Annotated in this window: 46 protein-coding genes and 1 tRNA gene (1 of these 47 running past the window's edge); 27 read left to right on the forward strand and 20 right to left on the reverse strand. The window is 46.4% G+C overall.

Annotated elements, in window-relative coordinates; all coding sequences use genetic code 11:
• Positions 1-367 precede the first annotated feature (367 nt).
• Positions 368-1,327, forward strand: a complete 960-nt coding sequence (locus IQ263_RS07670) for an RNA polymerase sigma factor, RpoD/SigA family (protein WP_194066910.1) — start codon at positions 368-370, stop codon at positions 1,325-1,327.
• Positions 1,328-1,557: 230 nt separating this feature from the next.
• Complete coding sequence (locus tag IQ263_RS07675; protein WP_194009546.1) at positions 1,558-1,899, forward strand: DUF760 domain-containing protein; 342 nt, start codon at positions 1,558-1,560, stop codon at positions 1,897-1,899.
• A gap of 97 nt (positions 1,900-1,996) precedes the next feature.
• On the opposite strand, the gene IQ263_RS29765 is transcribed toward IQ263_RS07675, so the two are convergent.
• Entirely contained in the window at positions 1,997-2,218 is a 222-nt protein-coding gene (locus tag IQ263_RS29765) for a hypothetical protein (protein WP_370589035.1), read from the reverse strand.
• On the opposite strand from IQ263_RS29765, the gene mutT reads away from it, so the two are divergent.
• Positions 2,195-2,605 carry an 8-oxo-dGTP diphosphatase MutT gene (mutT, locus tag IQ263_RS07680; RefSeq protein ID WP_194066911.1) on the forward strand — a complete coding sequence of 137 codons (411 nt, stop codon included), beginning with the start codon at positions 2,195-2,197 and terminating at the stop codon, positions 2,603-2,605. The genes IQ263_RS29765 and mutT overlap by 24 nt on opposite strands.
• A 172-nt stretch (positions 2,606-2,777) precedes the next feature.
• Here mutT and IQ263_RS07685 read toward each other — a convergent pair whose 3' ends face one another.
• Positions 2,778-3,116: a hypothetical protein gene (locus IQ263_RS07685; protein ID WP_194066912.1), complete on the reverse strand. Its 339-nt coding sequence runs from the start codon at positions 3,114-3,116 to the stop codon at positions 2,778-2,780.
• A 183-nt stretch (positions 3,117-3,299) separates the two neighbouring features.
• Positions 3,300-4,541 carry a histidine kinase gene (locus IQ263_RS07690; protein WP_194066913.1) on the reverse strand — a complete coding sequence of 414 codons (1,242 nt, stop codon included), beginning with the start codon at positions 4,539-4,541 and terminating at the stop codon, positions 3,300-3,302.
• An 88-nt stretch (positions 4,542-4,629) separates the two neighbouring features.
• Here IQ263_RS07690 and IQ263_RS07695 point away from each other — a divergent pair, with 88 nt between their 5' ends.
• A complete protein-coding gene (locus IQ263_RS07695) occupies positions 4,630-6,318 on the forward strand; it encodes a DUF2079 domain-containing protein (RefSeq protein WP_194066914.1) in 1,689 nt (562 codons plus the stop codon).
• Between the two features lie 30 nt (positions 6,319-6,348).
• Here IQ263_RS07695 and IQ263_RS07700 read toward each other — a convergent pair whose 3' ends face one another.
• Entirely contained in the window at positions 6,349-6,492 is a 144-nt protein-coding gene (locus IQ263_RS07700) for a hypothetical protein (protein ID WP_194066915.1), read from the reverse strand.
• Between the two features lie 54 nt (positions 6,493-6,546).
• Between IQ263_RS07700 and IQ263_RS07705 the strand changes: the two genes are divergently transcribed.
• Together IQ263_RS07705 and IQ263_RS07710 are read left to right on the forward strand one after the other, a co-directional pair.
• Positions 6,547-7,734 (forward strand): glycosyltransferase family 4 protein, encoded by a 1,188-nt coding sequence (locus tag IQ263_RS07705; RefSeq protein WP_194066916.1) that lies wholly within the window; start codon positions 6,547-6,549, stop codon positions 7,732-7,734.
• A gap of 165 nt (positions 7,735-7,899) precedes the next feature.
• Complete coding sequence (locus tag IQ263_RS07710) at positions 7,900-9,162, forward strand: MFS transporter (RefSeq protein ID WP_194066917.1); 1,263 nt, start codon at positions 7,900-7,902, stop codon at positions 9,160-9,162.
• A gap of 155 nt (positions 9,163-9,317) precedes the next feature.
• Here the strand turns inward: IQ263_RS07710 and IQ263_RS07715 are convergent.
• A tRNA-Arg gene (locus IQ263_RS07715) sits at positions 9,318-9,391 on the reverse strand.
• Positions 9,392-9,469: 78 nt separating this feature from the next.
• Between IQ263_RS07715 and moaC the strand changes: the two genes are divergently transcribed.
• The 3 genes from moaC to IQ263_RS07730 all read left to right on the forward strand — a co-directional run bounded on the left by moaC (position 9,470) and on the right by IQ263_RS07730 (position 10,703).
• A complete protein-coding gene (gene moaC / locus IQ263_RS07720) occupies positions 9,470-9,991 on the forward strand; it encodes a cyclic pyranopterin monophosphate synthase MoaC (protein WP_194066918.1) in 522 nt (173 codons plus the stop codon).
• Between the two features lie 88 nt (positions 9,992-10,079).
• Positions 10,080-10,337 (forward strand): 2TM domain-containing protein, encoded by a 258-nt coding sequence (locus tag IQ263_RS07725; protein ID WP_194066919.1) that lies wholly within the window; start codon positions 10,080-10,082, stop codon positions 10,335-10,337.
• Positions 10,338-10,400: 63 nt separating this feature from the next.
• Positions 10,401-10,703: a DUF3181 family protein gene (locus IQ263_RS07730; protein ID WP_194066920.1), complete on the forward strand. Its 303-nt coding sequence runs from the start codon at positions 10,401-10,403 to the stop codon at positions 10,701-10,703.
• Positions 10,704-10,778: 75 nt separating this feature from the next.
• On the opposite strand, the gene IQ263_RS07735 is transcribed toward IQ263_RS07730, so the two are convergent.
• Positions 10,779-16,616: a DUF4347 domain-containing protein gene (locus IQ263_RS07735; RefSeq protein ID WP_194066921.1), complete on the reverse strand. Its 5,838-nt coding sequence runs from the start codon at positions 16,614-16,616 to the stop codon at positions 10,779-10,781.
• A 690-nt stretch (positions 16,617-17,306) separates the two neighbouring features.
• Positions 17,307-18,920, reverse strand: a complete 1,614-nt coding sequence (gene murJ / locus IQ263_RS07745) for a murein biosynthesis integral membrane protein MurJ (protein ID WP_194066922.1) — start codon at positions 18,918-18,920, stop codon at positions 17,307-17,309.
• A 337-nt stretch (positions 18,921-19,257) separates the two neighbouring features.
• On the opposite strand from murJ, the gene IQ263_RS07750 reads away from it, so the two are divergent.
• From IQ263_RS07750 to IQ263_RS07775, 6 genes are all read left to right on the forward strand, one after another.
• A complete protein-coding gene (locus IQ263_RS07750; protein WP_194066923.1) occupies positions 19,258-19,920 on the forward strand; it encodes a glutathione S-transferase family protein in 663 nt (220 codons plus the stop codon).
• A 338-nt stretch (positions 19,921-20,258) separates the two neighbouring features.
• Positions 20,259-20,999 (forward strand): DNA/RNA nuclease SfsA, encoded by a 741-nt coding sequence (gene sfsA / locus IQ263_RS07755; protein ID WP_194066924.1) that lies wholly within the window; start codon positions 20,259-20,261, stop codon positions 20,997-20,999.
• A 162-nt stretch (positions 21,000-21,161) separates the two neighbouring features.
• Positions 21,162-21,323 carry a hypothetical protein gene (locus IQ263_RS07760; RefSeq protein WP_194066925.1) on the forward strand — a complete coding sequence of 54 codons (162 nt, stop codon included), beginning with the start codon at positions 21,162-21,164 and terminating at the stop codon, positions 21,321-21,323.
• Positions 21,324-21,432: 109 nt separating this feature from the next.
• The gene (locus IQ263_RS07765) at positions 21,433-22,755 is read left to right on the forward strand and encodes a 3-isopropylmalate dehydratase large subunit (protein WP_194066926.1); all 1,323 of its coding nucleotides are present in this window, start codon (positions 21,433-21,435) and stop codon (positions 22,753-22,755) included.
• Between the two features lie 534 nt (positions 22,756-23,289).
• Positions 23,290-23,988: an aquaporin Z gene (gene aqpZ, locus IQ263_RS07770; protein ID WP_194066927.1), complete on the forward strand. Its 699-nt coding sequence runs from the start codon at positions 23,290-23,292 to the stop codon at positions 23,986-23,988.
• 129 nt (positions 23,989-24,117) lie between these two features.
• Positions 24,118-24,606, forward strand: coding sequence for a gluconokinase (locus IQ263_RS07775; RefSeq protein ID WP_194066928.1), 489 nt, complete (start codon positions 24,118-24,120; stop codon positions 24,604-24,606).
• A 74-nt stretch (positions 24,607-24,680) separates the two neighbouring features.
• Here IQ263_RS07775 and IQ263_RS07780 read toward each other — a convergent pair whose 3' ends face one another.
• Positions 24,681-25,679: a carbohydrate kinase family protein gene (locus IQ263_RS07780; RefSeq protein WP_194066929.1), complete on the reverse strand. Its 999-nt coding sequence runs from the start codon at positions 25,677-25,679 to the stop codon at positions 24,681-24,683.
• A gap of 237 nt (positions 25,680-25,916) precedes the next feature.
• Positions 25,917-26,057 carry a hypothetical protein gene (locus tag IQ263_RS07785; RefSeq protein WP_194066930.1) on the reverse strand — a complete coding sequence of 47 codons (141 nt, stop codon included), beginning with the start codon at positions 26,055-26,057 and terminating at the stop codon, positions 25,917-25,919.
• A gap of 60 nt (positions 26,058-26,117) precedes the next feature.
• On the opposite strand from IQ263_RS07785, the gene pedR reads away from it, so the two are divergent.
• The 6 genes from pedR to IQ263_RS07815 all read left to right on the forward strand — a co-directional run bounded on the left by pedR (position 26,118) and on the right by IQ263_RS07815 (position 31,705).
• Positions 26,118-26,393 (forward strand): photosynthetic electron transport-dependent transcriptional regulator PedR, encoded by a 276-nt coding sequence (gene pedR / locus IQ263_RS07790; protein ID WP_194066931.1) that lies wholly within the window; start codon positions 26,118-26,120, stop codon positions 26,391-26,393.
• 34 nt (positions 26,394-26,427) lie between these two features.
• Positions 26,428-26,709: a hypothetical protein gene (locus IQ263_RS07795; RefSeq protein WP_194066954.1), complete on the forward strand. Its 282-nt coding sequence runs from the start codon at positions 26,428-26,430 to the stop codon at positions 26,707-26,709.
• 633 nt (positions 26,710-27,342) lie between these two features.
• Positions 27,343-28,617 (forward strand): histidine--tRNA ligase, encoded by a 1,275-nt coding sequence (gene hisS, locus IQ263_RS07800; RefSeq protein WP_194066932.1) that lies wholly within the window; start codon positions 27,343-27,345, stop codon positions 28,615-28,617.
• Between the two features lie 199 nt (positions 28,618-28,816).
• Positions 28,817-29,587, forward strand: a complete 771-nt coding sequence (locus tag IQ263_RS07805) for a Uma2 family endonuclease (RefSeq protein WP_194066933.1) — start codon at positions 28,817-28,819, stop codon at positions 29,585-29,587.
• Between the two features lie 90 nt (positions 29,588-29,677).
• Entirely contained in the window at positions 29,678-30,820 is a 1,143-nt protein-coding gene (locus tag IQ263_RS07810; protein ID WP_194066934.1) for a DNA cytosine methyltransferase, read from the forward strand.
• Between the two features lie 372 nt (positions 30,821-31,192).
• Complete coding sequence (locus IQ263_RS07815) at positions 31,193-31,705, forward strand: hypothetical protein (protein WP_228049874.1); 513 nt, start codon at positions 31,193-31,195, stop codon at positions 31,703-31,705.
• Here the strand turns inward: IQ263_RS07815 and IQ263_RS07820 are convergent.
• The 3 genes from IQ263_RS07820 to IQ263_RS07830 all read right to left on the reverse strand — a co-directional run bounded on the left by IQ263_RS07820 (position 31,702) and on the right by IQ263_RS07830 (position 34,580).
• On the reverse strand, positions 31,702-32,916 hold the full coding sequence (locus IQ263_RS07820) for a class I SAM-dependent methyltransferase (RefSeq protein WP_194066935.1): 1,215 nt from the start codon (positions 32,914-32,916) through the stop codon (positions 31,702-31,704). The genes IQ263_RS07815 and IQ263_RS07820 overlap by 4 nt on opposite strands.
• 160 nt (positions 32,917-33,076) lie before the next feature.
• A complete protein-coding gene (locus IQ263_RS07825; protein WP_228049875.1) occupies positions 33,077-33,355 on the reverse strand; it encodes a type II toxin-antitoxin system HicB family antitoxin in 279 nt (92 codons plus the stop codon).
• 40 nt (positions 33,356-33,395) lie between these two features.
• On the reverse strand, positions 33,396-34,580 hold the full coding sequence (locus tag IQ263_RS07830) for an NAD(P)H-quinone oxidoreductase subunit H (RefSeq protein ID WP_194066936.1): 1,185 nt from the start codon (positions 34,578-34,580) through the stop codon (positions 33,396-33,398).
• A 299-nt stretch (positions 34,581-34,879) separates the two neighbouring features.
• Here IQ263_RS07830 and rsmH point away from each other — a divergent pair, with 299 nt between their 5' ends.
• The 3 genes from rsmH to IQ263_RS07845 all read left to right on the forward strand — a co-directional run bounded on the left by rsmH (position 34,880) and on the right by IQ263_RS07845 (position 38,740).
• Positions 34,880-35,782 (forward strand): 16S rRNA (cytosine(1402)-N(4))-methyltransferase RsmH, encoded by a 903-nt coding sequence (gene rsmH, locus IQ263_RS07835; protein ID WP_194066937.1) that lies wholly within the window; start codon positions 34,880-34,882, stop codon positions 35,780-35,782.
• 219 nt (positions 35,783-36,001) lie between these two features.
• Entirely contained in the window at positions 36,002-37,672 is a 1,671-nt protein-coding gene (locus IQ263_RS07840) for a SpoIIE family protein phosphatase (protein WP_194066938.1), read from the forward strand.
• A 645-nt stretch (positions 37,673-38,317) separates the two neighbouring features.
• On the forward strand, positions 38,318-38,740 hold the full coding sequence (locus tag IQ263_RS07845) for an ATP-binding protein (protein WP_194066939.1): 423 nt from the start codon (positions 38,318-38,320) through the stop codon (positions 38,738-38,740).
• Between the two features lie 771 nt (positions 38,741-39,511).
• Here IQ263_RS07845 and IQ263_RS07850 read toward each other — a convergent pair.
• Both IQ263_RS07850 and IQ263_RS07855 read right to left on the reverse strand, forming a co-directional pair.
• Positions 39,512-39,946 carry a nuclear transport factor 2 family protein gene (locus IQ263_RS07850; RefSeq protein WP_194066940.1) on the reverse strand — a complete coding sequence of 145 codons (435 nt, stop codon included), beginning with the start codon at positions 39,944-39,946 and terminating at the stop codon, positions 39,512-39,514.
• Between the two features lie 380 nt (positions 39,947-40,326).
• Positions 40,327-41,289 carry an orange carotenoid protein N-terminal domain-containing protein gene (locus tag IQ263_RS07855; protein WP_194066941.1) on the reverse strand — a complete coding sequence of 321 codons (963 nt, stop codon included), beginning with the start codon at positions 41,287-41,289 and terminating at the stop codon, positions 40,327-40,329.
• 210 nt (positions 41,290-41,499) lie between these two features.
• Between IQ263_RS07855 and queG the strand changes: the two genes are divergently transcribed.
• Both queG and IQ263_RS07865 read left to right on the forward strand, forming a co-directional pair.
• Positions 41,500-42,468, forward strand: coding sequence for a tRNA epoxyqueuosine(34) reductase QueG (gene queG / locus IQ263_RS07860; protein WP_333194040.1), 969 nt, complete (start codon positions 41,500-41,502; stop codon positions 42,466-42,468).
• 229 nt (positions 42,469-42,697) lie between these two features.
• A complete protein-coding gene (locus tag IQ263_RS07865) occupies positions 42,698-43,336 on the forward strand; it encodes an HAD-IA family hydrolase (protein WP_194066942.1) in 639 nt (212 codons plus the stop codon).
• A 411-nt stretch (positions 43,337-43,747) separates the two neighbouring features.
• Here IQ263_RS07865 and IQ263_RS07870 read toward each other — a convergent pair whose 3' ends face one another.
• From IQ263_RS07870 to IQ263_RS07880, 3 genes are all read right to left on the reverse strand, one after another.
• Entirely contained in the window at positions 43,748-44,575 is an 828-nt protein-coding gene (locus IQ263_RS07870) for an SWIM zinc finger family protein (protein WP_194066943.1), read from the reverse strand.
• A gap of 163 nt (positions 44,576-44,738) precedes the next feature.
• Positions 44,739-48,068, reverse strand: a complete 3,330-nt coding sequence (locus IQ263_RS07875; RefSeq protein ID WP_194066944.1) for a DEAD/DEAH box helicase — start codon at positions 48,066-48,068, stop codon at positions 44,739-44,741.
• A 117-nt stretch (positions 48,069-48,185) separates the two neighbouring features.
• Positions 48,186-48,470 (reverse strand): hypothetical protein, encoded by a 285-nt coding sequence (locus IQ263_RS07880; protein WP_194066945.1) that lies wholly within the window; start codon positions 48,468-48,470, stop codon positions 48,186-48,188.
• A gap of 76 nt (positions 48,471-48,546) precedes the next feature.
• Between IQ263_RS07880 and IQ263_RS07885 the strand changes: the two genes are divergently transcribed.
• A complete protein-coding gene (locus IQ263_RS07885; RefSeq protein ID WP_194066946.1) occupies positions 48,547-50,700 on the forward strand; it encodes a polyribonucleotide nucleotidyltransferase in 2,154 nt (717 codons plus the stop codon).
• Positions 50,701-51,265: 565 nt separating this feature from the next.
• On the opposite strand, the gene IQ263_RS29605 is transcribed toward IQ263_RS07885, so the two are convergent.
• The 3 genes from IQ263_RS29605 to IQ263_RS07900 all read right to left on the reverse strand — a co-directional run.
• On the reverse strand, positions 51,266-52,486 hold the full coding sequence (locus IQ263_RS29605) for a Rid family detoxifying hydrolase (RefSeq protein ID WP_194066947.1): 1,221 nt from the start codon (positions 52,484-52,486) through the stop codon (positions 51,266-51,268).
• 124 nt (positions 52,487-52,610) lie between these two features.
• Positions 52,611-53,105, reverse strand: coding sequence for a peptide-methionine (R)-S-oxide reductase MsrB (msrB, locus tag IQ263_RS07895; RefSeq protein ID WP_194066948.1), 495 nt, complete (start codon positions 53,103-53,105; stop codon positions 52,611-52,613).
• A 439-nt stretch (positions 53,106-53,544) separates the two neighbouring features.
• A protein-coding gene (locus IQ263_RS07900; RefSeq protein WP_194066949.1) for a hybrid sensor histidine kinase/response regulator crosses the window boundary here: on the reverse strand, positions 53,545-57,671 show its 3' portion. Its footprint extends 1,207 nt past the window's final position; only the last 4,127 of its 5,334 coding nucleotides appear in the window; its start codon lies beyond the right edge, outside the window; the stop codon is at positions 53,545-53,547.

A 57,671-nucleotide genomic window follows, 5' to 3' on the forward strand; every position in this document is an offset into this window, starting at 1 on the left:
TCTCCCATCTCCCCATCTCCCCCTCTGAGATTTGGCTGATTTTGTTTAACACGATGCAACTCTAAAATTAGTTTGCGGGTACTCTCAAACCTATACAGTGCAGCCTTGCATGAAATAAATGTAAAGAAATGTAGCTAACCGCTCTCACAAATGTTAAGATTCTTAACACAAGTAGTATTTTGCACCCCCCAACCAAAACCTAACCTGAGATGGTGCTGAGTGGGAGTAGCAGCTAGCTACCATAAAACGAAGCCTCTTTAAATGGAAGGAAAGCGCAAATCCCCGCCCGCTTTCCTTCTCAACTAAAACTAAAGGTTTGCGACTACCGCAAACCTTTATAGGCAAAGATCCTCAGCGGGAAAAGCTCATGAAAACTCTTAAGTCCTCAGATACAGATTCTGTTCGTGCTTACTTGCGGGAAATCGGCCGCGTTCCCCTGTTGACCCATGAGCAAGAAATACTCTACGGGAAACAGGTACAGCGATCGGCCGCACTGCATCAGGAGAAAAAGATTTTAGCCGAAGAGTTAGGCCGCGACCCGACGGCGGCTGAATGGGCACAGGCAGTCGGGCTGTCTGAGGCACAGTTGCAGCGGACGATCGACCACGGCGAAAGGGCCAAGCGCCAAATGGTGGAAGCAAATCTCCGCCTGGTAGTGTCTGTCGCCAAAAAATATATCAAGCGCAACGTAGATTTACTCGACCTCATTCAGGAAGGGACGATCGGGATGCAGCGGGGAGTCGAAAAATTTGACCCGACAAAGGGCTACAGATTTTCAACTTATGCTTATTGGTGGATTCGTCAGGCAATTACGCGGGCGATCGCCGAAAAAGGTCGCACCATCCGCCTGCCGATCCACATTACCGAAAAACTCAACAAAATTAAAAAAGCTCAGCGCCAGCTAGCTCAACAGCTCGGCCGCGCGGCTACTCCTGCTGAATTGGCTGCTGAGTTAGATTTGACTCCCAAGCAAATTCGCGAATATCTCGATCGCGCGCGCCTCCCGCTTTCCCTAGACTTGCGCGTGGGAGACAATCAAGATACAGAGTTGGGCGATTTGTTGGAAGATACCGGTACTACCCCAGAAGATTTTGCCCTGCAATCTTCCCTGCGGACTGACCTAGATCACCTGATGGCGGAACTGACTCAGCAACAGCGAGAAGTCCTCGCCTTGCGGTTCGGTTTAGAAGACGGTCAAACCTTAACTTTGGCAAAAATAGGCGATCGTCTCAACATCAGTCGGGAACGGGTGCGGCAAATCGAACGGGAAGCCTTGACCAAACTCCGCAAGCGCAAGCAAGATATCAACGATTATCTAGCCAGCTAGCTAGATTGGGGATCGAGGCGATCCGGACGCACCAGATCGCCAATTCCCCATCTAAAAATCGTAAAAACCGTCGCCTTTAATTCGGTTGTACCCACTTGGTTGTGCCGACTGTCCTGCTACATTAGTAATTACTTAGTAATAAAGATCAACAGCGATCGGATAAGGTAAGGGTTATTTAATTTAACTGCCCGCATCTCAAATAATAAGCTGTCTCTGAAACGGAGGTACTCGTGAGTAATTCATCTAATAAATCCCCAGAATTTTTTGAAGAAGACGGAGAAAATGCCAATTTATTATGGCAATACGTGCAGTCAATGGCTCCCGACACTGTTTCTCAGTTGTCTAAACCGACTTCTCATGAAGTGTTTCAAGTAATGGAGCGAAATATTGTCGGACTCTTGGGAAATTTGCCTTCGGAACACTTCGGGGTGACAGTGACTACCAGTCGCGAACATTTGGGTAGATTGCTCGCCTCGGCAATGATTAGCGGTTATTTTCTCAAAAATGCCGAACAGCGCATGACTTTTGAAAAGTCGATACAAGCCAGTGAGAGACACGGCTCGGAAGATTAGTCGGTTACTAACATTTAAGCTCTGCAAATGTCAAGCCCCCCTCGGAAGATGGGGGGCTATTGTTAGTTGGCAGTTGGTAGTTGGCAGTTGTGAGTTGTCATATCAATTCCGGTTGCACGAGCGAAATGATAGCAACGGAGGAGACGGCATTTCTGTATCCGTACCCCAATAATATTGTAGGGATACAGAAATGTCGTCTCCTGATTTGGCGTAATATTAATAACCAAGAACCAAGAACCAATAACCAATAACCAATAACCAATAACCAAGAACCAATAACCAATAACCAATAACTATGTCTCTTTCTCCTGTGCCCCACAAAGTTATCGGCGTTGCTGCGATCTGGAATGACCGACAACAAATTTTGATTGACAAGCGCCGACAACACGGACTACACGGGGGTTTTTGGGAGTTTCCGGGCGGTAAAATAGAGCCTGGGGAAACGATCGAAGCTTGCATACAACGGGAAATTATGGAAGAGTTGGGAATTGTCGTCGAAGTGGGCGATCGCCTGATTACAATTGACCACGACTACACTAAATTTACAGTTAGGCTCTACGTACACCACTGCCGCCACGTCAGCGGGGAACCGCAAACGATCGAGTGCGATGAAATTCGCTGGGTGTCACTCGACGAAATTGACCAATTTACTTTTCCCAAGGCAAACGCACAGATTATTGCTGCTTTGCTTAAGGAGCGCTCTTAGCTATATAAGTCGCGTTTTTACTTAAATATTTGCGCCAAATATCACAGCAAAAGTTATTCATAGTGAGAGCGATAGAACCAAAAAACTACGGCAAATTGGGAGTATTATTATCAATAAATAAAACGCCAATATTAATCGATCGAAGTCGATTCAATTCAAATTGCAACTCCAACTACTGGTTTTCATAGAAATAAGTTTCGAGACTTCCATAATCCTCATATTCTGGTGTGTCGGCAATCGCAGCCGAAATAACAGATAATACTTTTTCTACACATTCACCAATTAATTTTTGACCGAAGAGCAAGGCATCTGGATTTTTAACTTCTACCCAACCAAATTTGTTTTCGTGTTCGCATTCAATCGCGACTGCTATTTGCAAATCAAAATACTGTAGGCGCTTCGATCCTTCTAATTCATATACTTTATCTGGTTTACCCAATTGATTAATTATCTGTTGTTCATCTTGTCCAAATTGGATGCTACCGACGCCTTTTCCGATCGATATTTCCACAAAACCTCCCTACCATCTTTCGGATCGCACATAATACAACAGATTACAGGTTTATGAGGTACATTCAATATCCCCGTAGGGACACGGCACTGCCGTGTCCCTGAGAATTGACACTTCGACGGAGTTTATCCTGAGCGTAGTCGAAGGGTTCAGGGAACCGCAACTGACAGTTATTACTGACAGTTATTTTTGAAGAGGCAGAGTAAAGTGAAAACAAGTGCCTCGATCGGGTACAGAGTCTACCCAAATTTGACCGTAATGGGCGCGGATAATACCTTGACAAAGAGACAGCCCAATGCCGTAACCGTATTTTGATTTATCTCGCTGCAAGCGAAAGCTGTCTTCAAAAATGCTTGCACAATCTTCTTGAGGAATACCAGGGCCGCTGTTACAAATGCTCACTTGAACCTTGTAAGCAGTGCGGTGGAGCATAGAAATACTAACAGTTCCTTCCTCTGGGGTGTACTTGCTGGCGTTGTCTAGCAGGTTAGCAATCACTTGTTTCATGCGATCGGGATCGGCATAAACTAAGGGCAAATCTGCGGGAATGTCTATTTCTAATTTCAGATTTTTCGCCTGAAATTTATCTTGAAATTCCAGGATTACATCTTGACAAATCGCTCCCAGTTCAATTTTTTTTGCTTGGATGTGAAGTTGAGCGTTTGTGCCCCTGGCCGCTTCGAGGATATCTGTAATCATTCGATCGACAATTCGGATTTGGCTGCGGGCTTGTTTCATCAAATAAGCCCCCAGAGCCGGTGTCAAACGCGACTTTTCCCCCTCTTTCACCTTCTGAGTTGACTCCAAAGTCTCCAAAGCCAAAGATGCCGCCGTCAAAGGATTCCGCAAGTCGTGAGCCAGCATCGCAATAATCCGGTCTTTCAACTGCAACTGCTCTTGGAGGTGTTCTTTTTCCTGTTTTAGCCGAAAAACTTCATCCGCAAGTTGCACCAGCTCAGTAGCGCCAGCAACCGAATAAATTGGTTTTGGGTCTGCCAGAGCTGCTGCCGTCAGAGCTGGGGCAGACTGCTGCTGGGCGGCGTATTCTTCTACAGCACGCTTCCAGCGGGGCCAGCACTGTTTGAGTTGGGCGATCAGATTGGTGCCGGCGAGAGTTTGTCGGGGCTCTGGATGAATTTTGAGCAGGGAGGGACTAGCTACAAGTTTAAAGTGTTCGGCTAAATCCGGCTGTTCTCCTACATCGACGATTTGAAGATCGAAGTCGCACTCTGCCTTCAAATCCTGTAGGAACTTGCGGATGTGTCTGGTCTGTTCCCTAGAAGAGGAACGCTTGTCTACGAACAGCAAAAGCTGTAAAAGCGGTGCGGGATTGGCCGGCAGTTCGGGAGAACTGTCGGTGTCGCCGGTGCCTGGTGCGGGATTGACGCTGTTGACTTTTTCGATCGGGTGAAAATAATTGACCATTGCCGAGCCGAGTTATTTCACTTCTACTTTAATTTAATACTTGCTTTAGATTTATGCTAATGTCCGATGATTTCATTACGGCGGGCCAATGACATTTTTGAGATGGAAGAAAAATGAGTCGCTGCAGGTAGTCGTGAAAGTGGCGGCGGCTTTTTTTGTGCTGTGCCTGTTGCTGACGCTGCACCGCTACTACAACTTTTACGCTACTTACGACCAAGGCATTTTCAATCAACTTTTTTGGAACGGCACTCGGGGTAACTTGTTTGAGAGTTCCCTGTCTTCGGCTTTGTCCACTAATGTGGTTCACCAAAATGAGCTCCCGTCGGTATCCTATTACCGGTTGGGGCAGCATTTCACCCCGGCACTGATGCTGTGGCTGCCTATTTACTCCTTGTTTCCCTCGCCTGTCACTTTGACGGTGTTGCAGGTGACTTTAGTTACGGCGGCTGGTTTAGTGCTCTGGGTTCTCGCCAGACACTATCTAGAACCGCGGCTGTCGGCGGCAATTGTGTTGAGCTATTATTGCGCTAACGCGGTGATCGGCCCGACTTTGGGCAATTTTCATGATGTTTGTCAAATTCCGCTTTATGTTTTTAGCTTGCTGCTGGCGATGGAGAAGCGCTGGTGGCCATTGTTTGGGGTTCTGGCCACTTTAATTTTGGCTGTGCGAGAAGATTCGGGAATTGTTTTGTTTGGCGTGGGGGCTTACATGATTTTGAGCCGGCGCTACCCTCGGACTGGTTTGGCTGTCTGCATTCTCAGTTTTGGTTATACGATCGTCCTGACGAATCTAATTATGCCTTTGTTTTCTGCGGACATCTCCCAGCGGTTTATGATCGAACGCTTCGGTCAATATGCCGATGGAGATGAAGCTTCGACGCTAGAAATTCTTTGGGGAATGGTTAGCAATCCCGGCAGGTTGGCGGCTGCGTTATTTACGCCGTTCTTTGGTAAAATTAAATACCTGCTCGGTCAGTGGTTGCCGTTAGCTTTGGTTCCGGCCTTCGCGCCTGCGTCTTGGACGATCGCTGGATTTCCGCTGCTGAAGCTATTTTTAGCGAAAGGAGAGTCTGTGCTGGCGATTAATATTCGCTATGCGATGACTGTGGTTCCAGGGCTGTTTTACGGGGCGATTTTGTGGTGGGCCGATCGCCAAAAGGAAGAGGATAAAATTAAGAGGGGAGAACAAACAATTTTGCGTTTTCCTTCAGCAGTTTTGCCTTTTCCTTCGTCTTCAAAGTTTCGCCGCTTTTGGGGGTTTTGCATTTGCTTGTCGCTATTTTTTACCTTCACGTCTAACCCAAATCGGACTTTTTCTTGGATTTTACCCGATGCGATCGCCCCTTGGGTGCAGGTTCCTTTGATCCGACAGTGGCAGCACGTTTCTCAAGTCCGGCCACTTTTGGCTCAAATTCCTGCGGATGCTAGCGTGGCCGCAACGAATAGTATTGTGCCGATTTTGTCAAGCCGCCGCGAAATTCTCAGGTTTCCGATGTTTGAACTGCGTAATGATGCGGGGAAAGCGGTGAAGATGGAATACGTAATTGCCGATATGTGGCAGTTACAGCAGTATCAGGCTGCGTTTCGGCGGGAACGGGGACAGTTGCAGGCGATCGTCCCGCAGATCGATCGAATGTCCAAATCAGGAGAATACGGAATAGTTGGCTTTGAAGACGGCGCGATTTTGATGCGTAAGGGTGCTGCTTCCAACTCTGCATCGGCGGCTGCTTGGATGAGTTTTCGCCGCGAATTAGAACCGATTTTGAAGCAAGGGTAAGCCCGATCGCGCGAAACTGGCGCAGCCCAACTATTGCAGAAACCGGGTTTTGGAGGCAGCAAGCGGGCGATCGAGCAATTCCTGCAAACACCCGGTTTCTGCATAATTTTTCATACTGTCAGCCTTCGGGCATAAATTTGCACCATCCCAAAAATTAGGTTTTGAATTATACACTAAAATAGTCAAGAATCAACATTAAGATATATAAATTCTTGGGAGCACAGAAATATGAAAATTTTGGTATTGGCGTGGGAATTTCCTCCCAGAATAGTAGGCGGCATCGCTCGCCACGTATCGGAACTGTATCCAGAATTGGTGAAGCTAGGCCACTCGATTCACCTAATTACTGTAGAGTTCGGACACGCGCCGATGTATGAAGTGGTAGAAGGAATACAGGTGCATCGGGTGGTAGTGGGACAGGCCACGGACTTTTTTCACTGGGTGGCCAACCTCAACCAAAGCATGGGCCACCTTGGTGGCAAACTGATACTAGAAGAAGGCTCCTTCGATCTGATCCACGCTCACGACTGGTTAGTGGGAGATGCGGCGATCGCCCTCAAGCATACCTTTAAAATCCCGCTAATTGCCACCATCCACGCCACCGAATACGGGCGCTTCAACGGCATCCACAACGACGGACAGCGCTACATTAACACCAAGGAAAACAACCTCGCTTACAACGCTTGGCGGGTAATTGTTTGCAGCGACTATATGCGGCGGGAAGCCGAACGGGTACTCTCGACTCCGTGGAACAAAATAGAGGTAATTTATAACGGAATTAGAGCCGAAAAAAAACCCAGGCTGCACGAATCTGACGCGATAAACTTCCGCCGTCAATTTGCAGCAGACGATGAAAAAATTGTTTATTATGTAGGAAGAATTAGCTATGAGAAAGGTATTTCTGTATTTTTGAATGCTGCACCTAAAGTAATTTGGGAAATGGGGGGAAAAGCTAAAATTGTAATTATTGGCGGCGGCAATACAGACTATCTAAAACATCAGGCTTGGGATTTAGGAATTTGGCATAAGTGTTATTTTACCGGCTTCATGTTTGAGGAACATCTCGACAAATTCCAGACGGTAGCTGACTGCGCGGTTTTCCCCAGTCTTTACGAACCTTTTGGGATTGTAGCGTTAGAAAGTTTTGCAGCCAGGGTGCCGGTGGTAGTTTCCGATACGGGCGGCTTACCGGAAGTTGTGCAGCATACTAAAACTGGCGTTGTTACTAAAGCAAATAATCGGGATTCTTTGGCTTGGGGAATTTTGGAAGTGCTGAAAAATCCTGGTTACGGGCGGTGGTTGGTTGACAATGCTTATGAGGATTTGGAACGCCGGTTTAGTTGGCCGAAGTTGGCGATGGAAACCGAGTGGGTTTATCAGCGGGTGATAGAGGAAAGGGCAGAGGTTAATTGGTAGACTGTTGACTGTTGACTGTTGACTGTTGACTGTTGACTGTTGACTGTTGACTGTGAGTAGAATATCAACTTTTTCAGTTGCAAATATTAAGAAATTGCAACACAATGATAGATACACTTGACCTCAGCTTGAGCGCACTCAGAAAATTTAAAGGGAATTCGCATCTTGAATATTTTTAGGGACATCGAGCCCCAACGCAAACGCGGCTTGCTGACTTTATTTGCCGCAGGCTTGCTATTCTGGTCGAGTTTGGCTTCGCTGCTGCCAACTTTGCCACTATACGTTCAATCTGTGGGCGGTACAAAACAGCAAATTGGCTTTGTGATGGGTGCATTTGCGATCGGGCTTTTGCTGTCGAGGCCGCAGTTGGGAAAAATAGCCGACAGCAGGGGGCGAAAACAAGTTTTGCTGCTAGGGGTGTCAGTGGCTGCCGTTGCCCCCATAACCTACCTGTTCGCTAAATCTATCCCCTTACTGTTATGTATCAGGGCTTTTCATGGCATTAGCATCGCCGCTTTTACCACAGCTTACAGCGCTTTGGTGACAGATTTGTCGCCCCCAGGAAAGCGGGGGGAATTAATCGGTTACATGAGTTTGGTAACTCCTATCGGTTTGGCCTTTGGCCCGGCGATTGGCGGCTTTGTGCAAGCTGGGCTCGGCTATCCTTTTTTGTTTGCGATGTCGGCGGCTTTAGCTACAATTGGTGTATTTCTGACTACCAAAATTGCCGAACCTAATTTTGCTGAGTTAACAAAATCCGATTCGCTATTTGAGGAAAAAAACCGCCAAAAATACTGGCAAATGTTGTGGAATCCCAGGGTGCGGATTCCGGCTTTGGTGTTATTGTTGGTTGGTTTGGTGTTCGGAACTTTGAGCACTTTTATGCCTTTGTTTCTCCAGGAAACTAAGGTTAATTTGAATCCGGGATTATTTTATTCTACGGGGGCTGTGGCTAGTTTCGGTGTGCGGTTGTTGACGGGGCGGGCTTCGGATAAATACGGGCGCGGTTTGTTTATTTCTGCGGGCTTGATCTGTTATTCCGTGTCGATGTTATTGTTGTATTTTGCTAACAACAGCAATGCTTTTTTGCTGGCAGCTTTGTTTGAAGGTGTGGCGGGCGGTACTGTGATGCCGATGATGGTGACGCTGATGTCGGACAGGTGCGAACCTCAAGAAAGGGGCCGATTGTTTTCGCTTTGTATTGGCGGGTTTGATTTGGGAATTGCGCTGGCTGGCCCGATTTTAGGCTTTGCTGCTGAACAAGTCGGCTACAGAAATATGTTTGGTTTGGCGGCTGCTGTCAGTGTGTTAGCTTTCCTGATTTTTGTTACTTTGTCTAGCAAGAGTTTGTCTCATTCGCTGCAATTTGCGATCGGTAGAGGCAAAGATGTTTATGCTTTGGTATCAATTCCGGTTGCACCGGAATGATAGCAACTCAGGACACGGCAATGCCGTTTCCCTACCGCAAAATAATGGATAGTGAGGAGGACACGGCAATGCCGTTTCCCTACCGCAATTAATTGTAGGGACACGGCATTGCCGTGTCCCTAGGAGTTTCCCTACGAGGATTTATCGATTTAAAATGGGCTTGGAGGGATTCGAACCCCCGACCTCATGGTTCGTAGCCATGCACTCTATCCAACTAAGCTACAAGCCCCTGTCGAGTTTAGATTTAATCTAAAATTGATTAACTTCTTTTCTCACAGAATCTAACAGTAACACCATTACCAAAATAATGCAAGACCTTTCTCAAAATATTTCTAAATTGCCCGATCGCCCGCAGCTAACTCACCTCGACAACAGCGGGGAAGCCCAAATGGTGGACGTTTCGGCGAAAGTGGCAACTGTGCGGCAAGCTGTAGCCGCGGGGCGGGTGCGGATGTCGGCGGAGACGTTTGCTGCCATTGAAGCGGGGAATGCGCCGAAAGGGGATGTGTTGGGCACTGCGAGGCTGGCTGGGATTATGGCGGCTAAGCAGACGGCGCATTTGATTCCTCTGTGTCACCCTCTGCCCTTGAGTAGCGTTGAGGTGCAGGTGATACCGGATGCTGGGTTGCCGGGGTATCAAATTCGGGCGACGGTGAAGATTAAGGCGGAAACTGGGGTGGAAATGGAGGCGCTGACGGCGGTTTCGGTGGCGGCGCTGACTTTGTACGATATGGCGAAGGCCTTGTCCAAGTCGATCGCCATTGAATCGATTCGTCTGGTAAGCAAAAGCGGTGGCAAATCAGGGGATTATGAAAATTTAGATGCGTAAGTTTCCACTCTTGAGAGGGATGCAGAATTAAAAAAGCTGCGCTTAAGATTAAAATAGGCACAGAACTACTAATATCATGTGAAAAACTATGCCTCCTCGTTGGCCCCGCAAACCCGATCGCAACGATCCAGAGTACCGCCGTTTAGATGACCGGATGAATTTTGCTATCCATGTCGGTCTTTTTTCTGCTACCAATTCTGTTTTGTGGTTTGTTCACAATTTGCAAAAGGCTGATTGGCCTTGGGCAATTTCGGTAACGGGTGGATGGGCTCTAGTAGTTTTGGCCCACGCGATTTTCATTTTTGCGATCGCCGATTATGCGCCCGTCACCAAAGATTCTGGCTGAAGGCAGTTGTCGGCGATCGGTTAACTTTTTTTGACGGATCACCAATAACGTTCTGCTTTTTATATGGCTAATACTACTCAGGCGATCGAATCCTTAGCAGCCGAAATCGGCGAAAATGTCTACATTGACATTGCCAAGTGGCATTTGTATCTCCGCGATGCCCACCTGCATACGGTGGTTGCCCAACAACTTTATTCAATGCTGGAAAAGGGCAATTTAGATACTGACAAAGTTGAAGGAGTTTTGCAAGGAATTTCCATCAAGTTGGGCGGCGGCAAGCGAGAAGTACCGCTGGCCGATTTGATTCCGATGCAGTGTCAAGTTAAGTTGATGGATGTTTTGGAGGAATTTCAGCGGAAGATGTGATATCAATTGTTGATTTGGATTTAAGTGCGATCGCCCTTTGTGGATTTAATGGGCGATCGCACTTTTCATTCTTCCCTAAACCAGCATGAAGTTAGCCGCTGTCAGTGAATTGGCACTCACTCCAATCATCACACCTAACTCTTCTCCTGTCAAGGCATTTTTGATAATTGTACCTTGAGTATTTTGAGTTATTGCTAACTGGCTAAAGCTCAAACCTCCGCTTAGTGCGATCGAATCTTGACCTGCGGTAAAATCAGCGATAACATCAAATCCTTGACCTGCATTTAAGACAAAGATATCATTGCCGCTACCGCCAATCAAACTATCATTTCCCAAATCTCCGTAAAGAATATCAGAGCCTTTTCCCCCCAGGAGAGTATCGTTATCTTCCCCGCCGTAAAGAGTATCATTTCCTTCACAGCCTCCCAAGATATCTGCGCCTTCATTACCGCTAATGAAATCATTACCTTCACCCCCACAGATGGTATCCGAACCCTCGTTTCCTAACAAGTAATCATCTCCCTCACTGCCCAGGATTATGTCATCACCTTTGCCTCCAAATAAGCTGTCATCACCCTTACCGCCGTCGATGAAATCATCATTTCTGTTCCCATAAACGATGTCGTCACCTTCGCGGCTATTTAGGTCATCATTACCTTTGCCTCCAAAGATTAAATCGTTGCCCAAGTTGCCAAGAACAATGTCATTATTTTCATCTCCAAATAAGATGTCATCACCTGTGCCACCGCTGATAAAATCATTGCCTTTGTTGCCGTTGAGGATGTCGCTGCTATCGCCACCATATAAGTTGTCATCCCCGGATTTGGCATCGAATATATTGCCCGTGTTGCTGCCGAGAAATTCATCATTTTCGGCAGTGCCTATTTGAATGCCCGGTACACCGAGTATGGTGTTTTCAACTGAATTCGGTTGGTTTAAATTGGGATAGTCAATGTCATCGCAGATGCAGTCATTGTTGGGGATGTTATTAGTTATTGGTGTGGGCGTTACCGCTATTGTTGGCGTGGGTGTGGGCGTTTCCGGAGGTGTTGGTGTTGGTGCGGGTGTTGGCGTTACGAATGGTACAGGAGTTGGTATTGGTGTTGGTATTGGCGTTACGAATGGTGCAGGAGTTGGTGTTGGTGCAGGAGTTGGTGTTGTTACAGGTGCGGGAGTTGGTGTTGTTACAGGTGCAGGAGTTGGTGTTGTTACAGGTGCAGGAGTTGGTGTTGTTACAGGTACAGGAGTTGGTGTTGTTACAGGTGCAGGAGTTGGTGTTGTTACAGGTGCAGGAGTTGGTGTTGTTACAGGTGCAGGAGTTGGTGTTGTTACAGGTGCAGGAGTTGGTGTTGTTACAGGTGCAGGAGTTGGTGTTGTTACCGCAACATTAACGTTAAAAGTTCCTAAACTAGCAGCAACAGCCTGATTTCCAAGTGCATCTTTAACCTGACTTGCTTGCAGATTAACAGTGTAAGTTCCATTATCAGCACTATCCCAACTTCCCCCTGGCGGAGTCAACGAATAACTTGCTGTCCGAGGCGTACCATTACTATTAGTATCGACACTGACAAATTGTGCAGGAATAGCACCACCTGACCAATTTACAACAAGATCGGAATTATCTAAACTGGTAACATCAATTCCATTACTATCACTGAAAGTAACTGTCAATGTCTGACTTGTACCGTCGGCTGTAGTAATGTCAGCAATTGCTGCCAAGTTAGCCGTAGGTGGAGTGACATCAACAATAGGTGTGGTGATATTAGCAGTGCGAGTCAGTTGCGTGGCTGCGGTATTGTTATTACCTGCTGTATCTGTGGCTTGGGCTGCGGGAATATCAACGGTGACATTACCAGTAGCAGCGGGAGTGACATCAAAGGTGTAAGTTTTGGCATCAACTTTCACAAAGTTACTGACATTCGCATTGGCTACGGTGATATCAGTATTATCAAACCCGGTGACATCTTCATTAAAGGTAGCAGTAACGCTAAATAAACCAGTTACTGTTGGTGTTGAAGTTGATGTTAAGGCAACTGTGGGTGGGGTGATGTCAGGTGTGGTGATATTAGCAGTGCGAGTCAGTTGCGTGGCTGCGGTATTGTTATTACCTGCTGTATCTGTGGCTTGGGCTGCGGGAATATCAACGGTGACATTACCAGTAGCAGTTGGTGTAACGGTGAAATTATAAGTTGTACCAGTACCTGTAAATCCACTAACAGTGCCGTTAGCAACAGTCACGTCAGTGTCGGTAAATCCTGTGACGGTTTCGCTGAATGTTGCTGTTACTAAAAATGGTGCGTTTGTGGTGGTTGGGGATGTTGATGTTAGGGCTACTGTTGGTGCGGTGATATCGGCAGTGCGAGTCAGTTGCGTGGCTGCGGTATTGTTGTTACCAGCGGTATCTGTGGCTTGGGCTGCGGGAATATCTACGGTGACATTACCAGTAGCAGTTGGTGTAACGGTGAAATTATAAGTTGTACCAGTACCTGTAAATCCACTAACAGTGCCGTTAGCAACAGTCACGTCAGTGTCGGTAAATCCTGTGACGGTTTCGCTGAATGTTGCTGTGACTAAAAATGGTGCGTTTGTGGTTGTTGGTGAAGTTGATGTTAGGGCGACTGTGGGTGCGGTAATATCGGCAGTGCGAGTTAATTGCGTGGCTGCGGTATTGTTGTTACCTGCTGTATCTGTGGCTTGGGCTGCGGGAATATCAACGGTGACATTACCAGTAGCAGTTGGTGTAACTGTAAAAGTATAAGTTGTTCCGCTACCCGTGAAACCGCTAATCGTACTGTTAGTTAGATTAATGTCGCTGGCTATAAATCCGGTGACGCTTTCACTGAATGTTGCTGTGACTAAAAATGGTGCGTTTGTGGTTGTTGGGGATGTTGATGTTAGGGCGACTGTTGGTACAACGGTGTCTACAATTATGGCTTTGCTATCTGCTAAAGATTGTCCCGTAGGAATCGTTAAAGTTGCATTATTGACCGCAGCATCTCTTAATGTTGCACCGACTGCTAAGGTGATCCCAGTTGAGTTGAGATCCGTGCTGTTTTGTCCTGCTGTTGGAGTGTAAGTACCCACAGCAGATGTGCCTGTGAAAGGTGCAATAGTAACAGTGCCGCCTGTGTCTAAGGCGACACTCATGTTACCGCCTGCTAAGGTAACTGCTTCGCTGAAGTTGACGGTGAGGTTGATGTTGCCAGAAGTGCCGTAACTGCCGTCGGCGGTGGTAGAGGTGACGCTGGTAACAGTTGGGACAATTCCATCTATTACTATTGCCTTATTCGCACCTAAAGAATTCGCCGCGCCGGGAGTGGGTAAGGTTAAGATCGCATCAGCAGTGGCAGCATTCTTAATAGTACCGCCGCTTAAAGATAAGGCAGTTGTGGAAAGATAGTCTAAGTCAGCGCTGTTATCGCCTGCTGCTACTGCGTACCGGAATGTCAAGGTGTTGCTACCTGTTCCTGAAAGATAACTGGCGACGGGTGTTGCACCTGCTAAACTTAGTTGCGGCGTACCCGTGACGTTGACTATTTCAGAGAATTGAACGGTGATATCGATGTTTGTGCCGATGCCGTAAGTCCCGTCTGCGGTGGCTGAACTGACGCTGGTAATGGTGGGGACGGGGTTAACGGTGATATTGGCGGTTTCGGTAACGCTGCTGAAAACGCTGGATGTGGTGTTATTGGTTTGGTCTGTGGTGTAGTTAGCGGTAGTGCCATTGGTTCCAACTATTCGATCCCAGGCGGCAAAGGTAATGGCGTTGGCGACAGTACCGCTGTAACCTGTATTGGGAACAAACCGGAGTTTTGTATTAGCATCACTAGCTAATAGTAAGGCGTTGGTGGCAGAAACGGCTGGGGCGTTTGTCCAGGTTGTGCCACTGTTGGTAGTGTATTGCCAAGTGCCGTTAGCGGTGTCTAAGGCGCTGATGGCGATGCCTTGGGATGCGCTGGCGTTGGGATCGGTGATTTTTGTGCCGCCGAGGTTGGCGATGATGGTGGAGATTAGTGTGCCTGTGCTGGCGCTGTCGTTTTGGTTTTGGGCGTTGAGGGTGGGTGTGCCGGAATTATCGAGGGCGGGGGAGTCGTTGACGAGGACGGTGACGGTGGTGGGGGTGGAGACGATGCCGTCAGTGGCGGTGTATTGAAAGGTGTCTAGGCCGTTGAAGTTGGCGTTGGGGGTGTAGAGTATGTCTCTTTTGGGGTCGATCGCGATCGCATAGACAGCACCATTCGCATTCGGGTCAAAGGTAGCATGAGCGACACCGGTTGTGGGGTCTAATTTGGCGATACGGTTGCGAGGTTGTCCACCGATGCTGTTGAAATCGCCGCCTACTATAGGGTTGCCATTGCTGTCTATGGCGAGTTCTCTGACATAACTATCCGCATTCGGGTTGAAGGTGGCATCGGCAAGACCAGTTGTGGGGTCTAATTTGGCGATACGGTTGCGGGGTTGTCCGCCGATATTGGTGAAATTACCACCCACTATGGGGTTGCCACTGCTGTCTATGGCGATCACCTGAACAAAACTATTCGCATTTGGGTTGAAGGTAGCATGGGCAAGACCAGTTGTGGGGTCTAATTTGGCGATACGGTTGCGGGGTTGTCCGCCGATGTTGGTGAAATTGTCACCCACTATGGGTTTGCCACTGCTGTTTATGGCTATCGCACCAACCAAATCATTCGCATTTGGGTTGAAGGTAGCATTGGCAAGACCAGTTGTGGGGTCTAATTTGGCGATACGGTTGCGGGGTTGTCCGCCGATGTTGGTGAAAGTGCCGCCCACTATGGGGTTGCCACTGCTGTCTATGGCGATCGCATAGACACCAAGATTCGCATTTGGGTTGAAGGTGGCATCGGCAAGACCAGTTGTGGGGTCTAATTTGGCGATACGGTTGCGGGGTTGTCCGCCGATGTTGGTGAAAGTGCCGCCCACTACGGGGTTGCCACTGCTGTCTATGGCGATCGCATTGACAAAACTATTCGCATTCGGGTTGAAGGCAGCATCGGCAAGACCAGTTGTGGGGTCTAATTTGGCGATACGGTTGCGGGGTTGTCCGCCGATGTCAGTGAAATCGCCGCCCACTATGAGGTTGCCATTGCTGTCTATGGCGAGCTCATAGACATCACTATTCGCATTCGGGTTGAAGGTGCTATCCACCGTCCCATCGCTATTCAACCGAGCGATACTATTGCGTGTAGTACCGCTGATGGTGGTGAAACTGCCGCCCACATAAATCGCGTCATTAATACTCGCTGTGCCGTTGGTGGGGGCAGTAACGATGCTTTGGACGTTCAGCCTTCCGGTGCCGGTGTCGTTGGCTAAAACATTGATCTGCGTGGAAGTTGGTGCTCCACTGACGAGGATACCTTTGTTATCTGCCACTCCTGTTGGTGCTAGGGTGTAGCTGTAGTTGGGAACATTCAAGGGTTGGGTTTCTATATTCCCTAGTTTTACTTCTAATTCCCAGTCTCCGCCTAATTCAGCGCTGCCGGTAGGGTTAGCTGAGGCGGCGATGTTGGCCTCAGTGATTTCACTCAATCGCTTGACGAAATTTTTGCCCGCTTCTCCTTTTGCTACTTCGCATCCATAGAGTAGGATATCTCCGTTTTCTGTTAGGGCATTTCCCCACTGTTTTAGCCGATCGCTGAAATTTTCTAGGTTATTCTGATTGAGTACGTCAGTACCGAGTTTTAAACTGCCTTCGCTGCCGTGAGAAAGGATATGTACGGCTTCAATATCTTTTTGAGCTGCTAAGGCGTTAGTAATTTGCTCAATACTGCTGCTTTTGTCATCTAAAATGACTATTTTGGCGTTAGCATCTGCGCCGTCTATCAGATTTTGATAATTCTGTACAGAGGAGTCAACGAAAATAACTTGCTTGTTCGCGGTTAATAAATTCATCATTCCTGAAATCTTTTTATCTATCGTTTACATCCAAGTTTCTGTGTCCCAAAATCACCCTTCCAAGGAGGACTTTAAGAGTGTTTCGGTTCCGCAAATTCACTTAAAAGGGGATAATTAACAGTGTTTTGCTCCGTAAATCCACTTAAAAAGGTTGATTTGAAAAGGATTATTTTCACTGTAAATCCACTGAAAAAGAGTGATTTTAAGAGAGATGGCACTGCTATTTGTTGGCTATATCTAAAATGATAAGCCATCACGTTACTCAAATAAATCGGGATGTAAAATTGTTATAGCATTTCTCATTTGAGTGAAGTACAGATGTCCAGTAGGGACAGGGCTTGGCCTAAGTCCCTACAGCCGTCTGCTGTATTTCATCCGATTGAGAAGTGTTATATATCGTTCCGCTGGATCATTAAATAAATAACAATTAACACAGAACACTCGTTTTCTTCGCTCATGGCTTCTAATATTCGATCGACTTGCGCCCCCACTGGGCTAGTCATAGAAGCGTGAAAACCGTACCATTATATCGTACAGTCGGAAAGCTAGAGATCGCTCACTTAATTACTCGGGAATTTTTACCGCAGATGTCGGCGGATATACGCGGATGGACGCGGATAATTGTTGATTTGGGTTTAAGGGCGATCGCGCTTTTGTTGATTCCTTGTATCTGCCGAAAATTTATGATATTTATTTGCGAAAACGTCCCCGAATGCGATCGACAAACATATCAACTTCCGGCAACTTCATCTGACTCACAAAAATTACAAAAACTCCCAACCCCGCGAAACTTGCCACACTCAACTCCACCAATTGAACTACCAACCCTTCAGTACCCAAAACTCTTTGACAGCCTTGCAGAGTGGCCAAAGACACGAAAGCAGTTAAAGAACTACCAGAAGCTAACCCCAAAAAGGGCAAACTCCACTTCCGCCAAGGCAAGCCGCCCAGCTTTTTATCTAATAAGTACAAAAGCATCAGCATCGAAACAAGATTCACTCCCACCGTCGCCAAAACTAATCCGGGCGCGCCAAAAGCTCCTACCAACAAATAATCCAACAAACCATTCAAAAAGATATTGATAATACTGATCCGAAAAGGCGTTTCTCCATCTCCCAAAGCGTAAAATACCCGTACCAAAACGTCGCGTCCCAAATACACAAACATCCCAATACTGTAAGCCATCAACAAGGGCGCGACAAACTGCGATGCTGACTGATTAAAAGCATAGCGTTCGTAAACAACGCGGACGATGGGTGTAGCCAGCGTCACCATTAAAGCACTCAGCGGCAGCATCGTCAGCCCAGTCAAAACTAAAGCTTGACGAATTCTATCTTTTAATTCCGGCCAGTCTTTGGGTTCGGCAAGGCGAGAAAAAATCGGCAAAAAAGGTACTAAAATTACATTAGAAATGATGCCTAAAGGAGTCATAACCAACAAGCCGCTATAACCCATTGCAGATGCAGCTTGAGGGATGTAGGATGCAAAAAATAGGTCAGTATAGACATTAATTTGCAGCATTCCCGATGATAAGGTAGCAGGAACCATCACCTTAACTACTTCTTGTACTCCGGGGCGTTTAAAATTGAACCGCAAGCGCAATGTTCCCAAGCCTGCGCGCCACTGCGCCGCTAGTTGCACCAACCACTGCAAAACTGCTCCCGCTAAAGTTCCCCAAGCTAACACTAAACCGCCCATTAGTGCGTACTCAGGCTGAATAATTTTGTCTCCGAGTTGCAGGGCGAGAATCGCCAAACCGCCGACAAGTGCAGCACTAGAAAATAAAGGACTAATCGAAGGCAACCAGTACATATCGGCGGCGTTGAGAGTGCCGAAACCAATACCTATCAAGCCTGAAAGTAATGCCATCGGCGCCATAATCCGAAATTGTTGGACAGCAATTGCTTTGATTTCTAAGCCTTCTGCTGTTCTATTTAATCCAGGTGCTACTAAATCGATCGCCTGATCTGCAAAAATAATTAAAGCGACTGTTACTAACAAAAGTATGCCGCCGACTAAGGTGGTGATAGTCTCGACTAAGGGTGCAGCTTCTTTTTTGTCGCGGCGGGCTAAAACGCTGACGATCGCGCTGTGAAACGGCCCGTTAATCCCTCCCAGCAAAATAAATAGGAAACCAGGGATGACGTAGGCGTAGTTGTAGGCATCGACGGCGACACCGACTCCAAAGGCTGCGGCGATCGCAATTTGGCGTACCAATCCAAAGACTTTGCTAATCAGAGTGGCGACTGCGACAATGCCGGCAATCCCTGCTAGGGAACGAGAGGGCTTCTGGGTTTCAGACACAAATGGTTACAAACGCTAGTGCTAAAAGGCTTCACTAAGTTTAATAGCAAATCTGGAAAATCATAACATAAATTCAGGAAATTTCTATGTGCCTGGGTTTCGTGCTATGATTTTTGGGCGTTGATTCGCTCTAGTAATACCATTTATAAAAAGTATTGCTACAAAAATGTTGGATTTGTTGCCTTAACTATTTGGTTTGGTGCGTCGCGGTGAGATTGTCTGTCAAATTTGGGGATGGTCAATGGCGACACACCCTACGGCTACTATCATTTTTTGTCGTTAATTCGCTCTAGTAACTACCAAAATTTTAGTGATTTGACTGTTAGGAGATTAGATTTTGCTGAAACTTTATTATAATCCGCTGTCCACTAATGCTCGCCGCGTTTGGATTGCTTTGCTGGAAAAAGAGATTGAGTTTGAATTAGTGTCGCTGAAATTAAACGGCGATCAGTTTCAACCGGATTTTTTGGCTATTAGTCCTTTTCACCACGTCCCAGTTTTAGCTGATGGTGATTTTCATTTAATAGAAAGTCTGGCAATTCTTGATTATCTGGAAGCTAAGTATCCCGCGCCCGCACTGTTGCCGCAGGATGCTAAGGATTTGGCGATCGCCCGCATGGTACAAATGGTCACAATCAACGAATTGTCACCGGCAATGAGTCCTTTGGTACGCCAGACTTTCGGCGGCGCAGGAGACGAGGAAAAACTGGAAAAAGGTCGCCAGCAAGTGGCTGCGGTACTGAGATTTTTTGAGGATTTGTTGGGCGATAAACCTTTTTTTGGCAACAGCAGCACGATTACCCTCGCAGATGTTGTGGCGGGTGTTTCCGTGCCTTGGCTGCCCGAACTAGGCGTGTCTTTGGACAATTACCCCAAATTGCAGGCTTGGTCGGAACGCTTAAATTCCCGCCCTTCTTGGCAACAAACGCAAGCCAGTCCCGAACTTGTGGAAGCTTTTAAAGCGCAGATGAAACAGTTGATGAAACCTCAGCAAAGTTAATTTTTGCAGAGATTTATTGCCGAAAAATTTGATTGATTATGCAACCGCAGATGCGAGGCGGATAAATACAGATTAACGCAGATGCAATTCAAGATAATTTTCATTTATTGTAGCAGGTTTAATGACCGATGACTAATGACTAATGACCAATGACCAATGACCAATGACTAATGACCAATGACTAATGACCAATGACCAATGACTAATGACTAATGACCAATGACCAATGACCAATGACTAATGACTAATGACTAATGACCAATGACCAATGACCAATGACCAATGACCAATGACTAATGACTAATGACCAATGACTAATGACTAATGACTAATGACTAATGACTAACTTAATTTACAAATACCCTCCTCTTTTACCCGGAATTCTCATCAAGCGGTACAAGCGTTTTTTTGCCGATATTGAATTAGATTCTGGAGAAATTATCACCGCGCACTGTCCGAATACTGGCCCGATGACTGGTGTTTTGATTCCGGGTAATCCTGTCCTAGTATCTGCCAGCGACAATCCCAAACGCAAGTTAGCTTATACTTGGGAATTAATTAAACTTTGCGATACTGTGCCTGTTTGGGTGGGAGTTAATACTGGGCTGCCAAATCGAGCGATTAAATTAGCTTTGGAGTTGCGATTGTTTCCTGAGTTGGGCAATTATAGTTTAATTCAGCCGGAGGTTGTTTACGGTATCGATAAAAAAAGTCGTGTTGATTTTTGGCTGACTGGTGAGGAAAAGCCGATTTTTCTGGAAGTTAAAAATACAACTTGGGTCAAAGATACATTAGCTTTATTTCCTGATACAGTGACGGAGCGGGGACAGAAACATTTGAGAGAGTTGATCGATGTGGTGCGGCAGGGTTCGAGGGCTGTAATGCTGTATTTTATTAATCGCGGAGATTGTACGGATTTTGCTCCGGGGGATAGTGCCGATCGCCTTTACGGACAATTGTTCAGACAGGCTGTGGCTGAAGGTGTGGAAGTTTTGCCTTGTCGGTTTGATGTGACGCCGGAAGGTGTGCGCTATTTGGGCTTAGCAAAAATGGATTTACTAACCGCTAACGGAAACTGAAGTGCTGGATAGACTGCTGGTTTACAGCACCAAACGATAATTCTAATCAGCCACCGTCTCCGAGTTATATCGTATCCGGTTGCATCGGAATGATCTTAACAGTCAACAGTTAACAGTCAACAGTCAACAGTTAAAGTTAACAGTTAACAATTAACATCATGTATGAGTGCAACCGGAATTGATATTGTGGGGGAAAACTGGTATTTTTGTATTGATAAATTACTGATTTGTGGAAGTTTGCAGGGACAGTGTATTGCTGCTTTTGCACGAAGTTATTATGAATTGAAAAAAAATCTAACTGCCGCTCTAGTTGGTGGAAAATAGGGAAATTGATTCTTCTTTTAATGTTTGCTTAATAAATTACCTGTCAGTATCAGGCGATGTTTCGTACAATACAGTTATGTAGCATCTTACCAAAAAGAGCGATCGAACTATGGGAATGACCCTGACCGAAAAAATCTTAGCCAAAGCATCAGGCCGCACTAAAGTCGAGCCCGGAGAAAACATTTGGGTAGAAACAGACGTGTTGATGACCCACGATGTCTGCGGGCCGGGCACCATCGGCGTTTTCAAACGCGAATTCGGCGAAAATGCTAAAGTCTGGAATCCAGACAAAATCGTCTTAATTCCCGACCACTACATTTTCACCAACGACGAACGCGCTAACCGCAACGTCGATATTCTCCGCGATTTTGCCGCAGAACAAGGGATAAAATACTTTTACGACATCACGGATCGATCGGACTTTAAAGCAAATCCCGACTACAAAGGAGTTTGCCACATCGCCCTAGCCCAAGAAGGGCACACGCGGCCCGGCGAAGTGCTTTTCGGCACAGATTCCCACACCTGCAATGCCGGCGCTTTCGGACAATTTGCGACCGGTATCGGCAATACCGACGCGGCATTTATTATGGGAACCGGCAAATTGTTGATTAAAGTTCCCGCAACCATGCGGTTTGTGCTCAACGGTGAATTGCCCGATTATTTGTTAGCAAAAGATTTGATTTTGCAAATTATTGGCGATATCAGCGTCGCCGGGGCTAACTACCGGACAATGGAATTTGCCGGCGATACAGTCGAACGTTTGACGATGGAAGAACGGATGACGCTGTGCAATATGGTAATCGAAGCTGGCGGCAAAAACGGCACGGTGGCTGCGGACAAAACCACGTTTGATTACGTTAATCCCCGGACTAATGTGCCCTTTGAGGCATTTTACACTGATCCTGATGCTAGTTTTTATAGCGATCGCACCTACGATGTCAGCAAATTAGAACCAGTCGTCGCCAAACCGCACTCCCCCGACAACCGCGAATTGGCCCGCAACTGTCGCGATGTCAAGATCGATCGAGTTTACATCGGTTCCTGCACCGGCGGCAAAACCTCCGACTTTTTGAATGCAGCCCGCATTCTCAAAGGAAATCAAGTCAAAGTTCCGACGTATTTAGTACCGGCCACTCAGAAAGTTTACGAAGATTTGTTTGTCACAAAATACGACGGTCAAACCCTGTCGGAAATCTTCTTAGCAGCCGGCTGCATCGAACCTGCAGCGCCTTCTTGCGCCGCTTGTTTGGGCGGGCCGAAAGACACTTTTGGGCGGATGAACGAACCCGAGATTTGCGTGTCTACAACTAATCGCAATTTCCCCGGCCGGATGGGTAACAAAGAAGCGCAAGTTTATCTCGCTTCGCCTTACACGGCGGCGGCTTCGGCGCTGACTGGGCACGTCACTGATCCGCGCGAATTCCTGCGTTAGAAAGTAGCTGGTGTAGGGTGTGCCACAACCCTGGAAGGTTGTTGTGGCATACTCTACGAGGTGAATGTAAGCCGGTTAGGGCGGATGTTTTAGCTGTAAGTGCGATCGGCTTGCACAACAACAATCAGTAAAATTGCGATCGCCAAGTTAGCCAAAAAACCAAATTAATTATTCTAAAATAAATTCCTAATAGCTTGCCCAATCTATACAAAAAATAGGCTGACTCTTGACAATTTAATCCCACAGTTATATAAAAATTAGTTAAGTATTTGTGATTGATTCGCACAATTTATACAAAAAAATCGCTAAGGCTTGACATTTTTTTTATAAAATAGTAAGCTCTGAGCTGATTTGTTGAATTCAAATTCCACAATTTCAGTTGAGCCAATACAGGTTCTCGAAATTCAAGTTACACATTCTTGTAAGGTTTTCCTTGGTATTGTAGTGCTGGCGGGAAAAATGTAGCTTCAATTTTGAGAATGTCAGATTATAACAGGGTGCATAATTAATCTATCAAAAATAGAGAGTGTGAGCATGAACAAAAAAATAAAAATAGGAGTTGCTGAAGCCTTCGGTACTTTTGTACTGGTATTAGGTGGATGCGGCAGTGCAGTTTTAGCAGGAGACAAAATCGGCTTTTTGGGAGTGGCGATCGCCTTTGGCTTGTCCCTCTTAGTCATGGCTTATACGATCGGGCCTATCTCTGGATGCCACATCAATCCAGCGGTAAGCATCGGTTTAGTAGTTGCCAAACTGATCGATGCTGTTTTGCTTCCTTATTATATAGGAGGTCAGATTGTAGGCGGAATTTTAGGCGGTCTTGTTTTGTATGTGATAGCATCCGGAAAACCGGGTTTTGATGTGGCTGCTTCGGGATTTGCTTCCAACGGTTTTGGAGAACATTCTCCCACAGGTTACGGACTTTTGGCGGCAGCTTTGACGGAAATTGTACTGACGGCTTTTCTGTTATTTACCATCATGGGTACTACCGATCCCAATTATCCCGTGGGTTTGGGCGGAATTCCGATCGGCTTGATGCTGGTGTTGATTCACTTAGTCGGAATTCCCGTAACCAATACTTCAGTCAACCCGGCTAGAAGTATCGGTGTGGCACTTTTTCAAGGCGGATGGGCAATTCAACAGTTGTGGGCGTTTATTGTGTTCCCGGTGATTGGTGGAATTATCGGGGTTTTGGCTTATAATTTAATTAAAAACACGAGGGAAGAAATTTGATCTAGAATTAGAAACAGACTGGGTTTCTTGAACTTTTTATGGGTTGTAGGATTTATCATAAAATTTAAGAAACTCGGTTTGTCGATCGCCCAACTCGATCCAATTACAAATATTTAGTAAATAAGAGCGATGATTGCGATCGTGATGGGAGTCTCCGGTTCGGGAAAAACTACTGTTGGCAAGTTGCTGGCGCAATCTCTCAATTGGGATTTCAGCGATGCCGACGATTTTCACCCGCCAGCCAACATCAAAAAAATGAGTCGGGGCATTCCTTTAGAAGATGCCGATCGCATTCCGTGGCTTTTGCAACTGCAAAGTGAAATAGACACCTGGTTATTAGAAAATAAAAATGTCGTGTTAGCTTGTTCTGCCTTAAAAGCATCTTACCGCGAAATGCTCTGCCGAGACCAGCAGCAAATTAAAATAGTTTATCTCAAAGCTTCTTTTGAGCTATTAACAGCCAGGTTAAAAACTCGCGAAAATCACTACATGAAAGCAGACTTGCTGTCAAGTCAGTGCGCTACTCTCGAAGAACCAGAAACTGCAATTATTATAGATGCTTCGCAGCCACTAGAGGTAATGGTGCGCCAGATTGAAAATCATCTAGTTGGCGGTTAATTTACGACCAAAAAATAGGTTTGTACTAAGGACTGTAGTCCTTCTTTATGCGGGCTCAAGTCCTCACTACGAACCTATAGATGTTTGGCGGGATGTTTTTTGTACAAATACAAGAAAGCTTCTACTTCAGCGGCGGTTGGTTGAGCTGCAATTGCTCCAGGCTTCATCGCTGTCATCGCACCCACCGCGCTCGCATAGGTGACAATTTGTTTTGCTATTTCTGAATCTGCTAAATTCTTAATTCCCTGCTTGCACAACTGTTGCACAAAACCAGCGACAAATCCGTCGCCGGCACCTGTTGTATCCTCAATATCTACTGCAAAGGCGGGGATTTTACCTTCATTTTCCGACAAACAATAGGAGCAACCTTTATCGCCCGCTGTCACCAAAACACCTTCTACAGAATCGAGGCGGTAGGTAATAGCTCCAGCGTCGGTAGTTGCAAACAACCATTCGGCTTCTTCGTCAGATAACTTGAGAAAATCTACTTTTTTTAAGAGTTCTATAATGCGCGCTTTTGCTTCGTCTGGATTTGCCCAAAACACCGGACGCCAATTGATGTCAAGTATAATTTTAACGTCGTAACGTTCTGCTAGTTCGATCGCTCTTTCTATAGCCTTTCGACTTTCAGAATAAGCTAATTCTAAAGTGCCTAGCACTAAAAACTCCGCATTTTCAAACAGCACTTCGGGAATTTGGGCAGCCTGGAGGCGAGTGTCGGCAAAATCCGCAGTATCCAATTTACCAAAACCTGCAAAAGAGCGATCGCCCGCTTCATTCCGCAACACATAAACTTGCCGCGTCGGCGCACTCGGATGGCGCTGCACTCCAGCGGTATCAACCCCTACTTCTTGCAATACCTGCACCAGGGAATTCCCCAACTCATCCCCCCCACCCACAGCACCGATAAATGCCGCCTCAGTGCCCAATTTAACCAAAGCACAGGCAACATTAGCAGGAGCGCCGCCGGGATATGCCGTCCAAGATTCTACCTCTTCGAGAGATGCTCCTGGTTTGTCTGCTAAACAATCAAATAAAATTTCACCCAGACACAAAACGCGAGGATAAGTCATATTTATTTTTGATTTTGGATTTTTGATGTCACAGCAGCAGACAACTCAATAATTATTTTTAGCCCATCCGATAAAAATTGTCAGCTATTTTTTTAATCGCTGCTCCCTATAATATCAGACTTGCTGATACGGGCAGTTACACGCTCAACGCACAAGTGCAGTGCGGGCGTATCAGTAGTTTTACGTACCAACATCTCCGGGTTTTTGGGCCCGGATGTCAGGTGCATTCAGGTAAAGCTAGCATCCGCCATCCCACGCGCCTGCTGCTGGTGCGTCTTGCAGTGTCGCGCCTTCTTTTCCACGAAGCCGCGATTCTGCAAGCGAGTTGGTGCTTGCACTGCGAAAAAGCAGCCGCAGCAGATTTAATTTTCTCTTCATACTCGATCGCTCATCCTCTAGAATTGTATATAGGTAAATATGCACACATAGGAAAAATTTATGAACGGGAGCGTCTCCAGCACCCCTGTCACCCTTTCGGACAGAGAATTGCAAGTGGTAGAGTTAGTAGCGGCGGGATTGACCAATGAGAAAATCGCTGAAAAGTTAGAAATTAGCAAGCGTACTGTTGACAACCACATTAGCAATATCTTGAACAAGACGCCCGCTGACAATCGAGTTTCGCTGGTGCGCTGGGCCTTGCAGTGGGGGAAGGTATGTATGGAGAATATTAACTGCTGCCCTCTACCGGGGCCGATCGATAAAGAAGTATCTTAAATAGGGATTTTGGTTGGGGACAGGCAAAGTAATGATGCAAACGGCACAAGAAAAACAACTCCGCTATCAAATTCAATCGCCGGGATTGCCGCTGACGGTATATCGCGAAGTAGCAGCCCATTTGCGTCAAGTTGAAGGCGTGGAAATCGGTTTAATTCCGCAGCAGTCGCAGCGGTTTGATTACAGCGACAGCCAAATTGGAGGTTTGTGGATACAGTATCCTGAAGGCTTCGATTTGGTCGATCGCCAGCGGGTCGATCGCATTTTGGCTTATTATGGCGATCGTTACGGAGCTTGGGAATTATTAAGTCATTAGTCAGTAGTCAGTAGTCAGTAGTCAGTAGTCATTAGTCATTAGTCATTAGTCAGTAGTCATTAGTCATTAGTCATTAGTCATTAGTCATTAGTCAGTAGTCATTAGTCATTAGTCAGTAGTCATTAGTCATTAGTCAGTAGTCATTAGTCAGTAGTCATTAGTCAGTAGTCATTAGTCATTAGTCATTAGTCATTAGTCAGTAGTCATTAGTCACTAGCTAAAAGTTAAGGACAGAGAACTAACGAATATAGAAGTTATTAACGGGAGCATCTCAGTTTAAGTATTGTATTAGTAGTGCTGTATAAAGCTCCAATAGCTTGTACAGATAGAGCGGGAACAATACTACAATATCATTCCAATCTAAATGGATCAATCCTAGACAATAGAATGTTAGAAACCCGATTTCTTAGATTTGGATGCGTCAGTTTTGTAAATTTCCTACGAGCAGTGACCAACGACCCATGACAATGAATAATGATAACTGACAACTGCCAACTGACAACTGCCAACTGCCAACTGCCAACTGCCAACTAACAACTAACAACTAACAACTAACAACTAACAACTAACAACTAACAACTGACAACTAACAACTAACAACTAACAACTAACAACTAACAACTAACTAAAAAAATGAGTGCAATTAAAACTTTACCGGGAACGCGGGATATTTTGCCCGCAGAAATTCAATATTGGCAAAACATAGAAGCAGTCGCTAGAACAATATTGCAAAAAGCAGCTTATCGAGAAATTCGGACGCCAATTTTTGAACAAACATCTTTATTTGAACGCGGCATCGGCGAAGCTACCGATGTTGTGGGCAAGGAAATGTACACTTTTAAAGACAAGGGCGATCGATCGATTACTTTGCGTCCAGAAGGCACCGCCGGAGTCGTGCGAGCTTTTATTCAAAACAGTTTGTACGCGGCTGGTGACGTACAGCGTCTGTGGTATGCGGGGCCGATGTTTCGCTACGAAGGCACGCAAGAAGGAAGACAGCGGCAGTTCAATCAAATTGGCGTGGAAGTCTTGGGGAGTGCGAATCCTCGTGCGGATGTCGAGGTAATTGCGATCGCCTGTGATATCCTGAAAACTATCGGTTTAAAAAATTTGCGACTCGATATTAACTCTGTCGGAAACAAGGAAGACCGACAAAATTATCGGCAAGCTTTGATCGATTATTTTACACCGCACAAAGACGAATTAGACGCCGATTCTCAAGACCGCTTGACTCGCAATCCGCTGCGGATTTTGGACAGCAAAAATCAGCGCACTCAAGAAATTGTAGCTGGTGCGCCGAGTATTTTGGACTATTTGGGAGAGGAATCGCGATCTCACTTCGAGCAAGTGCAGCTTATGCTCACAAATTTAGGAATTAGCTATCAGTTAAATCCCCGATTAGTGCGCGGTTTAGATTACTATACCAACACCGCATTTGAAATTATCTCCGACGATTTGGGAGCGCAATCAACAGTTTGCGGAGGCGGCCGCTACGACGGTTTAGTAAAGGAATTGGGCGGCCCAGATACGGCGGCAGTCGGTTGGGCAATGGGTATCGAAAGGTTGATTATCCTGCTGCAAAAGTTGCCACCTTTGCCCGCGCCCAAGTTAGATTTCTATTTGGTATCCAGGGGTGAAAAAGCAGAACAGCAATCGGTATGGTTAGCTCAAAAATTGCGAAGTTCCGGGTTTAGTGTAGAGATAGATTTGAGTGCTAGTCCTTTCAAGAAACAGTTTAAAAGAGCCGACAGAAGCGGTGCAGTTGCGTGTTTAGTTTTGGGTGATGCGGAAGCTGAAAATGAGACTGTACAATTGAAGTGGTTGGCGAGTGGTGAACAAAGTGCGATCGCCCAATCGGAACTGCTAGCAATGACCACCGAACTACAGCAGAAAATTAACAACCCTTAGAACGATCGCTTGTAGCCGAGTCTAGATCCCCCTAAATCCCCCTTAATAAGGGAGACTTTGACCGCACTCTTGTCCCCCCCCTTATTAAGGGTGGCAGGGGGGATCGAGACTCGGCTACAAACAAAAGAGACAGTCAATTAACATCCCAAAAACCAAGAGATATAATTTAATTATTAAAACCACTAACCTCTGATAAACTATGTCTGTAGCAACTAAAAATCCTGAAACAAAACTCACAATCACCTGGCCGCTACTCCCAGAAGATTTCCAACTACCAGATGACCCCGTGGAAGACGAAAGCCAACCATTATTAGCCTCGGCTTTGCGCCAACCGCTAACAGCATTTCCTGAATTAATGCGGGATGCCTTAATAGTTTCTAACTTTGCCTTGTGTGCCGGCATAAGTTTCCCAGGTTCAAGCAGCGACGAACAGCGTATTATTTGCAAAGCACCCGATTGGATGTACGTAAAACCAGTAAATCCCAAAAATGTCTCGCAAGTCCGCCGCAGTTACACGCCACACACAGAAGGAACCATCCCCCAAATCGTGATGGAGTTTCTTTCAGAAACCTACGGGGAAGAATACTCTGTTGAGTTTACCTCGCGGGTGGGAAAGTGGTATTTTTACGAGCAAGTAATTAAAGTCCCCAGATACGTCATATTCCGAGCAAAAACAGCTCATTTAGAAGTTTACGCTTTAGAATCAGATCACTACAACTTGCAAAAACCCGATGATAACGGACGTTATTGGATACCGGGATTAAACTTGTTTTTAGGAGTTTGGGAAGGAACCCACGAAGGGAGAACAGGCTGTTGGTTGAGATGGTGGGATGCAGAAGGCGAGTTGTTGCTGTGGTCGGAAGAAAGAGTAGAACAAGAACGTCAGCGGGGCGATCGCCAAAAACTCCGCGCTGAAAGATTGGCCGAAAAACTGCGTCAAGCCGGGATCGAGTTAGATGATGAAGAGTGAAATATCAATTGATGAGTCGAATTCGATGTGGTACGATCGCACTCTTGTAGTGCGGGCATCCCGTCCGCCCTTGGCTAACTTTACACTCCTATGTTAATCGAACGTCTCCAGCCGATCGCCTGGACAACAAAACCGCAACTCATATCCTTATTTTCTGGTTGCGGCGGCATGGATTTGCCATTCCACCAAGCCGGATTTGAGGTAGTTTGGGCGATCGACTCCAACAAATACGCCTGCCAAACATTCAGCAGAAATATCGCCGATGTCATAGTTAATGACAGCATAGAAAATATAGACATTGCACAAGTTCCCGAAGCTGAAATATGTATAGGAGGGTTCCCCTGTCAAGATTTCTCCCTAATTTGGAAGCGCCCCGGCCTTGAAGGAACCAGAGGCAATTTATACACATATTTTCTAGATTTTGTCAATAAAAAGAAGCCCAAAGCTTTTGTAGCAGAAAATGTCAAAGGTTTATTAAGTGCCAATAACTATCAAGCAATCAAACAAATAATTTCCGACTTTGAAAGTATAGCACCAGGTTACTTAGTTAAACCTAAACTTTACAACTTTGCCGATTACGGAGTGCCGCAATTTCGGCAAAGAGTATTATTAGTTGGCATTCGGATGGATACAGGATTTAACTTTGTGCATCCTCAGCCAAAATACGGTATAAATCGCAAAAATCCTTATCGAACTGCGGGCGAAGCGCTCAAGAATGTAGAAACAGTTCTCGACAATAACAAACATCATAAAATTCATACCCGAACCGTTGAAATTTTAAATCGAATTAAACCGGGAGGCAATTTTTCTGATATTCCCAAGGACAGTCCCTACTATGTCAAAGGCATGATCAGTCACGTTTATCGGCGAATTCATCCCGATAAACCATCATCGACAATTATTGCTGGTGGCGGTGGTGGAACTTGGGGTTATCATTATTTAGAACCCCGTTCTTTGACAAATCGCGAAAGAGCAAGATTGCAAACATTTCCCGATAATTTTGTTTTTGAAGGTTCTACTACTGAAGTGCGGCGACAGATTGGGAATGCAGTACCGCCGCAGGGAATTGCTGCTGTAGTCGAGTCTTTAATTCCACTATTTAAGGGGGATTATCCGCAAGTTGATTTATATGAAATGAGTCAAAAGTTGCAGGGGATGTCTATTCAAGAACGCTTAAAATGGGCTGAATTAGAACTTACTGAAAACATTTTACAATTAACCAGTAGTTTATAGTATAGTAAGTATAATATTTTATTCATTAACAGTCCTGGACGCATAAATACCAAAGAAACCGGGTTTTTCACCAGTGTCAAAGCCTCAAAAGCAGTAGTTTCGTAAAAAACTCGGTTTCTGGGCCCATGCAAGTCCTACACAATATATCAGGAGCCCCGGTTTCTGGGTCCATGCAAGTCCTACACAATATATCAGGAGCCAAAGTAAATAATACAGTTTGTCAAAGGCTACTACAGCGATTTTAAATTACCCAGTAACTCAGATATTCCTGAGCAATTACAGGAAACTCTTCACAGCGTTTGGGAAAGAAAGTATCGTGATTTATACGAAAGAGGCGGAAACAGCGATGTAGAATAAGCTTTTGTAGAAGTAATGACAGCATTTGGAATGCCTAATGATGCAATATCCCATCAGCGATATGTCTACATGGCCTATGGAATAGCATTGGCAGCTAAACCGACTATTAAACATTACTTTCCTGAAGAAAACAAGACTGATATCATTCAAGGAATTGTATCTTGTTGGCTAAAAGATGGCGGTGAAATTCCAGAAACTTGGGCTGATACCTTGTTTCCTCATATCAACAAAATTGGAAAATATCAAGCTACTGACGAAGCTTATAATATTTTCTACGGCTTGCTGCAAACACTCAACACGAAAATAGCTTATAATGCCATCTTGGATATTTTGTATGATGCCATTACGGGAGATGCTATTTCTGGTTTTGCTGCGGCCGGGCGAGATATGTTTAATTGGTGGTTGATAGAAGTAATTCCTGCAGCATACTGTTTAAAGCTGCCATCTGCTTTGTATTCGGGGAAATGGGAATTTCCGCCGTTGAGTAAGTGCGCGGAATTGAGTGGCGTAAATCAACCAAATAACTAATCAGGCACCATCAAACCCTTCAATATTCTCCCCTTTTCCTCCTCCCTCAACCCCTTAGACTGCACCAAAACCCCAAAACCGCCCAAACCCATCGGATCGATCGCTCTATGCAAAGCCTCCCTGCGCCGCAAAAACGTTGCCACATCCAACACTTCCGCATCATTTGTGGACAAAGAAGCAAGGCGATCGCCCAAACCCAACGCCATCAAAAACAAAGCCTGCTGAGTCAAACCCATTACCTTCAAACCGTACAATTCACCCTGCTTTTCCAACGCCGTAAAATCGACGTGAGCCGTTAAATCCTGCCGCCCCACATTAATATAAGGATTGTTGTGATATCGGTGGCGGTAATAACACTGTAGCGTCCCCTCGCTGCGCCTCGGATTGTAATAGCGGTGCGCCGGATGTCCGTAATCAATTGTTAACAGATATCCCCGCTGCAATTTTTCGGCAACTGTTTTTATCCAGTCTAAAGCTGCTAAATTAACCTCACTGCGATATCCGTCCGCATAAACAGTCGCGGACAAATCTATTTCCAATAAATCAAAATATTCGGCAATCTTAGGGTTAGAAATTTCGTCGCATACTTCAATAAACTTGCTTCCAGATTCTTTGTTTGGTTCTTCGTCGGCGGCAACATAAATTTCCCTAATTTGCCCTTCTTTTACGACAAATTGATGCACTGGAAAAGCATCGACTAATTCGTTAGAATAAAAGCAGCCGACGATAGAGTTATTAGCTATTTCATCCCAATTGCACCATTTGATATTTTTAAATTTGGCTAAATTTTGCTGCTGTTCCGCTTGGAGGATAGGGGAAATTTCAACAATAATGTATTCTAAAACTTTAAATAAATCGGGATATTGCCGTTGCAGGTATTGCAGCAAATCTACGGCAAATGTTCCCAGCCCTGCGCCCATTTCTACGATAGTAAAAGGATGAGGTTTGCCGAGAATTTGCCACATTTCCACAAATTGCTCGCCCAAAACTTCGGCAAAATCAGCACTCCAGTGAGGCGAGGTGATAAAATCGCCTTGTTTGCCGATCGGCGGGCGATCGCTATTGTAGTAACCCTGCTGCGGATGATATAATGCCAAATTCATATATTCAGCAAAAGTAATACGCTGCTGGGGACTGGCGGCAATTCTTTCGCAGATTAAAGCGCAGAGTTCCGGGTTACTATCGTTAATATCTGATTGCTGGGATGTCATAATTAAATTAAAGTTAATGTTATTTTATTTATGAAATAAAGATTTTTTTTAACCGCAGAGGGCGCAGAGGACACAGAGGAAGAGAAAAGACTGAGGTTTTGATTGATGTTCGGAAATTTGGGGTTGCTATACATGACTTACGCAGAACTTTTGTATATTATTAAATCATTACCCTTTGAATACCTACAAATTCAGGTAATTTTTCATTACCCTCTTCTTCTAAACAAAGTGCAATAACTTCTTTAATATTGGCAATCAACTCATCAATAGTCTCTCCTTGGCTATAACAGGCTTTTAGCTGTGGGACTTCCCCGACATAATAGCCATCTTCATCTCGTTCAATAATGACGTAGAACTCTTGCTTGCTGACATTCATTCTGCAACCTCTTTGTTCTTTAAATTTTACTATATCATTATTAACAGTCAGGGCTTTAGTCATACTCGTTTAATAACTAAAGCCCTTACTGCTAACAGCGGGTCTACCTGTCAACCGAGCCCATAATAATGTCGATACTCCCCAAAATTGCCACCAAATCCGCAATCTTCACGCCGCGCACAATGTGAGGCAAAATCTGCAAGTTATTGAAATCCGCAGCCCGAATCTTCCAGCGCCAAGGAAATGTACTATCATCCCCGATAATATAAATCCCCAACTCACCCTTACCGCTTTCAACGCGGACATAATGTTCGCCCTTGGGAATCTTAAAAGTCGGGGCAACTTTTTTGCCAATAAATTGATAGTCAAAACCATTCCATTCCGATTTTGGCCCGCTTTCTAAGCGCTTGGCTTCCAAGTTTTCGTAAGGGCCGCCGGGGAGTCCTTTCAAGGCTTGATAGATAATCTTAACCGACTCGCGCATCTCCCGAATCCGTACTAAATACCGGGCTAAACAATCGCCAGCAGCTTCGGTACAGACTTCCCAGTCGAAGTCGTCGTAGCATTCGTAATGGTCAACTTTCCGCAAATCCCAATTCACGCCGGAACCGCGCAACATCGGGCCGGATAGTCCCCAATTAATCGCTTCGGCGCGAGAGATAGTACCCAGTCCTTCAATCCGGCGGCGGAAGATTGGATTGTTGGTAATTAAACGTTCGTATTCGTCAATTTTTGGCAGGAAGTAATCGCAGAAATCTTCGCATTTGTCTACCCAACCGTAGGGTAAATCTGCTGCGACTCCGCCGATACGAAAATAGTTGTTGTTTACCATGCGGTAGCCGGTGGCTGCTTCCCACAAGTCGAGAATTGGTTCGCGATCGCGCATAGTATAGAAAAACGGAGTTTGCGCCCCCACGTCCGCCAAAAACGGCCCTACCCACATCAAGTGGTTCGCAATCCGGTTCAACTCCAGCATGATTACCCGAATGTAACTCGCCCGTTTGGGGACAGCAATATTGGCTAACTTTTCCGGTGCATTGACTGTCACCGCTTCGTTAAACATCCCCGCAGCGTAGTCCCAGCGGCTCACGTAGGGGACGTACATCACGTTAGTGCGGTTTTCGGCAATTTTTTCCATGCCGCGGTGTAGATAGCCTAAAACAGGCTCGCAGTCCACTACATCTTCGCCGTCCAGGGTGACAATTAACCGCAGTACCCCGTGCATGGATGGGTGGTGCGGGCCCATGTTTAGCACCATTGGTTCGGTTCTTGTCTCAATTCTTGACATAATAATTGGTAATTGGTAATTGGTAATTGGTAATTGGTCAGTGGTTAGTGGTCAGTGGTTAGTGGTCATTAGTCATTGGTCATTAGTCATTGGTCAGTGGTTAGTGGTCATTAGTCATTGGTTATTGGTTATTGGTTATTGGTCATTAGCAAAAAACTCTCTAACTGACAACTGACAACTGACAACTGACTACTGACTACTGACAACGGACAACTGACTACTGACTACTGACTACTGACAACTGACTACTGACAACTGACTACTGACTACTGTTGATTTTTGTTTCGCTTGTATAGATTATGAAGGATATCGAGCCGTCTGAGAAGGAGACTCCTGCATCAGATGTGAGTATTGAGGCTTATCACGTTTCTGTTTTGGCTAGTGAATTAATTGCTGGTTTAGCTGTGCGTCCGGGCGGGCGCTATTTGGATGCGACGCTTGGGGGCGGCGGACACACGAGTTTGATTTTAGCGGCGGCGGCTGATGTGAGTGTGGTGGCGATCGATCGCGACGAAGAAGCCATCCGTTTTTGCAGAGCCCGATTTGCTAAGGATCCCGTCGAGTTTTGGCACGGCAATTTTGCCCAATATCAGTCTCAAGAGGCCACATTTGATGGTATCATAGCAGACTTGGGCGTTAGCTCGGCTCAGTTCGATACACCGGAACGCGGCTTTAGTTTTCGCCACCCTGCTAAGTTAGATATGCGTATGAACCAGCAGCAATCTTTGACGGCCCAAGAGATTATCAATCACTGGGAAGAAGTTAAACTAGCAGATATTATTTACAGATACGGCGAGGAGCGCTTTTCGCGGCGCATTGCGAGGCGGATTGTCGCACAACGTCCTTTTGAAACTACTACAGAACTTGCAGGGGCGATCGCCAGCAGCTTCCCACCCAAGCAGCGCAACGGTAGAATCCATCCCGCCACCCGCACTTTCCAAGCTTTGAGGATAGCCGTCAACTCCGAACTCGCTTCTTTAGACACTTTTCTTAAGGAAGCGCCAAAGTGGCTAAAACCCGGTGGGAGAATTGGAATTATTACTTTTCACAGCCTCGAAGACAGACCGGTCAAGCACCAACTCCGAGGAACAGACTGTTTGCAGGTACTGACAAAAAAGCCGATCGTGCCACAATCGGAAGAAGTAGCTAGAAATCCCCGCTCTCGTTCTGCTAAGCTCAGACTGGCAGAAAAATTAACTTGATTCGGCAGCAAGGAAAGTCAAGCACGAGATCCAAACCAAGGCGAGGTCTGGTAAGACCGAACCCGGATGCAAGTTCCGAACTTCCTTGTGGTATCACTAACATGGCACTGACCTATGAAACCCGAAGCCCTCACGCAGATTCGGCTCCGCTGAATCCGACAAGGGTATTTGACAAGCTAGTTTTAGACCTGATTAATTCGCCTAGGAGTAGGGAATAGCATGAGTCGGGGAGATGGAAGCAAACTGAAACTAATGGTAGTCGATGACGAACCCGACAACTTGGATTTGCTGTACCGGACGTTTCGACGCGAATTTCAGGTTTACAAAGCAGATAGCGCCCTCAGCGCCCTGTCCGTTCTAGACGAACAAGGGGAGATGGCGGTGATTATATCTGATCAGCGGATGCCAGAAATGAATGGCACCGAGTTTTTGGGGAAAACAGTCGATCGCTTTCCTGATACGATTCGGATTCTGCTGACTGGATACACAGATGTTGAAGACTTGGTAGAAGCAATCAACGCAGGTCAAGTTTTCAAATACATCACCAAACCGTGGAATCCAGAAGAACTGAAATTAGTTATCAATCAAGCGTCCGAAACTTACAAATACTACAAGCAGCGCAGTGTTGCACTGCGCCGCGCTTTACGCAAGGAATCTCTGTTCAATGAGGTGATGAGCGTGATTCGCGGGTCGCTAGATTACTCTAGTATGGTACAAACTATTGTTCAAACCGTAGGCCAAACTTTTGAGGCCAACTATTGTATGCTGCGGCCGGTAGAGGGCGAGAGACTATTACCTAGTACCTTCCCCTACCAAGCCCAAGCGACGGAATCCAGCAGCTTTTCTTTTGATGAAAATTTGCTGGTTCAAGCCGTAGCCACCCGCCAAACTCAAGTCAACAATAGTGGCGGTGAGGGTAACTCGGTTGAGATTGCTGTGCCCCTGACTTATCAGCAAGACTTGCTGGCGGTACTGGCCCTGTGTCAGCAAGGTGGCACTAACCCTTGGTCGGCAGAAGATATAGAGTTAATAGAAGGTGTAGCAGCTCAAGCTGCTCTGGCCCTTTCTCAAGCTAAGCTCTATCAGCGCACTCTGGATTTAGCTAACCAGATGCAGAATGAGTTGGAAGTGGCCCGCCAAATCCAAACAAACTTGTTGCGCCAAAGTTGGCCTGATTTTGAAACCGTCAGGGTGCAAGCTTGTTGCTATCCGGCGCGGGAAGTTGGCGGTGACTTTTTTGAGGTCTACGTTCACTCGCAAGGGGATATTTGGATAGCGGTGGGTGATGTTTCCGGTAAAGGTGTTCCGGCTGCTCTATTTATGGCTAGCGCGATTTCGGTGATGCGGCGCGAACTTTCTCAAGAAATTTCTCCCGAGCCCGATCGAGTGATGCAGAATATGAATAGCAGTATGGCTGACGACCTGATCGGCAACAACCATTTTATTACGATGGTTGTAGCTCGTTACACTCCGTCAACGGGACACTTGGCTTTTGCTAATGCCGGTCACATTTACCCGATTGTTTGGTCGAATTCTGACGTGAAAGCTCAGACTGCTAGCGGTTTAACGCCAGCAGAGCCGAATTTCTTGAAAGCTCGCGGCATTCCCTTGGGGATACTGCCAGTTTGGAAAGGTAAAGCCGGTGCGATCGAATTAAAGTCAGGAGATGTATTTCTGCTGACGAGTGACGGGATTACTGAAGCTAGCGTGACCACTCCGGCGATCGCAGGGGGCGAAGCAACCCGTTCTATGCTACAACAAGAAGGGCTTTGGCAACTCTTGATTGAGGAGCCTGGTTCCATCAACTTGGACAATTTGTTGGCCTACATCCGAGCTGACAATCCTATTCAGGAAGATGACCAAACCATACTTTCTCTGGAGGTTCTCTGAATCTGTCAGCTATCCCGACAATCATAGTCGGGGGCTTTGGGTCTTAAAAACTCCAGCCCTCGGTTGACAGAGAAATTGGGATACAAGCCCCTTCTGAGCGTGGCCGGCTTTGTGCGATAATTTAAGTGGTTGAAATCCCCACCTAAGAGTGCAGCGATATATACTCATCAGAGTTGAAACCGGGACTGCTCCAGTAATAGGGAAAGACTGAAGGGCAATGGTTAAAATCCAACCTGGAAGCAAAACAAAAGTATTGTTAATATTCCCAAAAAAAACGATACATATTAGTCGCCATAGGGCATTAGGAGACTCTAAACGGACAGGTCGGGACTGTAAGACTACCTTGGTAGCAGGACTCGTTGAAGTGTCAAGAATCCCCGCTCGTTTACGACGGGGAGTATGTCAAAGGCTACAGATTAACACAGAGAACGCGGGCGACAGGCAAAAGTTACAGAACTAGCGCGTCAGTGGCTAACTCTTAATTGATGCTTCTTGGTGAATGCTTTCGGCGAAAGTCTATTGCCTCGATCGCCCAGTATTGAGTATCCTTCATGTAGCGACAAGTATTAACGCCAAATTAATTCGGCGTGTTGTATTTCATCCCTGGTCAGAAGACACGGGTTTCCAAACTTACAGGATTTTTTTATGAATACTGAGCTTCATGTACCAAGCGACTTGCGGTTTTTAACAATTGTTGAAAATTGGTTGCTGAGCAGTTTGGAAGTTGAGCTAGGAGAGCACATCGATTGGCCGCGTCAGTCGAATCGTTTGCGCTTGGTGTTAGCAGAAGCCTATTCTAACGTGATCCGCCACGCTCACAAAGATCAACCCAATTTGCCGGTGTTAATTCGCTTGAATTTAAAAAATCGGGATATTGGTTTAGAAATTTGGGATTATGGTAAAGGTTACGAAATGGACACTTACAGTCCCCCGAGGCCGGAAGCGAAGCAGGAAAGCGGCTATGGCTGGCTGATTATGAGCAGACTGATGGATCGGGTGGATTACAGTTTGCAACTAGACGGCCGCAATTGTCTGAAGTTGGAAGCGAGTTTGCCAGAAAAATCTTAATTTGCCGTTAGATTGTGTCCGATGGTCGATTAACTGCAATAAGCAAAGTTCGTAGTGCCGAATGCGAGTCCACAACAAGTGAGCGGACTCGCATTCCGCACTACAAACTGTTTTTGTTATGGTAATTGACGCGATCTCAGTCCTCGGTCATTAGTGATTACTGATTAACGATCGCGAATACACAAAATGACCAAAATAATTAGGACGGCGTTCTAGCTATTTTGACAATTTTGTCTGCCAAAAAAACCGGGTTTTTCGAGAGTTGGCGGCGCTTCAGCGGAGATTTGGCGAAAAACCTGGTTTCTGCCTCAGTGACGCAAAAACACCTCACAAACGGGTTTTTTCGAGAGTTGGCAGCGCTTCACCGGAGATTTGGCGAAAAACCTGGTTTCTGCCTCAGTGACGCACAAATATCGATCGAGCTATGATATCGTTTCCGGTTGCATCGGAATAATAAAATCGAGTCAACAGTTAAGACTCAACCATTCAGTTTTTCGACCCGCCAGTCAACAGTCAGTAGGGGCGGTGGATGGTGCGTGCGGGCCCTCTTAACAGTCAACAATCACCTGACGGTACAACCGGAATTGATATGACGCGCGATCGACAGGTGAAACCCCAATATTCAATTTAAGTATGAAGTAAGTCGGTGGGGAAAAACACAACTGTGTTAAGAAAGATAAATGAGGCTCAAACCCCAATCCCTCCTGCATTCTGTCTCCTGACTCCTGCCTCATCCCAACTACAAATATTTACGCCTTTCTACTAAACTTATTAAACGTTGAATTTTTTATGGGGTCGCAGATTTAGCAATTCTTGGGCTGAAGCTAACAGCTTGACGGTGACAGAAAAGATTTCTCGGTCAGAATTGAGCACGAACAGCCATCCGACATTAACACCAAATACGGAAGTTTTCACCCAGCCGCTGACATGAACTTCAACTCGGTCATCTTCTAAAATTTGGCTGCTACCTTGCTGCGGTTCGAGCTGCATTCCTCGCGCTTCTGTTTTTAGATAAGTGGCGATCGAGCTTTTACCGATAATTGGCTCTTCAAAGGGCGCGTGCAGAACTCCATCCTCAGCAAACAAATTAGCAGTATCTTCAAAATTGCCTGCATTTAAAGTTTCAAAATATTGCAGTATCACTGGCTTTGTGATACCAGCAATCTCGATAGAGCGAGTTAAAATAGGTCTAGTTGTGGCAGTCATAAAATAAATGATTTGAAAGGAATGAATCTACTTTAATCATTATGTTTGTCGCAGCAAATCCCTCAAAAGATATAGGTAGGGCTAGGGATAAATTCTCTGAATAAAAAGAGTAACATACAGCAATCTCAAATCTCAAATTGTATAAACCCACACACTTAACTTGTTCCCTGGCTGGGTCTGGGAACAGAGGTCTAGACGCTCTGCCTCGCTTGTTGGAAAAAAAGGAGCCAGAGCTGATCGATCAGCGTTACCAGGCGCTACTGGTAACGAGTAAACGAGTAGTCCTTAAAATCTAAAATCTAAAATCAACTAAACCCAGACACTTTTAAAGTATCTGGGTTTCTGTGCAAGTCTGTTTGACAAACGCCAAACAGAATATTCTATTTGCGGATCAGGTTGAGCAATTCTTTAGGAGAGGCCAACAAGTCGATCGCCACAAAGAAAATTTGACCTTGGGGATCGAGCAAAAACCGCCACGCAATGTTCATACCCACATTCGAGCCGAACCAAGGAGTTTCGACTTTACCGGTAACTTTCACTTGGCGGTAGCCATCTTCTGCAGGCTCGGACACGCCTTCTTGGGGCATCATTTTCAGTCCGATGCACTCTTCCCGCATATAGTTGAGGATAGCTTCGCGACCGACGATCGGCTTTTGGAAAGGCGGTTGCAGAGCGCCTTCTTCGGCAAATAAACCGACGGCTGGGGTGAAGTCGAAGGCATTCATGTAGTCGATGTAGCTGAGCACGGTCTGCTCGCTGATACCCTTAATCTCGGTTTTCACCCGCTCTGCTACTGCGGTGGGAGTGCTGCGGGGGGCAGCTCGTTTGCCGTACTCTTGGCTGAAATCTGGATCGTAGCCCATGTGAACTACCGTGTTGCGAAGTACGGTAATTTGTTGGCCCGGATCGAGTGTTTTGATGGTTTCGAGAACTGCGGTGGCTTCGGGAGACATTTGATAGCCTGCAGGGATGGGGGCGACAACGCCCTGTTTCATCATTTGTCCCAACTCATACCAGAAACCGAGTTTGGTGTTGACGCGCAAGGATGTGTAAATCCGGCCGATTGTGGTGTCGGCGTTGCTGGCGAGGTCAAACATGGTTTTGCTTTGATCAGCAGGCGACATTTGCTTGATTTCGTTGAGAATGCCTTCGACTAGCGCCATGCTGGCTACTCCCGGAGCTGCTGCGGTGATGGAGATGCCCATTTCGGTGTAGGCATACCAGAGGAGTGCGAGTTGGTCTTCAACACTGAGTTTGTAGAACGCTTCGGTGGTAGCGGGAACAGCACTCGCAATCTCGGTGTTTGAGAAAATTGATTGAGCTGATTGAATACTAACTGCCATGTGTATGCTGTGGGATTCGCTGTTGGTTTTACTTGCCGACTTGAATAGACGAACCCATTTCTCCTTTGATTACATTATGTAACGTTTTTGAGCTTTTTGAGTTCAAATTTATAAATATAAAGATTGTGAAAGTATTATCGATTCTTTTCCCAAAGATCCTCTGAAAATTACTAGACTTATTGCACATTTTATGCTGCGGTTGCTAATTCTGTGAAAATATCAATTAATCGCGATCGCATTCAGCAAAAAGCCCTTGAGCTGGGATTTCACAAAGTGGGAATCGCCTCTGCAGACGCGGATGTCGATATAGAAAAACAAAGATTGCAAGCTTGGCTGGACAAGGGTTATCAGGCGGATATGGCATGGATGACAAACCCGAAACGCTCCGATATTCGATCGCTCATGCCAGAGGTGAAGTCATTAATATGTGTTGCCATTAACTACTACACGCCCCACCAGCGCCCCGAAAATTCCCTGTTGGAGGGGGGGGACGGTGCAGCGGTCAAATATGCTAAAATCTCTCGCTACGGTTGGGGGCGGGATTACCACAGAATTTTGCACAAAAAACTCAAGGTTTTGGCAAATTGGGTGCGATCGCAAAGCGAGGGAATTGAAGCGCGCTATTATGCTGATACCGGGCCGGTTCAGGATAAAATGTGGGCGCAGCGTGCAGGAATTGGCTGGATTGCCAAAAATGGTAATTTAATTTCGCGAGAATACGGTTCTTGGGTGTTTTTGGGCGAAATCTTGACTAATTTGGAGTTAGCGCCGGATGCTCCCCATACGGAACATTGCGGTAGTTGCACTCGCTGCATTGATGCGTGTCCGACGGCGGCTATTACTGAGCCTTTTGTCGTGAATGCCGATCGGTGCATAGCCTATCATACGATCGAGAATCGAGCCGAAAAACTCCCCGACGAAATAGCATCTAATTTACAAGGTTGGGTTGCCGGTTGCGATATTTGTCAAGATATTTGTCCTTGGAATCAGCGATTTGCTCAACCAACAGATGTTACAGAATTTGAGCCTTATCCTGAAAATATAGCGCCGACACTTGCAGAATTAGCCGACATTTCCGACGAGGAATGGAACCGCAGATTTACAGCTTCGGCGCTGCGGCGAATTAAACCGGAAATGCTGCGTAGAAATGCCAAAGCCAATCAAATTAATAGTCATTAGTCCTCAGTCAGTGGTCATTAGAGCTAATATATTAGGCAAGATTGTACTCATTTCCCAATTATCTTGAAATGCCTCTGCGTTCATCTCTGTTGATCCGGCTTACATCTGCGATTTATATATCAATGAACGATTTATGCAATCTTGTCTGTTATATTCTAGAATGCGATAAATTATCCCAATATAAAATATAAAATAGTATGATTCTCTATTCCTTATTTGCTGTTGTCCAATGACCAAAGTAATTATTTTTGATTTTGACGGTACTTTAGCAGATACAATTGATATTCTTCTGAGCATCACCAACCGTTTGTCAGCAGAATTCGGCTTTAAGTCTGCGACAAAAGAGGAACTCGCTCAACTGAGCAACTTAAATTCTTGGGAAATTCTTCGTTATTCTGGCATTTCCCTCTTCAAATTCCCGCTGCTGATTAGAAAATTGAGATCTGAATTACGCAGTGAAATTTCAGACGTTCAATTATTTCCGGGAATTAAAGAAGTTTTGCTGGAGTTGAAAAAACGGGGGTTTCAACTGGGCATTATCACATCTAATTCCAGAGAAAATGTCTTAGCGGCGCTGGAAAATAACAATTTACAAGATACTTTCACGTTTATTTACTCAGGTTCAACTTTCGGGAAACATAAAGTTATTAATAAATGGCTCCGAAAAGAGCATATAAATCCTGAAGAAGTCTTTTATGTGGGAGATGAGATTAGAGATATAGACGCTGCTAGAAAAACTGGAATTAAAATAATTGCTGTAGGTTGGGGTTTTAATTCTCAGGAGGTTTTGGTCTTACACCATCCCGATTTTTTGATTGAACGTCCCCAGCAATTGATCGAGATTATGAGTAATCTGGGAGGAGTGTAAAGTGTTGTAAATAAATACTTCCAAATTTAAAGTAGTAAAAACTTTATGTCAGAACCGATTGAAAAAATGAATGGAGGCTGATATAAATGTGAAGGAGAAAGATTTACTCGATCGCTCAAATAAAGAGGAACAGTATTATGTCAGCATTTGAAACTTTCTTGACTTTTAGCTTGGCTTCCACTTGCGCGGTAGCTACTTTGGCAACTTGGTTGCGTTTCACCTATCCGCCTTCTGTTAAACGCAATTAATTGGATTATTTTTTGAATTTGGTATGAGAAATCGGGTTCCTTAGACTTTGCGTCATTCCCAGAAACCCGGTTTCTCTCGATTTTTTTTGCCACCCAGCAGATATTTTATGAGAAACCGGGTTTCTTAGAATTTGCGTCATCCCCAGAAAGAAAGAATCATGTTTTAGTCTCCTTCGCCTAGTTTCAGTGCGGCTAAAACGGCTTGCTGGCTAACTGCTTGGTAAATTTTACTAAAATGCTGCTTGAGTGCGTCAGAGGCGGGGGAAGATTTGCTACTGGTTGCTGTTGGGTTGGTTGCTAGGGGAATCGGGCCTAAAATATCTAAGACTGTTTCGCTGCTGGGCGGCGGCACAATTACGACTAAAGATGATTCTAGCTGCTGGTTGTATTCCCAAAAGCGATCGACCTTCGGCAATTTAGAATTCGCAGTCGGGGAATTTTTGCCGGAGTTGAGTTGAGAATTTTCCTCTCCTTGGGTACCCCGTGTCTGACGCAAAGCTGTCAAGATTTGCTCTTTGGTTCTTCCCCGCAGTTGAAAAAGTACAAAGGGGTCTTCTCCGAAGCGATCGCCCAATAAGTAGTATACTGCACTGATGTGCTTGCAAGGATTTTTGGGGTCTGGACAGGTGCAGCGCGATCGAATATCAGATAAACTTAACGGAAATAGCGTTTTTCCAGCCGCTGCAAATACATCTTCAATATTGTGCGGCATTTCTCCAGCTAATAATTTAGCCGAAAAAACCGCTCTTTGGGACATATTTTCAATCACATAATCCCAATCTTCATCGCTCAATGTATCGAGCCCTAAAGAAACTTGATAGGGTTTGGGGTCTGTTCCTTGAACGATAGCAATTACTTCTTGATTAGGGAATTTAATGCTGAGAACTTTACCTTCGCGCGCGTATTGCCAGCCGCGCTCTAAACGCTTTTTGAAGCGGTAGGTATTGATTAAATCGAGCCACTGTTGTGTCCACCATTCTCTGTCAATCATTTATCTTTTGGGCCTGGGGCATGGGGCATTAGTCAGCAGTCATTAGTCATTAGTCATTAGTCATTGGTCATTGGTCATTAGTCAGCAGTCATTAGTCATTAGTCATTGGTCGTTAGCAAGTCCGCATTCAAGAAGGACTGAAGTTACTACAAAACAATAAATATTATTCTTCTTCGGTTTCTATAATAGCATCGCGATCGAGAATTAGTAAATTGCGAAGTTGGTCTGTGTCGAGTTCGGTGAGCCAGTTTTCGCCGGCGCTGACTACTTGTTCGGCGAGAGCTTTCTTACTTTCGATCATATCGTGTATTTTCTCCTCTAGCGTACCCGTGCAGACAAATTTGTGTACTTGCACGTTCCTGGTTTGGCCGATGCGAAATACGCGGTCAGTTGCCTGATTTTCTACTGCGGGATTCCACCACCTGTCATAGTGGAAAACGTGGGTAGCCCTGGTTAAGTTCAAACCGGTGCCGCCAGCTTTTAAAGATAATATCATAATCGGCGGGCCTTGCGGATCGTGTTGGAAGCGATCGATCATTTCTTCCCGCTGCTGTTGCTTAATTCCGCCGTACAAAAACAAAACTTCTCGCCCTAAATGCTTTTCTAGATGCGGTTTTAGGAGTTTTCCCCATTCAGCAAATTGAGTGAAAATCAAAGCCCGATCGCCCTCAGCCACCACCTCTTCTAACATTTCCACCAACCGCTGCAATTTCCCCGATTCCTGACTCTTAATTCCCAATTCTTTCGGGTTTTGTTTAGCTGTCAAAAGAGCCGGATGGTTGCAAAGTTGTTTGAGTTTTACCAGCAAAGCCAGAATCATACCCCGGCGCTGAATACCTTCGGCTGACTCTAAATTAGCGATTGACTCTTCGACTATTTTCTGATATAATGCTGCCTGCCCAGCAGCCAGACTGCAAAATACAGTCATCTCCTGTTTTTCCGGCAAATCTTGGATGATTTCCTTGTCAGTTTTCAGGCGGCGGAGGATAAAAGGCCGAACGAGCGATCGCAAACTATGCAATGATTCTCTATCTCCATATTTCTCGATCGGAATAGCAAATCGGCGCTGAAAGAAATTGCGCGGCCCCAAATAGCCAGGATTCAGAAACTCCAAAATTGACCACAATTCTTGCAGTCTATTTTCCACCGGAGTTCCCGTCAGCGCAATTCTAAAATCTGCCTCGATTTGCCGCACCGCCTGCGACTGCTTAGCCTCGGAATTCTTAATATTTTGGGCTTCATCCAAAACCAATCCTTGCCATTTAGTGCTTTGAATTTCCTTCGCATCGCGAAACACCAGCGCGTAACTGGTAATTATTAAATGCTTTCCCTTAATTGCAGCCGCAAATGCTTTGCCTTTAGCGCGTTTGTCTCCGTGGTGTAGCAATACTTTCAGCGTCGGCCCAAATTTCTTGACTTCCCGCTCCCAATTGCCCAATACCGATGTCGGACAAACCAATAATGTCGGCGCTTCTAGAGAATTTTGTTCTTGCAAGTGCAGGAGGAAAGCAATTAGCTCAATGGATTTTCCCAAACCCATATCGTCCGCGAGACAAGCACCTAAACCCCAGCGCTCTAAGAATGCTAACCAGCCAACTCCCAATGCTTGATAAGGGCGCAATTGTCCTCGGAAACTAGCCGGAGTCGCGATCGCACTTACGGCCTGATTATCGCTTAAAGTATTCAACAATTCCTGAAGTTGACCCGTAGCTTCAAAATTCACCACAGGCAACTTTTCAATAGTCTGAGAATCGCCCGAAGCCAAACGCAAAGCATCCTCCAAAGAAAGAGTCATTTGCTCCTTGCGACTAGCAAAAAAAGTTTTAGCAGCCTTCACATCGGTGGCGCGCAACTCCACCCACTCACCGTTAATTTCCACCAAAGGCGAATTCAGCTCTACCAGCCGATCGAATTCTGCCTTAGAAATGCGCTGTCCGCCGATCGTCAATTCCCACTTAAAACTTAGCAGACTTTGCAAACCCAGCCCGCCCTTCGCCGGATTTGCTTTCGGAGTTTCCGCCTGAATACTCAAACCCAAACGACTCGCCCAACCATCAGCCTTTGTCAAACTAGGCGGCAAAACAACGCCCAACCCGCTATCAGCAAATCGCCAAGCCACAGACTTAATAAACTCGTAAGCTTGCAGCGGATTTAATTGACAAGATTGAGGCCGCTGTGCTTGCAAACTCGGTTCAATTAACGGATAAAGTTTCGATGCTAAACCCAACCCTCCCAGCAAAGTTTCTTGTGGCAATTCAATTGTCCGCCCCGCATAGGCCAAACGTTCAACAGAATTGTTCCAAACAGTTGTCGCATCCACCAAAAAATCCGTTTCATCAACTGCTTGCAAACAATAATTTAAACTCCAATTAACTTTACCCGGAGACGGCGGAATAAGTTGAAAACAAGTGCGAAACTGACTTTGTTCAGACAGTTGGTTTTGCAGCGGCGAAGTCCAAGCAACAAGCTTGTTTGCCAACTTTTCTAAAGCGGCTGATTCTGCTTGCACCACTCCAGATTCTTGTTGCAAAGCTTGCAGCCATTCGCGGGTTGGAGAAAGTGTTTTGATATCTAAATTTGAGCCAGCAGCCGTTAGCGCAGCCCTCGAAGACGATCGCACTTCACCATCTACCACACTACTCAAAAACCCCAAAACCAACTCCTGCGGCCCCACAGGCAAATCCACCGCAACATCCCGTACCTTACTTTCTGGCGAACCTTCTTTTATTACATCCGTTACATCCCGCACATTGCTCGCTGCCGAACCTTCTTCCTTCGATTGATACATTCGACAAGCCGTCGGCATTTGCTTAGAAAAAGTAGCGAGACGGAGAATATCGGTCGAACTGTCTAACAAAGGTTGCCATTTAGCAATAGCCGAACCATCAGATTGCCTCTCCAATGCCGGCAAGAATTTGCACCTCGCCAACAAATCCAAACTCCACCTAGCAAGATGCGACCAAAAACGCAAATCAGAGCCGACAAAATAATCTGCTTCTGTGCTATTTAGCGGCAGCGATTGCAAAAAAACAAAAGCGGCTTGGGGGTTTAGCAAATAACCCTTAACTTGCCAGGGATAAAGATAAATTTCAGCGATTTGGGCTGGTTCCTCAAGTGCTGCCACTGAGTGCTGCGGCATAATAGTTGCGTTGGATTCCGAGATTTTGGTCGGAAGCGCGATCGCCCGAACTTGCCTCTGAATCGATAAAATTTCCCTAGGAAGGGCTGCCGCCGTCGTTTTGGACGAACTCCGAGTTTTCGTAGTTTTCTGCTTAATTTCTGCGGTTTCGGGTAATTGCCAGTGGAGTTTCCCCGACTGCTGCAAAGAATTTAGGAAAGTATTCAACTCCGCCTCAGTCATTGCCAAAGGATTATGCGGAATTATCTCAGATTCAACAATATCGATCGCCCCAATCTTCCGCCAAGTTTCCCCCCAAATAAATAAGCCGCTTTTTTCGTTGTTTAGTAGCCAACTGCCGTGTAAAATAGCCATTTTTCAATCCTAATATTTTTATTTAATTCCGAGACTTTCTGCCTCAGTTTTGTCTGAATTGTGAATAAGAGAACTGTGGCAATACAAAAATACGAAATATCAGAAATATAGTGGTTCTCAAGCCCAATGCCCAATGCCCTGTTTGCCCCATGCCCAATGCCCTGTTTGGCCCATGCCCTGCGCGGGCCAATGCCCTGTTTGGCCCATGCCCAATCCCGGATGGTTGACCCGATCGCTCCCAAGTCCCAATCGAAAACTCATCGTACCATCTAGAGCAGGCGTTTGGGGGGCGATCGACCGGGCGAACCGACCCCAGAATCTCCAAAATTGAGAGTATAAATGCTTACAAATCCAGCGCCACGACTCGATCGACCGCACCAAATAATCTCTCTCTTTTGGCATTGGACTCTCAAACATCCTGTGGTAGTGTTACGATCCCGACAGAGAAAGAATGTGGTAGATAAGGAAGCAGTCCTACATGGTAGAGATAGACAAGTCAATATCCTTCGATGGAAGGGATATTAGACTGAAGATTGGTTTACTAGCGCCTCAAGCAGGCGGTGCGGTTTTGATTCAGTCGGGTGACACGGCCGTTTTAGTGACGGCGACTCGATCGCAGGGGAGAGAAGGAATTGATTTCCTGCCCCTGTTGGTGGATTACGAAGAGAGACTGTACGCAGGCGGTAAAATTCCCGGTGGATTTTTGCGCCGGGAAGGGCGTCCCCCAGAAAAAGTGACTTTGACTGGGCGTTTGATCGATCGCCCGCTGCGCCCGCTATTCCCAAGCTGGCTGCGAGATGACATCCAAGTCGTAGCCACAACCCTGTCGATGGACGAACAAGTACCGCCAGACGTTTTGGCGGTAACGGGCGCTTCAGTAGCGATCCTGCTGGCGAAAATGCCGTTTTACGGGCCGATGGCTGCGGTGCGAGTTGGTTTGGTAGGGGACGATTTCATCATCAACCCAACCTACAGCGAAATCAAAGAAGGCGAGTTGGATCTCGTGGTAGCCGGTTCTCCAGACGGAGTAATCATGGTGGAAGCCAGCGCCAACCAATTGCCGGAACAGGATATCATCGAGGCGATCGACTTCGGCTACGAAGCAGCCTGCGACTTGATTCAAGCCCAGCGCGAAATTATGGCAGAATTGGGCATCGATTTGGTGGTAGAGGAAAGACCATCGCCAGATATGGCCTTGGAAAACTTTATTCGCGATCGCGCCCAAGAACCAATCCGCATCATTTTGTCAAGATTTGAAAAAGACAAAACAGTACGGAATGCCGCTTTAGACGAAGTGAAAGCCAATGAAGTAGAAGCTGCGATCGCCGCACTCGCCGAAGACGATCCGATCAAAGTAGCTGCAGGCGCCAACAGCAAAACAATTGGCAACGTTTTCAAAGACGTTACCAAAAAAATGATGCGGAAGCAAATCATCGAAGATGGCGTCCGTGTAGACGGCCGCAAGCTAGACGAGGTGCGTTCCGTTTCTTGTCGCGTAGGGGTGCTGCCGTCGCGAGTACACGGCTGTGCGCTGTTCAATCGCGGGTTAACCCAAGTCTTGTCCACAGCTACCCTGGGAACCCCCGGCGACGCCCAAGACTTAGGAGACGACTTGCACCCGCAGCAAGACAAACGCTACTTGCATCACTACAATTTCCCGCCGTTTTCCGTCGGAGAAACTAAACCGATGCGATCGCCCGGACGCCGAGAAATCGGTCACGGAGCCCTCGCAGAACGCGCCCTAGTCCCAGTTTTGCCATCAAAAGAAGATTTCCCCTACGTAATTCGCGTAGTCTCCGAAATCCTTTCTTCCGACGGTTCAACATCAATGGGTTCAGTGTGCGGATCGACACTAGCATTAATGGATGCAGGCGTTCCCCTTTCCCAACCAGTCAGCGGCGCGGCAATGGGATTAATCAAAGAAGGCGATGAAGTCCGAATTTTGACAGACATTCAAGCAATTGAAGACTTCTTAGGCGACATGGACTTCAAAGTAGCCGGTACCGACACCGGAATTACCGCTTTGCAAATGGACATGAAAATCAAAGGTTTGCCCTTAGATGTCATAGCCACCGCCATCCGCCAAGCAAAACCCGCCAGACTGCACATTTTAGAAAGAATGCTAGCAACCATCGACGCTCCCCGCAAGGAAATGTCGCCGTTTGCGCCGCGTTTGTTAACCCTGAAAATCGATCCTGAATTTATCGGTTTGGTAATTGGGCCAGGTGGCAAAACAATCAAAGCCATCACCGAAGAAACCGGTGTCAAGATTGACATCGAAGACGACGGAACCGTGACAATTGCCGGTAACGACAGCGAGAAAGCTCAGCGGGCTTACAATATTGTCCAAGGCATGACGCGGAAGTTGAATGCTGGAGACGTGTATGTCGGCCGCGTAACTCGAATTATTCCGATCGGCGCTTTTGTAGAAATTCTGCCTGGAAAAGAAGGAATGATTCACATTTCCCAGTTAGCGGACTACCGCGTCGGGAAAGTGGAAGACGAGTTAGCTGTGAATGATGAAGTGATTGTCAAAGTGCGAGAAATTGACAATAAAGGTCGGATTAACTTGACCCGTTTGAACATTCATCCCGACGAAGCGGCAGCCGCCCGCGAAGCGTTGAATAAATAGTTGACGGTTGACAGTTGACGGTTGACAGTTGACAGTTGACAGTTGGTAATTGGTAATTGGTAATTGGTAATTGCTAATTGGTAATTGCTAATTCCTAACTGGTAATTGAGATTAAATCTGATTGTTTCAGATTGATTTGGGAGTAGAGTGCGCGACAGATCCAGATCGAGTTTGTGCGATCCTCTTCGTTGGCGTAGCCCCCGTAGGGGCGGGCTGCGCTAACGGCTGTAGAAGTTAATACATTCGCGCACTTTACCCTCGGCGGTTGAAACCGCAACTACATAAATTAAGTTCACTCCTAGCGGACTCAATCAAATATAAAGTTATTTCTTTTATCATTCCGCGGTTGAAACCGCAACTACACAAACGAAGTCCACTCCTAGCGGACTGAAGAAAATATAAAGATATTACCCACAGTCAGGACACGGCAGTGCCGATTCCCTACAATTAATCGGGGGATGATTACGTCTTTCATCGAGGAAGATCGATCGTTTTGGGGTAGGGAAACGGCATTGCCGTGTCCGACATTGCCTGTGATTCCAGTGCCACCGGAATTGATCTTAAATCAAATAACCGCAATACAGTCAATCTCTACTAACACATCCTTCGGCAAACGCGCCACCTCCACACAAGCGCGCGCCGGTGCTGTTTCCGCATCAAAATATTTCGCATAAACCGCATTCACAGCGGCAAAATCATTCATATCTTTGAGGAAAACCGTAGTTTTTACCACATCCAACCAAGTAGCGCCGGCTTCTGTGAGAATGGCTTCGAGATTTGCCATAACTTGTTGGGTTTGTTTGGCCACATCGTCGGTGTAGACGATATCGTTTAGTCTAGTGTCGATCGCAATTTGACCTGCTACAAACAGCATAGTGCCCGTAGCGGCGATCGCTTGATTGTAAGGGCCCACGGGTGCCGGTGCTTTGTCAGTACGAATAATTTTGCGCGTCATAGATGTCACTTTTTGGGATAATTTTTCGGATGTTTCTTGATTGTAAATTTCTCCATCAGGCATGATCGCACCCGTGAAGTCTGCATTCTCAATACTTACTGCATAAATGTTTGCATCTGTCAATTCTGCTTGTTTCAGGTTTGCTCCATCCAGGTTTGCTTTAATCAAGTTTGCACCTTGCAGATTGGCTGCTTCCAGACTTGCACCTTGCAGGCTGGATTTTTTTAGATTTGTCCCTTGAATATCAGCTCCAACCAGATAAGCTTTATCCAAATTCACCCATGATAAGTTAGATTTAGAGAGCTTAGTTAACTGGAGTTTAGCTCCCTGTAAATTTGCGCTTTGAAGCGTCACACCAGTTAGGTCTGCCCGACTTAAATCAGCTTTAGTCAAGTCGGCTTGGGTCAAGATTGCACTACTTAGGGTGGCTTTACTGAGATTTGCCTCAATCAATGAAGTTCTAGTTAAATTTGCACTACTCAAGTTAGCACCGCTAAGGTTTGCCTGGTTTAAGTTAGCATCCCAGAATTTGGAATGATTGAAGCACGCTCCGCTTAAGTTAGCACCGCTAAGGTTTGCCGAAATCATATTTTGTGAATTTCCCTGTGCCCCACTCAAATTTGCTGCTGTCAGCTTTGCCTTACTCAGATTTATATTGTGAAGGTTTGCCTTGGTCAAGATTGCCTCACTCAAATCAGCTCCCGACAGATTGGCATTCAGTAATTCTATCCCTCTCAAGTCTGCACCTTTGAGGTTTACCCCACTTAACTCTGCTCCCTTAAAGTTCCGTTCGCCTTTAGCGTATCTTTCTAAAAGTTCTTTAGCATCCATAAATAGTCGATCGCCCTTACGTCCCAAAAATCACTATACCATCCGCGCGAATCCGCCTGCACTAGCGGTTTTGCGGATGGATGATTATCGGATTCCATACCACAAAATGACCCGTCAAAGAACGTCAGGCAGCAATAAACTTCATAGCCACACCATTCATGCAGTAGCGTTTCCCAGTAGGTGCAGGGCCATCATCAAATACGTGACCCAAATGCCCCCCGCAGCGACGGCAATGCACCTCAATTCTAGTCCCAAACAGCGAATTATCCACCGATGTGCCGATCGCCCCTTTGATCGGTTCATAAAAACTTGGCCAGCCAGTACCGCTATCAAATTTGGTTTTCGACGAAAAAACTGGCAAATCACACGCAGCACACGCATAAATCCCCTTCCCATATTGCTTATCCAGAATGCTAGTATGAGAGCGTTCAGTGCCGTGTTTTCGCAACACATCAAACTGTGCCGGAGTCAAAATTTTGCGCCACTCTTCCTCAGTTTTAGTAACTTCAAAAACACCCTTAGAAGCAGCCATAACATCTGACTTCCCAGGCAAACAAGACGACAACCATGCCATGCTGACTGTTGCTACACCAGCTTTCAAAAATAATCGTTTTTTCATAATCTATCACTCACTTACTAATTAATCTAAACCACCAGTCATATCGTTTACGGTTGCGTCGTCAGGTGTTTTAACCGCAGAGAACACAGAGGACACAGAGTCCGAGAATAGAGATTAGAGTACAGGACGATGCTACCGGATTTGAGATCGCGTTCAAAACTTTATGCTTGATTTGTAACTTTTTCAATTGCCTGTTATTGGACGCAATATCAATTTCAATTGCAGCATCATGTGATGTTAACTATTAACTGTTTAAACAATTCCGATTGTATCGTAATTATTCATCTCTATCTTCTCTCTCTGTGCCCTCTGCGCTCTCTGTGGTTAAAAAAATCCGATATTACCCTACAAGTATGACATTTAATTAACCCGATCGCACAAAAGTCCTGCGAAGACTTTAGCCCTCACAGAACTCATACTCCTTCAAAAAATACCTAACTTAGACAACAGCCGGAGCACCAACAACCTCACCCTTCAACATCCGAGAAGCAGCATCGAGCAACTGTTCCTCCAAATAAGGCTTGGTGAAATAGCCCTTCGCGCCCAAACCGTAAGCCATTTGGCGGTGTCTGTCAGCACCGCGAGAAGTCAACATCGCGATCGGCAACTCGCACAAAACCGTATCTTTCTGCATCCGAGAAAGCAGCTCCAAACCGTCCATGCGCGGCATCTCAATATCGCAAAACACGATATCGCAAGGCAGGCCAGACTTCATCTTTTCCCAAGCCTCCTTACCGTCGCGAGCCTCCTCAACCCGGTAGCCCGCCTTCTCAAAAGTAATCGACAAGAGCGATCGCACCGTAATCGAATCATCCACAATCAGCACAGTAGGCTCAGTCTTCTCAACCTCCGCCTCCGCAGCCGCGCGATCGCTCTCATCCCAAAGCGTACCGCCAGCTTCCTTCTGCAGCCTGCCGGTAGCCAAATCGATTAACTCTAGAACGTCCGCAATCGCCACAATCCGACCATCCCCGAGCACCGTAGCACCCGCAATCCCGATCGGCTTCGGCACCGGCCCCTCCAACTGCTTGATCACAATTTCCTGTTCAGTCGAAACCTGATCCACCTGCACCGCCAAGAAATTGCCACCCGACCGCAGCACGATCACCGAAATCATGTCATCGTCAGTATTAAACCCGTAAACACTGCCCCGGCCCAAATGGCGGTTGTAAGCCAGCAAATCCCGCAGCGGCCGGAACGGCAAAATCGAACCCCGCCACTCAATGCAGGGTAAACCATCCGCCCCCGTCGTCACCTGATCGCGGGGCACATCGATCATGTCCTCCACCCCATCCATCGGGAAAGCAATCCGAGCTCGATCGCTAATGCAAGTCAGAGCCTTAGAAATACTCAAAACCAGAGGTAAACGGATGGTGAATACAGTCCCCTTGCCGATCGTCGAATCGATCGCCACAACCCCTCGAATCTCCTGCAAAGAAGTCCGCACCACATCCATCCCAACCCCGCGGCCGGCATACTCCGTCGCCTGTTCCTGAGTGCTAAAACCAGGCATAAACAGCAAATCGTACACCTCCGAGCGAGACATCCTCTGAGCCTGAGCAGCCGTCAACAAACCCTGCTTAATCGCCTTAGCCTTAACCTTTTGCGGGTCAATTCCCGCCCCATCATCAGAAACCGAAATCACCGTTTGATTTCCTTGGTGAAAAGCCCGAATCGTAATCCTGCCCACCCCCGGTTTCCCCGCCGCCAAACGCACCTCCGGCGGCTCAATCCCGTGAGTAATCGCATTGTTCACCAAATGAGTCATCGGGTCATAAAGCTGATCCACAATCATCTTGTCGATCAAAATATCCTTACCCTCAACCTGCAACTGAGCTTGCTTACCGCACTTAATCGCAATTTCTCGCACCGCCCGGAACAACCTGTCCGTCGTCTCAGCAAACGGCTTCATCCGGGCCCGAGTCAAACCTTCCTGCAACTGAGTCGTGACTTGTCGCAATTGGCGAGTCACCTGATCCGCCTCATCCACCAAAAACTCAATGTCCGCCGCCGACTCCCGCACCCGCACGATCAGCTCAATAATCTCCTGAGCCAAACTGTGGAAAGGAGTAAACCTGTCCATTTCCTCCGGTTTCCAGGCAGTTTCCCGGTGGTTAGCAACCTCCTCCGAGCGCCAAGGCGACGAGGAAGCTCGGTGTCCCTGACGGTTTGCTAGCAAAGCAATCTCCAAAAGACTCCGCTCGTAGAAATCCTGAGTCCGCTGGCTCACATCGCTCAGCAGCGTCACCTGGTGCAGCAAATTGTCCAAAAACTGCCGCATCCGTTCTTGATCCTGCTCCAAACTGTTGCGGTTGACCACCAGTTCCCCCATCAAATTGCTGAGGTTGTCCAGTTGCTTCACCGGCACCCGCATCGTGTGGTCGCCGAACCCGCCAGCCCGAGCAGTACGTCTGGGTCTGTTAATCGCCGACGGCACAATATTGCCTTCCCCTTGGCGGCCGCCCCCGTCCTTGGAATCTTCCAGCAATTTTTCCAAATCGCCAAACTCGTCATCGCTGGCTTGATGGGAATTGGACGGAGCAACACTTGCAGAACTTGCCAAGGAATCGGGAATTTCTGCAAGTGTTGCACTCTCGCTGAGCAGTTCCTCAAGATCCGAGAACACCTCCGTGTTGACCGGACTCGAATTTGTCCCCCCAGATGCTGAAGCCGCAGCCGTAGCACCCCCTGCAATCAACAGCGCTTCTAAATCATCAAAATTGTCTTCATCATCCTCACCGTCGTCGGATTCATCACCGCCAAAAAAGTCCGCCAGCGAGCCGTCTTCCAAATCCGAGGCATCCACAATATCCGATTCGTCCTCAGCATCCCACAACCCAGACATCAGTTCCGAAGTCACCAAAGGCCCTGCATCGATCGAATCCAACAAATCATCAAAACCCTCCAACTCCTGAGTATTCAGAGTCGCCCCAGTTTCCAAAGCCGCCAGCAAATCATCATCGCCATCAAACATAGCCGAGACATAATCTGGCGACAGAGGCTCAAAATCCGTACCCCCAAAATCCCTTTCCAGAGCCTCAAACAAATCATCCCCACCGCCAGACTCTTCATCTGCGAAAGTTTCAGGTAGAGCAAACAAATCTGCATCCGTAGCATCCAACAAACCATCCGCCGGCCCGGCCGACAACTCCTGTAAATCTAAAGCAGCATCCTCATCTGCGACGGACAAACCAGCATCCGCCGGGTTCAAAAGCTGCTCGCCAAACATATCCTCCAACAAATCAAAAGTGCTATCCCCATTAGGCTCCAAACTTGAAACATTTTGAGGGAAATTATCCGACATCGCCTCAAAATCAACCTCTGCCAAATCGGCCAAATCCCGATCGTCCTGGGCCACTGCAGCGTCGAAAAACTCGATCGCCCCATTACTAGAGGAAGCTTCCCCATCCCCACTCAGCAATTCTGCATCTTCATCCAAACTCTGCAATTCTTCGCCAACCAACCCCGAAGCCTCCCCGTCATACTCAGTACCCGTAGGTACCGAACCAAACAGATCTGCCAAATCCGCCGCCTCCTGGGAAGTAACCGTCCCAGCAGAGCGATCGAGCCCATCATCATCCCCAGAAATCAAGTCTTCCTCAATCGAACCAAACAGCGCATCCAAATCCGTATCGCCCATATCTAAGCTTGCCGGCTGCAAAGATTCATCATCCACACCGAAAACATCTTCCAGCCAATTTCCATCCTCAGAAACATCTAAATCAGAACTTGAAGTTAGATCCAGAACACTCTCAACGTTTTCATTTTGCGGTACGGCTGCATTGCTCATAAATTGATCGTCCTCACTGTCTCCACCTTCGCCTTCAGAAGCCAAATAACCAGAACTGATACTCAACAAATCTGTCAAATCGGAATCCGAAGCCCCCGAAGCCAGAACATCAAAATCATCCAGAGAAGAAACTAGACCAAACGTTTCAGCATTCCCCGAATCATCGTCACCGCCGACAGCAGACTCGACCGACCCAGCATCAAAAACCTCAGCATCAAAAGCATCCCCGTTCGATATCGCAACCAAGCCCGCCTCCTCGGAAACACCCAAATTACCAAACAAATCATCCAAATCAGTGTCCCCGGTAACATCCAGAGAAGATTGAGCAGCCACCTCATCCAAAAACGTACCCAAAGCATCCTCATCTGCCAGCGCCCCAGCTTTCTGGGCCCTCTGCTTCCGCTGACCCAAACCGCTTTCTCCACTTGCTGCAAACTGCTTGGAAGCCAGCCCCTGCCTCAAATCCGCATTTCCCTCACCCGCAGCGACTCCAGAACCGTCAGACTCGGCCGACATTAAATCTTCCCCAAACAAACTGTTAAGATCGTCCATCAGATTTTCGGTATCAACTTCCAAATCTTCCACAGTCTGTTCATCAAACAACAAATCAGTAAAATCGCCCGAATTGTCATCATCATCATCCGACCCCAGCATTCCCTCTGCAGCCATCCCATTCGAGTGCGCGTAATCCAAATCTTCTTCTTCTTCCCAAGCACCCTCAAGATCTGGAGACTCGCCATTAAACAAATCAGCCAAAGTATTGAGTTCCGCCACCC

Origin of the sequence: Tychonema sp. LEGE 06208 (genome assembly GCF_015207505.1) — a bacterium.
GTDB lineage: Bacteria > Cyanobacteriota > Cyanobacteriia > Cyanobacteriales > Microcoleaceae > Microcoleus.

Excerpts from the sequence above, each read along its gene's own strand:
- IQ263_RS29605 (WP_194066947.1), bottom strand. The coding sequence starts at position 52,486 with ATGGATGCTAAAGAACTTTTAGAAAGATACGCTAAAGGCGAACGGAAC.
- mutT (WP_194066911.1), top strand. The coding sequence starts at position 2,195 with ATGTCTCTTTCTCCTGTGCCCCACAAAGTTATCGGCGTTGCTGCGATC.
- IQ263_RS07885 (WP_194066946.1), top strand. The coding sequence starts at position 48,547 with ATGGTAGAGATAGACAAGTCAATATCCTTCGATGGAAGGGATATTAGA.
- IQ263_RS07815 (WP_228049874.1), top strand. The coding sequence starts at position 31,193 with ATGACAGCATTTGGAATGCCTAATGATGCAATATCCCATCAGCGATAT.
- IQ263_RS07735 (WP_194066921.1), bottom strand. The coding sequence starts at position 16,616 with ATGATGAATTTATTAACCGCGAACAAGCAAGTTATTTTCGTTGACTCC.
- IQ263_RS07870 (WP_194066943.1), bottom strand. The coding sequence starts at position 44,575 with ATGATTGACAGAGAATGGTGGACACAACAGTGGCTCGATTTAATCAAT.
- IQ263_RS07775 (WP_194066928.1), top strand. The coding sequence starts at position 24,118 with ATGATTGCGATCGTGATGGGAGTCTCCGGTTCGGGAAAAACTACTGTT.
- IQ263_RS07810 (WP_194066934.1), top strand. The coding sequence starts at position 29,678 with ATGTTAATCGAACGTCTCCAGCCGATCGCCTGGACAACAAAACCGCAA.
- IQ263_RS07670 (WP_194066910.1), top strand. The coding sequence starts at position 368 with ATGAAAACTCTTAAGTCCTCAGATACAGATTCTGTTCGTGCTTACTTG.
- moaC (WP_194066918.1), top strand. The coding sequence starts at position 9,470 with ATGCAAGACCTTTCTCAAAATATTTCTAAATTGCCCGATCGCCCGCAG.
- IQ263_RS07780 (WP_194066929.1), bottom strand. The coding sequence starts at position 25,679 with ATGACTTATCCTCGCGTTTTGTGTCTGGGTGAAATTTTATTTGATTGT.
- IQ263_RS07875 (WP_194066944.1), bottom strand. The coding sequence starts at position 48,068 with ATGGCTATTTTACACGGCAGTTGGCTACTAAACAACGAAAAAAGCGGC.
- IQ263_RS07730 (WP_194066920.1), top strand. The coding sequence starts at position 10,401 with ATGGCTAATACTACTCAGGCGATCGAATCCTTAGCAGCCGAAATCGGC.
- IQ263_RS07705 (WP_194066916.1), top strand. The coding sequence starts at position 6,547 with ATGAAAATTTTGGTATTGGCGTGGGAATTTCCTCCCAGAATAGTAGGC.
- rsmH (WP_194066937.1), top strand. The coding sequence starts at position 34,880 with ATGAAGGATATCGAGCCGTCTGAGAAGGAGACTCCTGCATCAGATGTG.
- IQ263_RS07760 (WP_194066925.1), top strand. The coding sequence starts at position 21,162 with ATGAGTGCAACCGGAATTGATATTGTGGGGGAAAACTGGTATTTTTGT.
- IQ263_RS07805 (WP_194066933.1), top strand. The coding sequence starts at position 28,817 with ATGTCTGTAGCAACTAAAAATCCTGAAACAAAACTCACAATCACCTGG.
- IQ263_RS07865 (WP_194066942.1), top strand. The coding sequence starts at position 42,698 with ATGACCAAAGTAATTATTTTTGATTTTGACGGTACTTTAGCAGATACA.
- IQ263_RS07840 (WP_194066938.1), top strand. The coding sequence starts at position 36,002 with ATGAGTCGGGGAGATGGAAGCAAACTGAAACTAATGGTAGTCGATGAC.
- IQ263_RS07830 (WP_194066936.1), bottom strand. The coding sequence starts at position 34,580 with ATGTCAAGAATTGAGACAAGAACCGAACCAATGGTGCTAAACATGGGC.
- IQ263_RS07690 (WP_194066913.1), bottom strand. The coding sequence starts at position 4,541 with ATGGTCAATTATTTTCACCCGATCGAAAAAGTCAACAGCGTCAATCCC.
- pedR (WP_194066931.1), top strand. The coding sequence starts at position 26,118 with ATGAACGGGAGCGTCTCCAGCACCCCTGTCACCCTTTCGGACAGAGAA.
- sfsA (WP_194066924.1), top strand. The coding sequence starts at position 20,259 with ATGACTAACTTAATTTACAAATACCCTCCTCTTTTACCCGGAATTCTC.
- IQ263_RS07695 (WP_194066914.1), top strand. The coding sequence starts at position 4,630 with ATGACATTTTTGAGATGGAAGAAAAATGAGTCGCTGCAGGTAGTCGTG.
- IQ263_RS07820 (WP_194066935.1), bottom strand. The coding sequence starts at position 32,916 with ATGACATCCCAGCAATCAGATATTAACGATAGTAACCCGGAACTCTGC.
- hisS (WP_194066932.1), top strand. The coding sequence starts at position 27,343 with ATGAGTGCAATTAAAACTTTACCGGGAACGCGGGATATTTTGCCCGCA.
- msrB (WP_194066948.1), bottom strand. The coding sequence starts at position 53,105 with ATGAAAAAACGATTATTTTTGAAAGCTGGTGTAGCAACAGTCAGCATG.
- IQ263_RS07795 (WP_194066954.1), top strand. The coding sequence starts at position 26,428 with ATGCAAACGGCACAAGAAAAACAACTCCGCTATCAAATTCAATCGCCG.
- IQ263_RS07855 (WP_194066941.1), bottom strand. The coding sequence starts at position 41,289 with ATGGCAGTTAGTATTCAATCAGCTCAATCAATTTTCTCAAACACCGAG.
- aqpZ (WP_194066927.1), top strand. The coding sequence starts at position 23,290 with ATGAACAAAAAAATAAAAATAGGAGTTGCTGAAGCCTTCGGTACTTTT.
- IQ263_RS07765 (WP_194066926.1), top strand. The coding sequence starts at position 21,433 with ATGGGAATGACCCTGACCGAAAAAATCTTAGCCAAAGCATCAGGCCGC.
- IQ263_RS07845 (WP_194066939.1), top strand. The coding sequence starts at position 38,318 with ATGAATACTGAGCTTCATGTACCAAGCGACTTGCGGTTTTTAACAATT.
- IQ263_RS07850 (WP_194066940.1), bottom strand. The coding sequence starts at position 39,946 with ATGACTGCCACAACTAGACCTATTTTAACTCGCTCTATCGAGATTGCT.
- IQ263_RS07825 (WP_228049875.1), bottom strand. The coding sequence starts at position 33,355 with ATGACTAAAGCCCTGACTGTTAATAATGATATAGTAAAATTTAAAGAA.
- IQ263_RS07725 (WP_194066919.1), top strand. The coding sequence starts at position 10,080 with ATGCCTCCTCGTTGGCCCCGCAAACCCGATCGCAACGATCCAGAGTAC.
- IQ263_RS07785 (WP_194066930.1), bottom strand. The coding sequence starts at position 26,057 with ATGAAGAGAAAATTAAATCTGCTGCGGCTGCTTTTTCGCAGTGCAAGC.
- IQ263_RS07880 (WP_194066945.1), bottom strand. The coding sequence starts at position 48,470 with ATGCCAAAAGAGAGAGATTATTTGGTGCGGTCGATCGAGTCGTGGCGC.